The organism is Dolichospermum sp. UHCC 0352 (genome assembly GCF_009711925.1).
GTDB lineage: Bacteria > Cyanobacteriota > Cyanobacteriia > Cyanobacteriales > Nostocaceae > Dolichospermum > Dolichospermum lemmermannii.
In genome coordinates, this window is sequence record NZ_VIKY01000282.1 from 1 (window position 1) to 54,576 (window position 54,576).

Here is a 54,576-nt window from a genome sequence, read left to right on the forward strand (position 1 = left end):
TTTATCTTCCAAATGCTTCGCCCCTACTGACAACTGACAATTGACAACTGACAAATTCATGCAAAATCAAATTGTTTTTATTACTGGTGCAAGTAGCGGTATTGGCGCTGCTTGTGCCAGGATTTTTGCTCATGCTGGTGCAAAACTGATTTTAGCTGCACGACGGTGGGAACGGTTACAACAATTAGCTGATTCTTTAGATATCGCAGCGGACAAAATCCATTTATTGCAACTTGATGTGTGCGATCGCTTGGCGGTAGAATCGGCTATTGCTAACTTACCCTCATCTTGGAAAAATATTGATCTTCTGATTAACAATGCTGGTTTAAGTCGCGGTTTAAGTAAGTTACATGAAGGCGACTTTCAAGACTGGGAAGAAATGATAGATACTAATATCAAGGGTTTACTTTACCTTACCCGTTATGTTGTACCAGGAATGGTAGAACGGAATCATGGTCATGTCATCAATATCGGTTCTATAGCGGGACATCAAACCTATCCTGGTGGTAATGTCTATTGTGGGACAAAAGCAGCCGTTAAAGCCATTTCTGAAGGCTTAAAACAAGACTTATTAGGAACTGCTGTGCGAGTAACTTCTGTAGACCCTGGAATGGTAGAAACAGAATTTAGTCAAGTGCGTTTTCATGGTGATACAGAACGGGCTAAAAAGGTGTATGAGGGAGTTAAACCCCTAACTCCTGATGATGTGGCTGATGTGATCTTTTTCTGTGCGACTAGAGCGAGTCACGTTAATATTAACGAAGTTATACTTATGCCAGTTGACCAAGCCAGTGCCACCCTAGTAAACCGTCAAGTGTAACCCTCGTTCCCAGCCGGAGTCTGGGAACGAGTTGACAGCTTTAGATTCGTGTGTTATCGTGAATGAAACCAAGGCTGTGAAAGTTTCTATTAAATTAAATAGCTCGAATTTCTCAAAAGTCACAAAATAAAAAAGATCGCTCCACTCCGTTACGCTTGGCAAGGGTAAAGAGGAAAAGAGCAGAGGGCAAAAGAGCAAGAGTGTAAAGGGCTACTAAGTCCTCGCCGCACCACCACATACAACCCGAAAACCAATACCGTCGAGGTCGACGTCGAGATTGTAGTGGTAGCGATAAGCAGAACGGCAATTTACAGGAGTGTCGTCCCACGAACCACCGCGCAGCAGCCTAGCGTTTTGATTAGTTTCGCTTATCCATGCACTTCCATCATTAGGCGCACCCTCATAGTTATTATGCCAAGTATCAGCGCACCATTCCCAGACGTTGCCGTGCATATCATATAAACCAAAGGCGTTGGGCTGAAAAGTTGCTACAGGAGTTGTTCTTCCTCGATATTCTCCCTTGGGGGCATTACCATAGGTGTAGTTACCATTATAGTTTACCACATTTGTGGTGATTGTATCACCAAAAGCAAAAGGTTTTGCAGAACCGGCACGACAGGCATATTCCCATTCAGCTTCACTGGGTAAACGGTATTTTTGTCCTGTCTTGTGAGAGAGTCTAGCACAAAACTCAACGGCATCATTCCAAGATACTCGTTCTACAGGTAGTTTATCACCTGGGAAGTAAGCAGGACGAGAATTTAATTCTCTAGCAACTGGAGGACAGGAATAAACGACTTTTTCCCATTGTTCTTGAGTAATAGTGTATTTTCCCATGTAGAAGGGCTTCACCGTTACATAGTGTTGGGGACTTTCATAATCTAAACTGTCTTTCTCTTTTTCTGGTGCGCCCATGTAAAATGTCCCACCAGGAATATAAACCATCTCCAATTTTACACCAAAACCCAAATCTTGGCTAAAAGATTGATTTGAAGATGAATTTGGAGAAGTGATAGGTAATTTATTTAATTCTTCTTGACGCTTTTTGATATCTTGTTTGATTGACTGAATTTTAGTCTCCCACTTATTACGAAGTCCTGGATCATTTTCATTACGTTTCTCATTTTCATACTGTTTAAGAAGTTGAAAATCTTTTTCTAATTCTTCTTCAAGGTGGTGACGCAAATAATCCACAGTTTACTTTCTCCCTAATTTTTTGATAATAAACTCCCAAGCAGACTTGATATTAAAACCAGTTCCCAATTCTAATTCACCTTCATAATTAATCAAAAAAGGAACAAGTGGTAAAGTGACTGTAATTTTATGTCTAGTATCTAATTCAGGAGATTTGATAATTTCGGCAAATTCTGCTTGACTGCTAGAAGGTAAAGAAGGTATGCGTGATTCTAGAACTGCCAACATTTGCAGCATTTCTGACTCAGATACTTGATTAGCTGCTACTGCATTTAACATATTTTCTGTAAAAGCTAATTAAGTCTGATTTAGCTGTTCAATAAAAACTCTCAAAATTGCTTGTTCAGAAACTTGATAACGAAGTAAAAGTGAATCTTGCTTAATAAGAACAATATTTAATTTTGCGTCTATTTGCTGTAATTGGTTTTCTATTATTTGCAGTTGATTTCCTACTACCTGTATTTGCGGTGTAGACATACCAATTAACTGTTGTTCTAGTTCTGTATATTCTTGTTTATAATTATTAATAGATTCCTGTTGTCGTTTAATTTCTTTTTTATATTTTTTTAATGTTCGAGGGTTGTCTTCAACAGTTAAGGCTTCCTCAAATTCTTTCAGTAATTTTTGGTCTTGGGTAATATGATCTAGTAAATCTGTCAACCTTTGTTGGAAAATCTGGGAAAGCATGAGTTAAATGCCTTAATTTGGGGATTGTTGAGGGTTTACGGAACTTTTCAACCTAGTGTATCATAAATATCCCCTAAATTAGCTATTAGTCATTTCAAACTTTTGCGCTATGCTATCAAATAGATAAATACAGATTATACTTAGCTGATGCACCCTGCCCGCCTGGGAATTTATTCCCTGGCTGGAAGGGACATCAATTTACGTTAAGTTGACACCAATGAAGCTCTTGCTTTACCCCTACGAAAGATATAGTTTTCACCTAATACATATTTTGGGTTTTCTGTCAATGCTTGAGTCTTAATTACAAAAAATTTACAAGGTGCGCTACACTGTGTTAATCCAGATTAACGCACCCGATAGTTAATTAAGGAACAATCAAAACAGGACAGGGAGAAAGGTTAATTACCCGCATGGTGACGCTATCAGTTGCGCCTTCTTCCGTTAAACCTAGTCCTCGACAGCCCATAATAATTAAACTGGCCTCAACTTCATCAGCAACATCACAAATAGTAAAGGCTGGTTTACCTTGTCTTTCTAGTAATTCGGTTATAATTCCTTGTCCAGAAAATAAGGTTTGGGCATTTTCTAGAAGTTTGGCAACTGCTTCTGGAGATACCATAGGACTGGTAGCAGGTGCTTCTGGATCGGGTTCTTCAACGACTGAAAGCAAAATTAAGCGACTGCCATAAGTTTGCACAATATTGGCAACTATATCAGCGGCCTCTCTGGCTTCTCGACTTTGATCAATGGGAAATAAAACTGTTTTAAACATATCTCACCTCTGCGCCCCTCACTCCGGTAAAATCTTGATGGTCATATTTTGAAGACAATAACAAAAAAGTAATCAGGAGAGTTGTACTGTGTCTAAAAAAAGTTTAGCAAGTTTATCTGCGGCTGATATATCTGGAAAACGCGCTTTAGTACGAGTTGATTTTAATGTGCCTGTGGATGATCAAGGAAACATTACCGATGATACCCGGATTCGGGCAGCGCTGCCAACTATCCAAGATTTGACCCAAAAGGGTGCTAAGGTCATTTTAACAAGCCATTTCGGTCGTCCCAAGGGTGTAGATGAAAAATTGCGTTTAACCCCGGTTGCTAAACGTCTGGCTGAGTTGTTGGGACAGGAAGTTATCAAAACTGATGACTGTATTGGTGATGATGTTGCTGCTAAAGTTGCGGCTTTGGACAATGGCCAAGTGCTATTGTTAGAAAATGTCCGCTTTTACAAGGAAGAAGAAAAGAATGACCGCGAATTTGCTCAAAAATTGGCAGCAAACGCTGATTTTTATGTAAATGATGCTTTTGGAACTGCACACCGCGCTCACGCTTCTACTGAGGGCGTAACTGAGTTTTTAAGTCCTTCTGTAGCTGGTTATTTGGTTGAGAAGGAATTGCAATACTTACAAAGTGCAATTGAAGAACCTAAGCGTCCTTTGGCGGCTATTATTGGCGGTTCTAAGGTTTCTAGCAAAATCGGTGTGATTGAAACTTTGTTGGAAAAGTGCGATAAGTTGATCATTGGTGGGGGGATGATTTTCACCTTCTATAAAGCCCGTGGTTTGAATGTTGGTAAGTCTTTGGTGGAAGAAGATAAGCTAGAATTGGCAAGAGAGTTGGAAGCTAAAGCCAAAGAACGTGGTGTGGCTTTGTTGCTACCTACAGATATTGTTTCTGCTGATAAGTTTGCGCCTGATGCTAATGCTACTACTGTCAGCATTGAAAATATCCCTGCCGATGGTATGGGTTTAGATATTGGTCCTGATTCTATCAAGGTTTTCCAAGCGGCTTTGGCTGATTGTCAGACTGTGATTTGGAATGGGCCTATGGGTGTGTTTGAGTTTGATAAATTTGCTGCGGGTACAGAAGCGATCGCTCATACTTTAGCAGAAATTGGCAAAACCGGCGCAACTACCATTATCGGTGGTGGTGACTCTGTAGCGGCTGTGGAAAAGGTTGGTTTAGCTGATCAAATGAGCCACATTTCTACCGGTGGTGGTGCTAGTTTGGAGTTGCTAGAAGGTAAGGTTTTGCCTGGTATTGCAGCTTTAGATGAAGCGTAAGCTGTTAAATTTCGATAATTGATAACAAATTGAGTAGGGGTGTAGTTTTACATTACCTTACTCTTTTTGTTAGCATTTATCTACTAGCATTAGGAAGTTAGCCAAAGGTAAAATTATGGAAACCCAAGAATTAAAAGCCTTGATTAAGGAGATAGTTCAAGAAGTATTACAACAAGAAAAACTAACGCTTTATCATACCTTGTTACCATATATAAATAATACAGAAAATCAAGAATGGAATCAATTTTCTCTTGAACAAGCTATGAGAGGTTTAGAAAATGATCATCTCCCCGAATACACAGAAGCGGACATTATAGAAAAATGGCAATAGTTGGTCAAATTGTTTTATTCAAATTTCCCCAAACGAATCTGGCAATTGGAAAGTTACGCCCAGCACTTCTAATTAAGCCATTAATCAACAATTATGATGATTGGCTAGTTTGTATGATTTCCACTAAAACAGGGCAAGAATTGACTGGAATTGACGAAATTATTACACCCAATGATCAGGATTTTAAACAAACAGGCTTAAAATCAGAAAGTGTTTTTCGAGTCTCACGGTTAGCAGTTGTATCAGAAAAGATATTATTGGGAAAAATTGGTGAAATTTCCACAGAAAGATTAGAGCGAATTAAAATCAATCTGGCTAACTGGATTTTAAGTAATTGAGTTTAGGAAGTATTTATTATGTTACATAATAACTTATAAATAAGATTCATAAGCAGCTATTTCTGCATCTAATTCACGGCGATTTGCAGCCATATCTTCTACAAATTCATCAAAAAGCGGATCGTCTTTGAAAATACCATCAAACTGAACAAAAGGATTAGATTTTTCAATATCTTCTGGCAAAATGTGTATGTTTTGAACAATCTCAGTTTGTTCTATTTTGTGATCTTGATCAAGATTAATCTGATTAATTTTTTCATCAACAATTCTATTAATCAAGGATTCTAAATCCTGTAAAGTCAGTTCGGTAATAGACTGATTATTTAGCATTTATGATTTACCTCCAGTGGTAATATCAGGTTTGTTTTAACTACAATTTATATAATATCAAAATTGTCTGTTAACTAAACTGGTTTAATTCTAGCATACTTACTTACTGGGGAAAAAATCAGTCAATTGTCAATTTAAGTATATTTCGTGTATATTAGTAGATATTTAATCATAAACGTATCTACCACCCCACAACCATGAATCAGATATGTTGTCTTAACCCAGGGTGTCATAACCCCTCAGTTCCCGAACACACCCAATTGTGTTCTAGCTGCAACGTTGCTATAGTCACCTTGAAAGACCGCTATCGTCCGATTAAATCATTAGGTAGTGGGGGATTTGGCAAAACCTATTTAGCGGAAGATGTTGACAAATTAAACGAAAAGTGTGTCATCAAACAATTTGCACCTCAAATCCAAGGAACAGCAGGACGAAAAAAAGCCACAGAATTATTTTTACAAGAAGCGCTACAATTACTAAAACTCGGCAAACATTCACAAATTCCCACTCTGTTAGCTTATTTTGAAGAAAATAGCTGTCTGTATTTAGTACAAGAATTCATTGACGGTGAAAATTTATTACAAGAATTAGAAAAACAGGGAATATTCTCAGAATCAAAAATCCGCGCCTTATTACAAGATTTATTATCCATCCTGAAAGTAGTTCACCAAGATGGTGTAATTCATCGAGATATTAAACCAGAAAATATTATGCGTCGTCGTAGTGATGGTAAATTAATATTAATTGATTTTGGGGCATCAAAACAACTTCAGGGAACAGTTAAAACAGGAACATCAATTGGTACTTTTGGTTATGCACCTTTAGAACAAATGCGGGATGGGAAAGTATATCCTGCCAGTGATTTATATAGTTTGGGTGCGACTTGTTTTCATTTACTAACAGGAGTTCATCCTGGGGAACTTTACCAAGAATATGGCTATGAATGGGTGAAAACTTGGCGTGTTCACTTACAAAAACCTGTTAACCGAGACTTGGACACAGTTTTAGATAAATTATTACAAAAATATTATCAACAGCGTTATCAATCTGCTCAAGCAGTTTTACAAGATTTAAAAAATTCAAAATTAACAACTAAAACGACTTATCAAGCTTCACACAAATCTTCTCAAATACCATCTCAGCAACAAAAGTCACCGTTACAAACATCACCTATTCAAGTTAAATCAAAGCAAAATTCAATTATTCCAAAGCGGCGTATTTCTCAGCCAAATAACTCACTTGGGATAATCATGTGGAGTTCAATAGGAATTTTCGTACTGGGAACAGTTTTTTTAGGAACTCAATCGGAGCATATTCCTATTATTTGTAAACCACTAGATAACTGTGCTATTGATGAGGAATTTAGTTCTAAATACAAACAAGCAAAAGATATAACTGTTACTGCTCAAAATTTGTTTGAAAGTGCCAAGAATGTGGAAGAATTACGAGCATCTCAAGAACAGTTACAAGATGCGATCGCTCAATTAAAAACTATACCAACATCTGCTAAGATATACAATACTGCCCAAAAGGAACTTTCAGATTATCAAAGTCAATTAACCAAGATACAACGTCGTTTAGATAAAGAAAATCAAGCGATTGACTCCATTAACCAAGCCAAACAACAAGCTCAAGATGCAGAAGAACAGATGAGAAAGGCTAATGAACCTGAAGACTATGAAGCGGTTAAGGAGAAATGGGATAAGGCACTGGCGATTTTAAATGATATCCCTTCTGATGTTTTTATTTCAGTTACTAATTTGAAAAACAGTTATGAGTCAAAAAAGGAAAAAGTAGTTGCGATAATTGAAGATTTGAACAAGCCAACACCATCACCTGAACCAACACCTACATCAACTCCTACACCTGATCCCACTCCAACACCAACTCCTACTTCTGAACGGACTCCAAGTTTATCAGATCCAAAATGGGATTATAGTGTTTTTAATTCTAGAAAAACTTACAGCGATCGAGAAATACAATATATTTTGAAATCAGGAGCTAGATATGATGATTCTAATAAACAGGTAGAGTGGATTGTTGATGAGAAAATTAACTGTTTTGGAGGTTCTCAAATTTTTGATGGCAGCAGAGTTTGCTTCAATTTTAAACTAGGAGTAGAGTTTAGTGCTGTATTTAAGGATGTAGATGGAGTCCCTATTGGTTCTCAGGTTCTTTTTGAAGATGGAGGGAATAATCCAAAGCGAGAAGGAAATATAACTACATATCGCTATAGATATATACTAACAATTCCTGATTCAGTATGGTCAGGATGGTCAAAAGTTAGTCAAGTTATTATTGAAAAACAGTAAGTTAGTAGGGTCCGTCAGTATGAGTAATTTATCGGTGTGGTTGGGATTTATAGCGCTGACGCACTCCAAGTTGAGATAAACGTGCTGATTTTCTCATTCAACTTTCTAATTCAAGCATAATTGTAGAATGTAAAAATAGTCTCATGTCTCTTGATACAAGTAAATATTTCCATCCTCAAGGAATTGCAGAACTTTGAGCGATCGCTCATACTTAAATCCAATCTTTGATCAGTTGAATATTTTGTATTTTTGGATAAATAGCATTGTACAATTTTGCATCAGCAGTGATAAATTTACAGTTTTCTCTAATGCTTAAAGCTAGGTAAAGACTATCGTAGACAGTTCTTTGATAATTCACTGCAAACTGATAGGCATCTTTTAATAATTCATCGGCAGGGAATATTTTTAATTGTATTTGTTGAAATAAATCAAGTATCATCTCAGCTTCGTGATTAGTTAAACCTTGAAATCGCTGTATTTTCCAAACAATATTACCAATTTCTGCATAAATTAAGTCTGGAGCAATCAAGGTAATTTGTTGTGATTGATAAGCATCAAGGATTTTATTTGCTTCTAATGAATAATCTTGAGCAATAAACCATTTAATGGCTACACTACTATCAATGACAACTTTATCTGTGATCATCTGTCTCTATCTTGTCGTAATAATTCTGTCAAATCAGAAAATTCACCATATTTTTGCTTTAAGCTTTCTTGAAAAATATGTATGTTTTTAACAAGTTCAGACTGTTCTATTTTGTTATGTTTAGCGAAATTTATTTGATTAATTTTTTCATCAACAATTCTATTAATTAAGGATTCTAAATCCTGTAAAGTCATTTCGGGAATAGACTGGTTTAGCATATTTGATCTACCTCCAGTAGTAATATCAATTTTTTTTAAGCTAGAATTGAACTAAACTGAGCTTTATTGTAGCATACATTCGTATTAGGAAAAATTCATAAAACGTTTGGTATGTTACCAATAACCGTTGAAATACTTCCAGATAACGCAGGAGTTCTGGATCTAGTGTTCCTAGAAGGGGAGCATCTGGATCACGCACACGAACTATATCTATTGCTGGGTTAAGACGCAAAACAGCAAACTTTAGCTTTGGTGACAAATTTTCATCGAGCAAGAAACAGATTTTCATACAAGATTAAGCCGCTCCTGTTCTCGTTGCGCTTTGATTGCTCTCAAACGCTGTATCATTGGAGAGGGATTAGCAGCAGCCTCTTGAAGTCCTTTGATTTTATCTTACTTGACAAAGGCTTCTTCGTGGGAGCTTAATTTCTGAATTTTATGTGTTGTGATTGTGCTTGCTGCGGATACGGAAGCGAACTGATAAGTCAGAGCTTGCGATATCGCCCATACTCTAGCAGAAATTGGTAAAATTTGGACAACAACCGTTATCCTTAGTGGTGTATCTGTCGTTGATAGCGTTATCAGCGCTATGCTAGAAATAGCAAACTTCAAGGAGAGAGCAAATCATGGAAGAATTACTAGAACTCAGAGAATTAGTGGTTTCTGGCAACCTAGAAGCGGCTCTATCTTTAATTGATGAATTAGAAGAAATGAGTAAAGAAGATAAAATCAATAAAATTTATAGTTATTGTGTAGTGCTTTTAGTCCATTTAATTAAACAACAGGCAGAAAAAAGGACAACTCATGCTTGGGATGTTTCCATTCGGAATGCTATTGATGCAATTGAGCGGATCAACAAACGCAGAAAGTCTGGAGGATATTACATGGAAAAAAAAGAAATAGAAGAAATTTTACCAGAAGCTTATAATAGAGCTTTAGATAATGCTTCTTTAGAAGCTTTTGGCGGAATTTATGATGAATTAACCTTAAAAAATATGGTAGATCAAGAATTAATTATTAAACAGGCATTAAATTTTATTTTTAATTAAATAAAGCGCGAAGTTGATTAATGAAAAAATTCTTTTCCTATTAACTATCTACAATTAATAAACCAAATTAAGGAAAACAATATGCAAGTACAAACTCGCAAACATATTTACACCCCTGAAGAATATTTAGAATTAGAAGAAAAAGCACTTTATAAAAGCGAATATCGCAATGGAGAAATTATACCTATGACTGGTGGCACGACAAATCATAATCAAATCGCGCTTAATTTTGCATCATCTTTATTATATGTTATTAGAGGAAAAAAATATCGTGTTTTTATTGGAGATGTGCGTTTATGGATTCCTGAATATAGAGAATATACTTATCCTGATGTGATTGTAACTGATGGGAAACCTATTTATGCAGGTAAAAATAATACTACTGTGACTAATCCTTTGTTAATTGTTGAGGTTTTATCCAAGTCTACAAAAAATTATGATCAAGGGGATAAATTTACTTTTTATCGTTCTATTCCCCAATTTAAAGAATATGTTTTAGTAGAACAAAATCAATATCAAGTGATGCACTATAGCAAAACTAATGAGGGAGAATGGATTTTTCGAGAATATAAATGTGAAAATGATATTGTTAAATTGCAATATCTTGATTTTGAAATTAGTTTAGTAGACATTTATCAAGATGTTAATTTTGACGATAAAGAATAATATCAAGTTCGGATAATTACTTACGATATACAGCAATTTCTGGTGTTATGAGGTACATATTCAGCGGGCAAGATGCCCGCACTACAAGAGCGAAATCTGCTGTAAAAGGTCAAATTATGGAAACCCAAGAATTAAAAGCCTTGATTAAGGAGATAGTTCAAGAAGTATTACAACAAGAAAAACTAACGCTTTATCATACCTTGTTACCATATATAAATAATACAGAAAATCAAGAATGGAATCAATTTTCTCTTTAACAGGCCATGAGAGGTTTAGAAAATGATCATCTCCCTGAATACACAGAAGCGGATATCATAGAAAAATGGCAATAGTTGGTCAAATTATTTTATTCAAATTTGTTAGATTGCTGATATTTTCAATATGGTTATTGCTCAATTTTCCAAATCGCTTGGATAATATACGCACCAATAAATTTGTTGCTTGTCGAATTTCACTAACTATTAAATCGGCGGTTAGAAACCGCGTCTACACAGGAAAAACCCACGCAGGTGGGTTTCAAACCTTTGATTTTTATTTAGTCCGCGCCGGCGGACTTTATTTGTGTAGCCGCGACTTCTAGTCGCCAAAGCTTAACTATTTTGATTAGTTGATTCAGCTTTAGGAACTATGGGATTAGGAAGAGGTGGAGGTGTAGGGATTTTCGATTCTGGATGGGTTTTGCTATTAGTTTGATTCCAAAGAATCATAGACAACAAACCATCTGCTAAACCATTATTACTACCATTATTACCACCAACAATGATATCGGGAATAATGCGGACATGATGATCACCGACAATTTCCATCAACTGCATAGCTGTGTAACCTTGTAAACCCACTGCTTGTACACCTGTCCGGTAGGTTTCTGCTTTGGCGTTACCTGTGGCTCGGATACCTTCTGCTCCAGCTATGGCTTTGAGTTTAATAGCTTCAGCTTCACCTGTTGCTTGCTGAATTTGGGCGTTAGCTTGTAACTCGGCAATTGTCACACCTTGTTCCGATTTTACCAAATCTTGCTGAATATCTGCGATCGCTGTTTCCCTGACCAACATTTGCCGTTGGGTTTGTGCCATTTGCTGAACTTCGTAAGTTTTGCGTTGTTCCTCAGCAATTTTCCGGTCTGTCAGCGTGTGCATTAATTCATTCGGTGGGGTAATCAAACCAATCAACGAATCCACTGCTTGCACATCATAAGCACGTAAGGCAGATTTAACGTATTCAGAGGCTTCTACTTGGCGCTCGCTTCGGGCAATCAAGAAATCCAGGATAGTATATTCTTGAGCCGAGTTGCGGAAATAATTCCCCACAATGGGACGCAAAACCTGATCAATGACATTTTGCATCGAACCCAAGCGGGAAATCACTTTCGGAGCATCTGACGCACCAATGTGGATAATTTGGAATATCTCCAAATCAAAGCTAAAACCATCAAATGACAGAAGTTTCAGTGCCTTTAGATTTGTATCATACCCATGCTGACCACTAATTCTATCAGTAAAGTTTAAGACAATATTCGTTGTCGGCACTAGTTCAACTTTCATCACTTTAGTGTTGAGCGGGTGCTTCCCAGGATATAAAGGCTCAACCCAAACACCCTTATGTCCTTGATTGACCAAATTTCCGTGAGTGAAAGATGCCCCGCTCACATCTTCCTGTTCTTCACCGACAAAAGAAATCACCACACCTACATAACCGATAGGAATTTCCGTCATTGGTACTTGTTCAATATTGACCAACCAAGGATTCAGATTCCACGAACCCGACAATAATACCTGTTCTTGTAAACCCCGTTGTCCCCCAGCGTCAATAAACTTTTGACCATTCTGAAAATTATTATGTCCAGTAATAGCACGCCCAGCAATTTCACCGGCAGCAATTGGTGAACCATCCAAAGTAGTCACAATCCCAACTTTTTCTGCGGCTATTTCATAGATTTGTAACTGTTCTGGACGCATACCCTCTAGACTGGCATTTCCGGCTGTAATCACTTTAAACAGCGCTGTATTGATGCGGTAACTACCTGCGGTGATAAAAGCAATTTGCCGTCCTTTCTCCCCACCTTTGGTCAAGAATTTGCGAGCATCTTGGAAATTATCACATTCGACAATTTTGCCCAAAATCCGTTCTGGAGGGTTAGAAGCGCCATCTGCGGCGACAATCAGAGCGATTTGACCTTGGGGGACAACAATTACTGATTCTTTTTTAACTGCATATTGCCAAGGCCAATAACCCCAGTGCCAACCAGGGGCGAGGGTGTCCGCTTGTAAGCCCGCTTCACCATTCAAAGCGATTAATCTACCAGGAGGTAGTCCTTTACCGGAAAGGGTGAATTTTTTGACAACAATACCAACTTCCCGTTCACCGATAACTACCAGTCCACCAAAGAAGAAACAACCACCAATAATGATCACAGGAATAATGATTAAAGGTTCAATCCCCATGGCTTGATAGGGGATTTGGCCAGTTACAGACTGAGTAACTGATTGTTGGGTTTGGGTAGAGGGGATTGAGACAGAAGTTAATTCTTTGGCTGTCAGTGTTTTTATGGGAGTGGCATTAACAGCATTAACACCACCGGCTAAGGCTAAGGCTGCAATTGCAGATGTAGCCAAGCTGACAAATTTATTTTGCTTACTTTTATCAAGAGAAAATGGAAAGCTTTTCATATATCTGCCTCTTTGGGCGATTAATCATCTAAGGTATCACTTCATCAGGATGGAATGATTTTTCTGAAACTTAATGTAATTTTTTACCAGACTTCCAATTTTTTTAAGGTTTAAATTTTGTTAACAAATATTACAATATATTTCTTAATTTTAATTCAATGCTAAAATGCAATGCTGAATATTAATAATAAAATTATAATTTTTGATGATTAACAATAAAATTAAACCTAGACAAGCATTAAGCAAAGCATTTCTGAGAATTAAACCAATTAGAAATGAGTTTGAGATATTTAAAAGGAATCTGATTACACTACTTAATCAAATTGATGAAAACGAAAGAGAGGGATTTCATAAGAATATTCTGACTGATTTCTTGAAAAATACCTATTACGGTGCTGATTATTTGATCAATATTAAAGCAAGTAATGACTTGGTGATTTATAATGGCAAAGATACTAAAAGCAATGTTGGTGTGATTTTAGAAGCTAAAAAGGTAAATAATAATGAAATGCTCAAGGTTGATAATTTAAATACTAAAGCATTACAACAATTAGTTTTATACTTTTTACGAGAACGGATTACAAATAAAAATTCAGAAATTAAATATTTAATTGCTACTAATATTTATGAATGGTTCATTTTTGATGCAACACTTTTTGAGAATCTGTTTGTTCAGAATAAACAATTAGTCAAGCAATTTACTGATTTTGAAGAAAAACGTCTATCTAATTCTCGCACAGACTTTTTTTATAAAGAAATTGCTCAACCTGCAATAGATAAAATTCAAAATGAACTAATTTTTACACATTTTGATATTAAAGATTATCAACAGTATTTAATTAATCAAAATCCTGAAAATGATCAAAAACTGATTCCTTTATTTAAGCTGTTTTCACCACAACATTTATTAAAGTTACCTACTATTAATGATAGCAATAGTTTAAATAGAAACTTTTATAGTGAATTACTACACATTCTGGGTTTAACGGAAATTAAAGAAGGTAGTAAAAAATTAATTCAGCGTAAACCAATTAATGAAAGGGAACAGGGTTCATTAATTGAAAATACTATCACTCGGTTGCAAGAATTACACAAGATTGATAGATTATCAAATTCCGAACAATTTGGAGAAAATACCGAAGAGAAACTTTTTAATGTTAGTTTAGAATTAGTTATTACTTGGATTAATCGCATTCTCTTTTTGAAACTATTAGAATCCCAACTAATTAACTATCGTCAAGGTAATAAATCTTTTGCATTTCTCAATACAGCAAAAATTCAAGATTTTGGTAATCTCAATCGGTTATTTTTTGGTGTTTTATCTCATAAACCAGATGAAAGAGACGAACATATAAAAAATATTGTTGCTAATATTCCTTATTTGAATAGTTCTTTATTTGAAGTATCAGAAATTGAACATAAAACCATAGTTATTAGTAATTTAGTCAATGATGAAAAACTTTCTATTTTCAATAAAACCGTTCTTAAAGATAATGGTAATATACGGACAGGAAAATTAAAAGCACTAGAATATATTTTTGCATTTCTTGATGCTTACGATTTTAGCAGTGAAGGTGCAGAAGAAATCCAAGAAGAAAATAAAACTTTAATTAATGCTTCTGTTTTAGGTTTGATTTTTGAGAAAATTAACGGTTATAAAGATGGTTCTTTCTTTACTCCTGGTTTTATTACTATGTATATGTGTCGGGAAACTATTCGCAGAGCAGTTTTACAGAAGTTCAAAGAAATTAAAGGTTGGAACTGTGAAAGTATTGACGAATTATATGATAGAATTACGGATAAAAAAGAAGCTAATCAGATTATTAATAGTTTAAAAATTTGTGATCCAGCAGTAGGTTCTGGACATTTTTTAGTTTCAGCTTTAAATGAAATTATTACTATTAAAAGTGATTTGAAAGTTTTACTTGATAGACAGGGAAAAACTTTAAGAGATTATGATATAAAAATTGAAAATGATGAGTTAATTATTACAGATGATGACGGAAAATTTTTCACATATAATCCTAAAAACTCAGAAAGTAGACGCATACAAGAAACAATTTTCCATGAAAAACAGACAATTATTGAAAATTGTTTATTTGGTGTAGATATAAATCCCAATTCAGTAAAAATTTGTCGGTTACGTTTGTGGATTGAGCTTTTAAAGAATGCTTATTATAAAGTCTCACCCCTACCAGGAGAGGGGAATATAGGAGAATTGGAAACTTTACCAAATATTGATATTAATATTAAAATTGGAAATTCCTTAATCAGTCGTTTTCCTTTAAATTGGGATTTACGGACGATTTTGAAAAAAAGTGATTGGAATATCGAAAGTTATAGAAATGCTATAAAAACCTATCTCCACCCTGATAACAAAGATCAAAAACAGGAAATGGAGAGGTTAATTAATGATATTAAAGGTAATATACGTACAGAAATTAGTAGCAATGATCCGAATATAGAAAAGCGAAATCAAAAAATTGCAGAACTTCGTCATTTACGAGATCAAAAGTCATTATTTGCAGAAAGTAAAGCAGAAGCAAAAAATCGTCAAAAAAAGCAAGAAGAGTTAGAACAGCAAATTAATGAACTTAATGCTGAAATTGAAGAGAAAAAAAGTGGTAAATTGTATCAAAATGCTTTTGAATGGCGGTTTGAATTTCCTGAAGTTTTGAATAATGAAGGTGATTTTATCGGTTTTGATGTCATGATTGGTAATCCTCCTTATATTTCACTATCTAAAATTAAAGAAAAATCTCAAACTGCTTATTTTGAAAATAATTATCAAACTTATACAAAGGGTTCAGATATTTATTGCTTGTTTTACGAAAAAGGAAGTTGTTTGTTAAGAAAAGCAGGATTTTTAACTTACATTACTTCTAATTCTTGGTTAAGAACTATTTATGGTGATTCTCTGAAAAAATATTTAATTGAAAATATGCAACCTCAGACTTTATTAAATATTGAAGATATGCAAATTTTTGAGGAAGCTACTGTAGAATCAAATATTATCATCTTGAAAAAAGATAAAGTTAATGAATTTTTTGATGTTGCTAGTCTCAATAATAATTATCTTGTCGGTTCTTCATTAGATGAGTATTTCGATAAAAATTGTTTTCAATTTATAATACCTAATACATCAGAATGGATTATAGGTAATAAAGAAACTGTAAGTTTGAAACAAAAAATAGAGCAATCTTCTAAGCTTTTAAAAGAATTTGATATTAATATTAATAGAGGTTTACTTACTGGACTAAATGCAGCTTTTATTATCAATGAGGAAACTAAAAATCAATTAATTGCTGAAAGTTCTAATTCTGCTGAAATAATTCAGCCAATTTTAAGAGGTAGAGACTTAAAAAAATATAGTTATGAATTTTCTGGATTTTATCTAATTAATACACATAATGGAGTGGCAAAAAATAACATCGAGAGAATAAAAGTTAAAGAAAATTATCCATCTATTTATAATTATTTAATTTCTTTTCTTCCTCAAATTGAACAAAGACAAGATCAGGGTAAAGATTGGACAAATTTAAGAAACTGTGCTTATTTAGATGATTTTGAAAAACCTAAAATTGTTTGGGGTGAAATTTCTGATCAACCTAAATTTGCGTTTGATGATTCTAATTATTATGTTGAAGCTACTGCTTTTTTAATGACTGGTGAAAAACTTAAATATTTGTTAGCAATTTTAAATTCAAAACTATCAGAATGGTATTTTAACCAGATTTCAACTACCACAGGAATGGGTACAAATAGATGGAAAAAGTATAAAATTGAAATGTTACCCATTAAAGAACCTACGGAAACTGAAGAATTGTTATTAGAAACAATAGTTAATCAAATCCTCGCTGCTAAAAAATCAGATCCAAAAGCAGATACAACTGCATTAGAAACAGAAATAGATCAGTTAGTTTATCAACTTTACGAATTAACAGCAGAAGAGATAAAAATTATAGCAGGATAAACACCACAAATCCCAGATATCCGACTTCTTTAAGAAGTCGGATATCTAAAAGATAAAGCTATTTAAAATACTAATAAAATAAGGGTAGGCAATTTGCCCACCCTCATTAGTTTTAGATGCAGTATACGATTTATACCGAACCGCCGGCAGCTTGAAAACGAGCGCGAGCGCGTTTAAATGCTTTTGTTGCCTGGATTTGTGCTTGACGGTCCCCTGCGGGTACTTGATTCAGAAGAGTTTGTGCTTGGTTGTAAGCGGTACGGGCTTCTTCCTGGTTAATTGTGTCGCCACGTTCAGCACTATTGACTAGAATTGTGACTTCATCTTGATCAACTTCAGCAAAACCGCCTAAAAGAGCGATCGCTTGCCAAGGGGCATTTTTAGAAGCACGAACACGCATGACACCTATATCCAAAGCTGTCAACATTGGAGCGTGTCCACTCAAGATACCTAATTGACCAGTAGTGCTAGGTAAAACTACTTCATCAGCTTCAGCATCCCAAACGGTTTTGTCTGGGGCAATTACACGAACGGTCAGAGTCATAATTCTTAATTGGTGATTGGTGATTGGTGATTGGTAATTGGTAATTGGTAATTGGGAGAAATTTCTTACCCATCACCCATTACCCATTACCCATTACCCATTAGCCTTTGAGCTTTTCAGCTTTAGCTTTAGCTTCAGTGATATCGCCTACCAAGTAGAAAGCTTGCTCAGGTAAAGCATCTAATTCACCAGAAAGAATTTGTTGGAATCCTTTAATGGTGTCTTCCAACTTCACATACTTACCAGGAGAACCAGTAAATACTTCAGCTACAAAGAAAGGCTGAGACAAGAACCGCTCAACTTTCCGCGCCCGTGCCACAATCAAACGATCTTCTTCAGACAATTCATCTAAACCCAAAATGGCGATGATGTCTTGGAGTTCTTTGTAACGTTGGAGGGTGGATTGTACAGCCCGTGCAGTGTCGTAGTGATCACTACCAACAATGTTGGGTTGCAACATGGTGGAAGTAGAACCCAAAGGATCAACCGCAGGATAGATACCTTTAGAAGCCAAACCACGAGACAATACTGTTGTACCGTCTAAGTGAGCAAATGTGGTTGCAGGTGCGGGGTCGGTCAAGTCGTCCGCAGGTACATATACAGCTTGAATAGAAGTAATAGAACCTTCGGTGGTGGAGGTAATCCGTTCTTGCAAAGCACCTACGTCAGTACCCAGAGTAGGCTGATATCCTACCGCAGAAGGCATCCGACCCAATAGCGCGGATACTTCAGAACCAGCTTGTACGAACCGGAAGATGTTATCAACAAATAGCAATACGTCTTGCTTGTTGACATCACGGAAGTACTCAGCCATTGTCAAACCAGACAAACCAACCCGCATTCTGGCTCCGGGTGGCTCGTTCATTTGACCATAAACTAGAGCAATTTTGGATTCGTTGAGGTTATCTTTATTGATAACTCCAGATTCCATCATTTCGTTGTAGAGGTCATTTCCTTCCCGTGTGCGTTCACCCACACCCGCAAATACAGACACACCACCGTGTTGGGTAGCGATGTTGTTGATCAATTCCATCATGATCACGGTTTTACCAACACCAGCCCCGCCGAACAGACCGATTTTACCACCGCGTTTGTAGGGAGTGAGCAAGTCAACAACTTTAATCCCAGTTTCAAACACAGAAGGTTTGGTTTCTAAATCTGTGAATTTAGGAGCGTCACGGTGAATAGGTAGATATGCTTCGGCGTTTACGGGACCTTGCTGATCTACAGGTTCGCCTAAAACATTGAAAATCCGTCCCAGTGTGGCTTTACCAACGGGTACTGTAATCGGAGCGCCAGTATCAACTACTTCTAACCCACGAACTAAACCGTCGGTGGTACTCATAGCCACCGCCCGTACTTGGTTGTCGCCTAGAAGTTGCTGTACTTCAACGGTTAAGCTGATGTTTTGTCCAGCTTCATTTGTGCCTGTGATGGTTAAAGCGTTGTAGATTTGGGGTAATTTACCGCCGGGGAACTTAACGTCTACAACCGGACCAATTACTTGGGTAATGTAACCTATGTTTGTTTTTTCTGCGGTGGTGACCATGCTGCGCCTAAATGATTGAAGCTAGTTTTCACAAGTGGGTCGTTTAAGACCCCAGATCAAGCGATATCATCTTTTAGGTTAGCACTTAACGACTCCACCTTCGCCTTAAATTCATTATTAAGACCAGATCCTTGATTTTTTAAAAGCAGTTGGAAATTTCTGGTATCGGATGCAAAAACGCTATCTAGAACTCAATCCTGCTTACAAACGTTTGCAGGTGATGATGAAAGCTTTGTCAGGTAGCTTGTCGTAGCGACAGTTGATGTCCTAATATCCAAATTCCCATCATAGATAATTTTCAATTTTATGTGAATTTATGTTTTCTGATTTTGGGATTTAAATCTACCGGCAATAAATTCTCTCTTTTCTAAATGTTTAGTTTGGCGTTTGGTAACTCTTTCTCTCCACATTCGGAAACTAGATAATTTCATTTCTCTTCTCATGAGAGCAATTACCTGTTTTTCTAAGAGTCCAAATTGTTTTTCTATCACATCAAATGGTGTCCGATCTTCCCAAGCCATTTCGATAATACGATCTATGCTTTCAGCATCTAAGTCAGGTAATTTCATGTTTTGAGAATTTGAATAAAAATGCCATAATTATCAATCTGTTTTAATCATACTATCATAATTCTTTTTTTTATTGTTTTTTATTGGAGGTAGAACCTCTAAGATAACATTCCCAGTCTGGAGACTGGGAACGAGAAAGATAACATTCCCAGTCTGGAGACTGGGAACGAGAAACGAGAAAGATAACATTCCCAGTCTGGAGACTGGGAACGAGAAAGATAACATTCCCAGTCTGGAGACTGGGAACGAGAAACGAGAAAGATAACATTCCCAGTCTGGAGACTGGGAACGAGAAAGATAACATTCCCAGTCTGGAGACTGGGAACGAGAAACGAGAAAGATAACATTCCCAGTCTGGAGACTGGGAACGAGAAAGATAACATTCCCAGTCTGGAGACTGGGAACGAGAAAACGAGAAACGAGGAATTGGGAAAGAGAGAATAGATCCAGACCATGTTCCATAAAACGCCTGAATACTCTAAAATAAGAGCAGGTACAAAAAACCCTGTACTTTCCCTCCAGTCGCTTCATCCTTATTGCTTATGAATTTCTCGTTAGCACGACAGTATTTTTACCAGGAGATTCAACAACCTGACGAGGATATCAATCTCGCAAAGGCAGCTTTATATATTGCCCAGGAAGAATATCCAGATATTGACCCTGAAGAATATTTAAATGCTCTTGATACAATGGCAATGGAGTTAGAGGAACGTTTGCCTTCTTCTCGCTATCCTCTGCGGATTATTCAAAGTATTAATCAATATTTATACGAAGAATTGGGTTTTTATGGTAATAAAATTGATTATTATGACCCGCGCAATAGTTTTTTAAATGATGTCATTGAACGGAAAATGGGAATTCCCATTACTTTGGCATTAGTTTATATAGAGGTGGCAAAACGGATTGATTTTCCCATGGTAGGGGTAGGAATGCCGGGACATTTCCTGATTCGTCCAGATGTGGAAGATATAGGCATTTTTGTGGATGCTTTTAATGGTGGAGAGGTGATGTTTGCCCAAGACTGTCAAGAAAAGCTTTCACAAATTTATCAACAAGAGGTAATGCTAAAACCTGAATTTTTAGCAGTTGTGAGTAATCGGCAATTTTTAGCTAGAATGTTGACTAATTTAAAATACATTTATCTTCAGCAGCAGGATTTAGAAAGAAGTTTGGGAATAGTAGAACGAGTTTTAATGTTATTTCCAGAAGCAAGTTTTGAATTAAGAGATAGGGGTTTGTTGTATTATCAACTGGGGCAGTTTTCTCAAGCTATGGAAGATTTACAAATTTATTTAATTAAAGTTCCTGATGCTAAAGATGCCGATGTTATTCGTCAATTACTTGCTAAGTTAAATTAGTTAGTTGTATAATCTTATCAAGAGTCTATCGAGTCAGGAGAAGTTGTTATGCTGACCATTGATACTAATAAAACATTATATGAGCAAGATTTTTATCTGTGGATACAAACTACACTTGCAATCTTGAGAGAAAGAAAATTAGAACAATTAGATATTGAGAATTTAATTGAAGAAATCGATAGTATGGGAAGGAGTGAAAAGAAAGAACTAAAAACTCGTCTAGTTGTTTTAATTGAACACTTATTAAAACTACAATATTGGACCCAAGAAAAAGATTATAATGCTAGGGGCTGGCGTAATACTGTTGTTGAACAAAGACGACAAATAGCCTATACTCTAGCAGATAGTCCTAGTTTAAAAGGTATTTTAAATGATGTATTTCTAGATTGTTATACAGATGCTAGAAATGATACAATAAATAAATATCAACTTCCTTCAACTTTATTCCCTGAACAGCCATCTTTTTCTTTAATTCAGCTTCTCAATGCAGATTTTATGCCCTAAGTCCAGAGTATAGATGAAGATGGTATGTTACTAAAAATTTAATCAGATTTCAGATTTTTTTCTGCGTCTAACTTTAATCAGTAATTCATCTTTAATGCGGTTTAAAATAGAAGTTTCATTTAAAGTTGATAAAATTTGACTAACTACTGCTTTTGGTCCATCTGGTCCCCAGGTTGCACCATTGGCTAAATAGGCTTTGGTAACTTGGCCAATACTGTAGGAAGAGACACCAGCTACTCCTGCTTGAGTTATGGCTATGGATAAATAGGGTCCAATTGTCATTCCTGCTGTTGCTGTTGTAGAGACACCAAGGAGGGTTTTTAAACCACTTAAACCCAAATTTGCTAATAGTTCACTAGCACCGATACCACCCATACTCAGGGCGATTTTTTGGAGTAATTTCACAGCACCGGTTTCGGTCATGGGGATACCGTAAAGTTTGGATAAACCTAAGATTAAGGAGATATCTATAATTACGGCACTTAATATATCAACTACTGTAACAGGATTGAGAGCGATCGCCAATGCTTTTGTGATGACTGCTTTCCAAATTAACTGATTAGCATTTTCTTCCCTAATTATTAGTTTACGCTGTACCAACTGCTGATTGACATTATCAGCATAAAGCATCGTATTCAAAGCCACTAAAGCCTTCCCTTCATGGTGGAGAATTTCTAATATTTTCAATTTTAATTCATCAACTTGGGATTTACCTTTTTGCAATTTTACACTCCTAGAACCATCAGGATTTTGTTCAGCAATTTTGACCAATGGTGAAGCTGCGGACATGACTATTTCTGCGGGTGAAAGTAATTCCCGCACTCTATCATCTCGAATTTTTTCATAAATTGTGATTCTGTCAGTTTCGGGATATTGATCAACTTTATTAAATACTAAAATTATCGGTTTCCCAACTTCTCGCAATTGCGATAAAGCTATTTGTTCAATCTTGGTCATGTCTCCAGAAATAACAAAGAGAATTAAATCGGCTTGTTTAGCGATTTGTTCAGCTAAAGCTGCGCGAGTTTCACCGTCTACTTCATCTAATCCAGGAGTATCAATTAATTCGACTTGGGATTGGCCATTGCTGGGTAATGTGGCTTTTAAAGTTCCTAAAGCTTCTTCACTAATACTCCAATTTACTGTTTGTGCATCACGAGTAACACCATGTAAGGGACCAGTAATAAAGACTTCTTGACCAACCAAAGCATTAAGAAGGGAAGATTTACCCCGTCCTACCATCCCAAAAGCTGCAATTTGTACTACCATGCTTTCCAGTTTATCTAGCATGATTTCTAAATCATTAATTTCTGCTTCTAAACCTGATTTTTCCGCAGCAGAAAGATCCAGATTATTAACTAAGTTTTTGAGTGCGGTTTTGGCTTGTTTATAGTTAAGTTCGGCTTGAATATCATCAAAGGTAAAAATGACGTTATCTAGTTCTTTTTCCCAATTGGGGATGGATTCGGGTATAGTATTCATTAGGATTAGGGAACAGCGAATAGGGAATAGGAAGTAATTACATTTTTAATTTTTAATTCTTAATTTTTAATTCCCTAAGATATGACAACTTGATGTAATTCATGGGGAGTAAGATGAGAATGAACAACTTCACCATCACGAAACCAAACAATCCGCTTAGTTTGACGCGCAACTTCTGATTCATGGGTGACAATAACAACGGTGATACCACTGCTATTAAGTTCATTAAACAGGTCTAATACTTCCTGGGTGGTGTGAGAATCAAGTGCGCCGGTGGGTTCATCTGCGAGGAGAACGACGGGATTGTTGACAATGGCGCGGGCAATTGCTACTCTTTGTTGTTGTCCTCCTGATAATTGGGTAGGTTTGTTATTGAGGCGTTTTTCTAAACCGACTTTGATTAATGCAGATGTCGCGCGATCTTTTCTTTCCCCAGGTTTAACGCCAGCATACACCATTGGTAACATGACATTTTCTAGAGCCGTTAATTGATTTAATAAATGGAATTGTTGAAAGACAAAACCTAGTTTTTTATTACGAATATGCGCCAATTCAGTATCACTAATTTGGGCGACATTCAAATTATCTAAATAATAATTTCCGTCACTGGGACGATCCAAACAACCGATAATATTCATGGCTGTGGATTTACCCGAACCAGAAGGCCCCATGATCGAACAGTATTCACCTACTTCTATGACTAAATTTACATTATTCAGTGCTTTAACTTCTATTTCTCCAATTCCATAAACTTTGAAAATATTTTCCAGCCGAATAATTCCTGATGGCGGTGCAGATTGGGGAATACTTGTATCAGTTATCGTAAAAGTATTATCCACGGAAATTTATCCTCATGTCAAAGTATAATTGTAGCGAATGTCCATTAATTTTAAATTTTTTTACGCCGTTCTTAGTGCCACCATTGGATCAAGTTGAGCGGCACGACGGGCAGGAACTACACCAAAAAATAAACCAATCCCACCAGAAACACTAGCAGCTAATAAAACTGCACTTGGTGAAATTGCCGCCTGTAATGGGGTAAGGATACCCACTAAAATAATACTACCACCGCCTAAAGCAATGCCGATTACACCACCAGCTACTGATAATATCACGGCTTCAATCATGAATTGCAAAAGAATATCTTCTTGAGTTGCACCAATAGCTTTACGCAGTCCGATTTCTTGAGTACGTTCGGTGACAGAAACTAGCATAATATTCATAATCCCAATCCCACCCACAAATAAGGAAATACTAGCAACCGCAGCTAACATTAGTGTCAAGCCACTGGTAATTGTATTGGTAATTTCCAAGATATTTTTTTGGCTTTGAATAGTAAAATCATCTTCACGGACAATTTTGTGCCGACGACGGAGTAAATTTGTCATTTGAAATTCTGCTGCTGAGATGCTATTTTCATCTTGAGCAGATACAGAAATTAAAGAAACATTAATACCAAAAGGGGATGTTCTCCCCACTAACCGACTAAACATAGTGTTGATAGGAATAAAAACTGTATCATCACTGTTACTGCCAAAGGAAGAACCTTTAGCTACTGTTAAGCCAATCACCTGAAAAGTAGTATTTTGAATGCGGATTTTTTGACCAACAGGATTTTGATTATCAAAGAGTTTGTTGGCTAAATCTGGAGCTAATACTGCTACTCTCTTATTACGTTTAATATCGAAGTCATTAAAAAACCTGCCTTCTTTAATTTCCACATTACGAACTGTTATATAATTAGGAGTAGTGCCAATAACTGTACTAGTTGTATTTCTATTTCTATAAGTAATTGTAGTTCTGTTATTAATTTCTGGAGCAACTTCTTTAACTGCACGGACTTGTTTAGCGATCGCTTTAGCATCTTGTAAAACTAAAGTTCTGGGCATTGTTGTCACCCTTCCCCGACTACCTGGACTCCCAGGGATAATAAATAAGGTATTCGGTCCTAATGATGCAAATTGCTTAGTTGCCAGTGTTTGTGCGCCTTCTCCAATGCCAATCATGGCAATAACGGAAGCATTGCCAATAATAATTCCCAACATAGTTAAACTACTTCGCAACTTATTAGCTAATAAGGTAGTAGTTGCCATTTTTACACTTTCTAAAATGTCCATAATTTGTGCTTATTTTTTATTTTCTTTTCCCTGTTCTATTTTCTCTTTTTCCTTCGTTTTAGGCAGATCAATAAATACCCGATCTCCGGCTTTAAGACCATCTAAAACCTGAATTTGGTTATCAATATTCGCGCCAATTGTCACAAGACGAAATTGAGGTTTATTTTTTTCACCTAATAACCAAACTCCAGTTTTTCCCTTTTGGGTAACAATTAATTCCTGGGGTATTAACAGCGCATCTTTGATATTATTGCCAAGAAATGTGACTTCACTGACATTCATCCCTGAACGCAGTTTTTCAGCCCCCGTTTTAATCGCCACGCGCACCTGAAATGATGTGACATTTTGATCAACTACCGCTTCGGGAGCAATCAAACGTACCTGTCCCTGAAAAACTTCTTCAGGATAGGCATCAATGGTAATTTCCACTTTTTGTTGCTGTTTAATTTGGGATATATCTACTTCAGGAACATTTGCTAAAACTTCTAAACCTTTTGCCAAAGCTACTATAGAAGTTGAAGTGGCAGAAGCATTACTAGAAGCGGAAATTGCTGGACTAACATAACCTCCCACCGTCGCATATCTCTGAGTGACAATTCCCGAAAAAGGAGCGCGAATAATGGTATCTTCTAATTGAACTTGTTGTTGTTTTAACTGAGCTTCCGCACTAGCTACTGCTGCTTTTAATCTAGCAATTTCTTGGGGACGATTACCATTTTCTAATTTTCGTAATCCTTCCTTTTCCTGATTAACAATTGCTGCTTGCTTTTGAATATCTTGGTTGCGGTTGCCCACTTTCAGTAAAGATAATCGGCGTTGTGCTTCTTCTAAATTAGCCTTGGCCTTACTATTTTCACTGACATATTGTTCTAAACTATCTTGGGAAATAGCCCCATCTTTAGCTAAATCTTGATAACGTTTAACTCTGGATTGGGTAAGTGCTACAGAAGCTTTTGCCGAGTCAACTTGAGCCTGTGCTTGTTGAATTTCTTGTAACCGATTACCATCTCGAATAATCGCTAATTGTGCCTGTGCTTGGTCTACACGGGCTTTTGCTTGGGCAATTTCTTCGGGACGACTGCCGGCTTCGCTTTCTGCTAATTGTGCCTTTGCTTGTGCTAAATTAGCTTGGTACTGGAGAATTCGCATTTTAATTTCCGAATTATCCATGCGAGCAATTATTTGTCCTTGCTTGACAGTATCTCCCTGTTCCACATTTAAATCTGCCAAAAGTCCTGGACTTTTAGGACTAATATTTACACTTTGAACTGGTTGAACTTTACCACTAGCAGTAATGCGGACAGTTACACTTTTTGCCTCTACAGGAACAGTTAATTTAGTCACATCTAGCGGTTTATTTTTTTGCTGGATGGTTTGAATAGTGGCTGTTGTTCCCACAATTAAAACACCACTAGCTATTAAACCCATTAACCAACGGAATGGATATTTAACTTTTTTGCCAATAAAGGGAATTTCTATGTAAAAAATCATGATCAAAAAAGGTTAGGAATAGAAGTTAGCAAGAATATTCTATAGTTGAGAATCTATGATAATCATTTGATTTATCTAATTCATCACCTGATTACGTGAATTTTCAATTTCTATTTTATAAATTTCTATCTCTCTCCTAGTTATACTATCATATTTCTCTTTGATTCGTGATCATGACTTATTTCCTATTTTTTAATTTAATTCCCCGACTTCTAGCTCCCCCACTTCTTCAAGAAGTCGGGTATCTGGGATTTTGACTATTAATTTTATAAACTAATAAACTTTGTTGCTTGCTATCTTCTAATTTCTGGGCTATGGAAATAGCTTGTTTATATAAAGCCTTGGCTTTGGTAAAGTTATCCATGTTTTCAGAGATTTCCCCAGAGACGACTAAATATTTTAAATCTTCTGCGGGATTTTTATTTACTTCTGTAATTGCGACACGGTTTTGTAACATTATCTGAGAAATTCAGCCCTAGCATTTTCCCTTTGGTTTTGGACAGCAGACGAGCTATTGTGATTATTATAGCTAAAGTTAGGACTAAATCCCAGCCTCGCCTAAGTAAATAGCCCGAATATCAGCAGGTAATTTATCTTCTAGCATCAGATAACCTTCCTGGAGAGAACTTGCTACTTCAGCGGGGGAAATTTGTTCTCCTTCAGCTTGCAAATATGCAGCAATTCTGGTTTCACTCCAGTGGAAAGTTTGTGCCATTAAGACGATTAATCGTGATCTTGGTGGGAGTTGATCTAATGCCCGTTCTACATAGCACCATAGCGGTGGTGATGTATCCTTGAGAGAATAATGAATAGCTTCAGTGGGTGGTAGTTTAATCTCATTAATATGGAATGCCGTGATATTAATTAACCAATTTTGTAAGGTTAAGGATTCCGTCTCTGTCGCTGCTTGGTTTAAATTCAGTCCACCTAGTTCATAATATATATTGCGCCAAATCAGAGCAAACAAATAATCAGCTCGCACAGGCGATCGCGCTGAATGCCGAATTAAGGTGTAAACTATGGGGCTATAACGGCAGAAAATCACCGTAAAATACTTGCCATAATCAGGATATTGCTGAAATAGACTCAGTAGTTCTTGATCACTGTGGTGAAATAGCGACTTCACTAATGGGTGATTAGCTTCGGGAAAGTGGGGAATTTGCACAATCTCTGGACTAGATAACTGTTAAAAGAATGCAGAATTTAGAATTTAGAATTACGTTTTGCAACGGGGATTTTACCCCGACGCAAAACCCGCTGCTTGTAGAAGCAGGGGACTTTAACCCCCAAAGGTAAGTTAAAATATACCAGGGAATGGTGATGTGATAGCTAACAATATTTGCAAGTCAGTTAATTTGTCAATGTCAGACAACCAGACTATTGATAAACTAGAAACTAGGACTTAATGTTAGTCTTAACTGACAACTAAAAGCGTCTCCTTTATTGTGATCTTGTTTGTTCATGGTTATAGAAGCTAGTTCCCTAATGTTCCTGCCAAGTCCACTAACTTTCGGCTCGTTTTTGCCTTCCCTGCCCTTGGATAGCCTGTTCTCCACCCAGGGGATTATGATTATGCTGCTGGCAGCTTACGCGGGCGCTATGTGGATGTTTTTGAGTAGCGCACCTAAAGTTTATACTGTCATGGTATCAGATTTAGAAGTTGCCCGACAGTTATATGCAGGTTTGCTAGATTTGCCAGTGGCGGAAGTCCCTTTGCACTATTATTACAACTACGAGCAAACTATCGGTGCAACAGGTATTGATCCGCTATATATGTCTGCTAGTCCCAGTTGGTCTAATAACACCATGAATAATGGTAATGACGGGCTGTGGTATCAACTCAAGAAAAATACTCAATTACATATTATCACTGGTGCAAGTTTAGGCAAAAAAGATCAGCATCGTCATGTTTGCTTTGATCATGATTGTCTAGAATTAATTTTAATGCGGGTAGAAGTCAGGGGTTTAAAGTTTAAAATTCGCAACCAAAAGCCTTTGAATTTTTTAGTTAAGGATTATGAAGGGCGCGTCATTGAAATGGCTGAAGTTGCTAATTAGTCATGGGTGTGTTGGGTTTTCCTGACGCACCCTGAATATTTTTTATCTCCCTGTTACCTACCTAAACAGTTGATAATCATCTAAACAAGATTGTTTGAACCAATCCAAATTTTTTCTATGAATAATTTTGTTGCTAACAGATTTTTCCGGATAGAGTTGGAATATTTAGCACCTATATTTTAGAGGTTGTTTGAAAAGTATTATATCAAACCCGTAATCTCCAAAAACCTAACCCCCCTACCCCCCTTCCCTGCAAGGGAATGGGGGTTTTAAAGCCTCTCCCCTTGCAGGGGAGAGGTTTGGAGAGGGGTCAGTCTATCCAAAACTTTTCAAACATCCTCTTAGGGGGTTTTACTTTTTACTGATAGCTGAAAGATTCTATATATCTATGATTACCAGTTAGAGGTATTCAAATTTAACATGAAGTAAATGCAATAATTGATACCTTAACAAATGATAAAAAATATGTCAGTAGCAACGGTGAAAATAATGGAAATAAATGCTATGACTCAGATTCCCAAATTACTCATATTTTCTGGCGATTTGGCACAAAAATAGCCCATATTTAGAGTATTCTAGAGAGAATAGTTAGATTTAACAATTTTCCGAGTAGTTTCTGAGTAATCTCTTGGGAAGATAATTGATAAATTATGACTATATTTGATTATGTAGATAACTCATCTATCACTGATAAATTCCAGAAAATTAACCGATAATTGGCAGCAAAATAAGTGATAATTTGATAGTTTTGTTAACCATGTGTTGGATCATTTCTAGAAGAACTCAGAATACTTATTAAATCAAGAATAGAGAGAAGTGATATCTTAGAAAAATAACTCAAGCTAACTCTAAAATCCGTGATTATTCTGACAAATCTGAATGCTCACAAATTTAATATTTAAGAGAGGGATGAGATTTTTTTTGAATCAACAGAATCTAAAAATCCTATTTCTATATACAGCAGAATCCAGTGGGAATTTAGCAGTGCTAAACCCATACAGAAGTAAAAGCCTTTTATTCAATTTAAGATAATGCCCTAATTCCAGTTAATTTATCAAGCTTAATTATGGAAAATATATCACAACTAGGGTCACAAGTTAGAGATAAAACAGCTTACCCAGATATTCTCGTTATTTCCCGAATATTCCGCCCAGAAGAGGCTGTAATTGGTGAATATGTCTATAATCGTTGTTTACAAGATCCAGATCGGGTAATTGTCTTAGCTGGTGGTTGTCATGGAGATAAAAAATTTGATAAATCTCAGCAATTTCCAGTTTATCGTTGGTTTCATTTTCCGGCTTGGTGTGATAACTGGTTAGGAGATATTTGTCAATCTGGTTTCAATATTATTTGCTCTTTGCTACTAGCTATTAAATTATATTTTCGCTATCATTACCGCTACATTGAATGGTGTCATGGTTATGATTTCCCAGCGGTGTTGGTACTCAGTTATATTTTACCAATTCGCTTTTTTATCTATTTACATGGTAATGATTTATCACGTACAGTTAATAACCCGTTGTGGAAATGGCTGTTAAAATTAACTCTCACACGTGCTGATGGAATTGTTTGTAATAGTTCTTATATTCGGAATTCTTTAAGAAATACTTTTCGTTTAGATACACCTACTCATGTAATTAATCCGGTAGTGAGGCCAGAAAGATTTGGTAATCCTACTAGTCTTAGTCATATTAATGATTTACGTAACCGCATCCGTCAGACTTACAATATTTCGGAAACAGCAATTGTAATTCTTTCTGTTGGTAACTTGGTTAAATATAAAAACTTTGATCGAGTAATAGACAATATTCCCGTATTACTAACTATTGGTGTGGATGTTCATTGCATTATTTGTGGTGAAGGAAATTGTGAAACTCAGCTAAAATCTCAAGCGGAAAGGTTACGAATAGATAAACGGGTACATTTCGCTGGTTATGTACGAGAACGCGATTTAGCTGGTTATTATGCAGCCTGTGATATTTTTGCGATGTTGAATTCCGATAATTATGAAGATGCAACCACAGATAACTTTGGTGTAGTTTATTTAGAAGCTGGTTACTTTGGTAAACCTGTCATTGCTTCCCGCTTGGGTAGTGTTTTAGATGCGGTTCATCATGAAGAAAATGGCTTATTAGTAAATCAAGATTCTGGTTATGAAGTTTTGCAAACTTTCAATCGGATGTGCCAAGATTCACAGTTACGGGAAAAACTTGGCCGTCAAGGTAAGGAATTAGCGAAACGGAAAAACTATCATCGCTGGTTATATACTCCTGAGTCTTCCTATTCTTGTTTGTTGAACTAATGTCAGCACATAAAACAAAACTAACTGTGCTTCCATAGCAATAGGTAATAGTTAAGGCTTGCTGAATAAACCGAAAACCTATATAGATTAAGAGTTTCCCGGTTAAAAAAGTGAATTAGGTGCAAGGAATAAGGATTGAAACCATTAAAAACCTATCACTTTCTGAAATTTGAGACTATTCTTCTCTCCTTTTAATTCTTCCTCCTGACTCGGTGACTCCTGACTCGGTGACTCGGTGACTCCTGACTCCTAGCCCTCACGAAAAGACTTTTTCAGCAATCCCTAGTTAGGCGCGTTTTATTACATTCCTAGAACCGTCAGGCGTTCGGTGAAGCGTTCAACTTAGATGATGTCGCAGTCTGAGTCGAACCGTCGAACGCTGGCCATTCCACAAATTAATTAATTTTGAGCAATACCTTCTTCCCGTGCGGCTTGTTGGACAGCAGCAGCCACAGCAGTAGCCACCCGCTTATCAAAGACAGAAGGGATAATATGCTCTCGATTCAAATCCGCAGGTTTAACTAAAGAAGCGATCGCACTGGCAGCTTGTAAACACATATTAGTAGTAATCGTCCTAGCCCGACAATCTAAAGCCCCACGAAACACCCCAGGAAACGCCAGGACGTTATTGATTTGGTTGGGGTAGTCACTTCGACCCGTAGCCATAACAGTGACGTTTCTAGGCACTAATTCTGGCTGAATTTCGGGAATGGGATTAGCCATTGCAAACACAATTGCATCCTTCGTCATTCCCTGAACCATTTCTGGTGTTAAAACTCCCGGTGCGCTGACACCAATGAAGACATCTGCACCTTGGACTGCACCGGCTAAAGTTCCTTGGGCTTTAACAGCAAATTCCAGTTTTTCAGCGGTCAAATCAGGACGATTGGTGGAAATAATCCCCTGAGAATCACACATCAAAATGGTTTCTGCACCGGCTTTGCGGAGTAACCGAGCGATCGCAATCCCCGCCGCACCAGCACCATTAATCACAATGCGGATATCTGCAATGGATTTTTGGATAAGTTTGAGAGAATTAAATAATGCTGCTAAGGTGACAATGGCTGTCCCATGTTGGTCATCGTGAAAAATGGGGATATTTAATTCGGCTCGCAGTCTTTTTTCAATTTCAAAACAGCGCGGTGCAGCGATATCTTCTAAATTCACACCACCAAATACGGGGGCAATATTTTTAACTGCTTTGACAATCTCATCTGTATTTTGAGTATCTAAACAGATGGGAAAAGCATCCAGTCCAGCAAACTCCTTAAACAGCATGGCTTTTCCTTCCATGACTGGTAAAGCGGCTGCTGGTCCCAAATTGCCCAAACCGAGGACTGCACTGCCATCAGTGACGATCGCCACCGTGTTCTGTTTGATTGTTAGATTGTACACTTCTTCGGGATTTTCAGCGATCGCTTTACAAATCCGCCCCACTCCTGGAGTGTAAGCCATTGCTAAATCAGAAACACTTTTGAGCGGAATTCTACTGACAATACTGATTTTACCACCGCGATGTAAATTAAAGGTGCGGTCATAAACATCAATTACCTGAATATCTGGTAATTCCTTTACCGCTTGGACAATGGTTTCCGCGTGTTCCGTACTCGCGGCATCAACTGTAATATCACGGGTAGATTCTTGACGGCTTTGTTCAATTAAATCAATTTGTCCGAGATTACCACCAGTGGCAGCGATCGCTTGGGTAACAGATGCTAACATCCCCACTCGATTGGGAATCTGTAACCGCAGGGTAACACTAAAACTAGAATTAGGAGTAAGATTTGTCATGGTGCTATTTCGATTTTAAATTTTAGATTTTATATTGTATTGCTACGGGAAATTTTATTTTCACAAAAAAACCGTGGGATCCAAATTAATTAGATTTTAAGAATTATCGAACGCTGATAAACGCCGATAAACGCCGATAAATATGGATGAAATAAGTACCAAGACGGTTATGGTGTTGGTGATAAGTTACCGAAAAAGTCATAATGATCTAAAGCTTCCAAAATCCCCCAAGCATAATTTCCCCCAGCAAAGTAAATTTGTGGCAAACCTCGCAGCTTCTCAATTTCTTGGCTGTGATTTCCCACCACAACTGCCAGAGTATTACCAGCTAACATTGATTCATCATTACCTGAAGCCCCAGCAACCAAGAAACGGTGAACAGGTAAACCCCATTTTAAAGCAGCATAACGGATAGCATCTCCTTTAGAAGCGCGAATAGGCACTAAATCTAGATACATATTATGGCTATAAAATCCTTTGACATGGAGGCGATGTTGGCGCAGACGGCGGGTAATTTCTCGAAAACTAGGTGATTTCGTCTCATCCACAAAATAGCTAATCTTAAACTTACCCTGAGCATCAGGAGGTTGCAATTCCACCCCAGGTATATCCTGCATGACTTTGCGAATTTCTGACCGTCGCCAATTATAGGCAATGTGCCTTTGCCAACTTGTATCTGTGACTATCTGGGGACCGTAGTAGATCTCACTTCCCGCTGATGTAATCAACAAATCTGGCAGAGGGAAACGCCATTCCTCTAACATACTTAATGTACTTTTGAGACTGCGCCCGGTGGCAATACCCACTCCAGTTGTATTCCCTTGATCACGAATTCTCTGAATTAACTTTTCCAAAGCTTCCTCATCACCTAATAGAGTATGATCAATTTCGCAAACTAGAAACCGATCAGCCGTTGGTAAATGATTGGTATCCGGTACATTCCAATCTGGATGTTCATCTGCGGGAGATTTAACCAGGGGACTCAACAGAGATTGAATGCGTTTTTGGGGCAATAATCGGCGGACTTGCTCTAAATACTGCTCTACGTGACTATCCCAAGAGAAATGTTGACAAACATTAATCATGCCATTTTTAGACCATTGTTGCCATTGTTCTGGATTGGTGAGAGATGCTTGCAAAGCATTTTGGATATCTTGAATATTCAAAGGATCAATCAATAATCCATTCTGACAAGCAGCGAGAATATCCCGCGGACCACCATCAGCCGTAGCAATGATCGGCACACCACAGGCACTAGCCTCAATTAATGTCAGTCCAAATGGCTCTGTCAGGGCTGGGTTGATAAATACTCCCTGGGTTTTTGCCGTGAGCCGGTATAAATCTGGCACATCATCAGCATTATGGTGTTTAGGATAAGCAATATGACCATAAAGATCGTAGCGATCTATTAATTGTAATATCTCCACAAATACCTGACGCGGACCCGATTCCATCGCCAAAATATCCTCTCGTTTGCCTAGTATTAGTACCAGATTGGCCAATTGGCGCAATTCGGGATCTTCCCCATAAGCCTTAATGAGACTACTGACATTTTTCCGGATAGCCGGGCGAGAAATCGCCATAATCATCGGCTTTTGCAGGTCTTTGAGAAACTTTTCTAATTCCTTTTGAATAGGTGGATTTTGCCAATTATCCGGGGCTGGGTAAAAACGCTCTAAGGTGACACCTGGGGGGATAACTACCATGCGTTCTGGTTGATAGTGATCGTAAACGCTGTATTGTTCTTCAACCTCTTGATGAGTGCTGGCTATAACTAAAGCTGCACTACCAAGGGTAATTTCTTCAGCTTCAATTCTGGTACTGATGTGAAAATTATCTTCAATAGTTTTCTGTTTAGTACCATGTTCTAATAATCTTTGTTGCTTGATGCGTCCCAGAGAGTGACCTGTATGGACTAGAGGGATGCCTAGCCAACCGGCAACTCTAGAACCCACGTATCCGGCATCAGCATAATGTGTATGAATAATATGGGGAATTTTGCCAACTTTGCGAATATGTCTGAGCAATTCATCTGCAAAGGTATCTAAATGTGGCCAGAGAACTTCTTTGCGGAGGTAGCGTTTGGGACCACAGGCAATACGAACAATTTGGACTTTATCTGCGAGAATTTCTACTGGTTGAGCATAATCAGGGCTAACTTTTGGGTCATTTACCAACCGCGTTACTAAGTCAACTCTTGCTACTTGGGGATTTTTAGCTAATGTGCAAGCAAGTTCAACTGCGTATTTGGTTTGCCCACCAGTATCAGCATCTTTGCCTAACTCTAGATTATTACCGCGAATTAAACCATGAACGCTGACGAGTAAAATATACAACCCTGAGTTGTTTGACACAGTGCTGATTCCTCCATTATTAGCAATAAATCCAACATTTTTGCCTGATTTATTATAGTTATATCACCACTAATGCACTAAAGGTTACAGGTTTTTCCGTCAGCGTCAAGATCAGGATCATGAACAAGTCAATTCTTGATATCGGTTCGGGAATGTTACGCAGCACCATTAAATACAAAGTTGAGCAAATTGGTGGTGTGGTTGTGAAATTTCCGACTCAGTAGGGGTAGTGCCCCTGTGCCTACCCCAGTATTTGGGGCAACCACAGGGGGTTGTCCCCCTACAAAATTGATTGGTTTAGGGATTTTTTAAATAGGGCTTGCTGAAAAAGATCGTAGAGACGTTCCATGGAAGGTCTCTACAAGGGTTTCAAGTCACGTACATTTAATTCTCACCAGATGTCTAATGTTCAATTTATTTTGCACGACTACTTAATATCTGTTCCCCAATCAATTAAAATTTTATGTGTAGCCACAAATAAATTACCAATTGTCCTGTCCCATATTGAGAACTGTGTTACCAAACAAACAATGTGTTGGCAATTTCTGGAGTTTCAGCTAAATTTCCCCTGAAAAAATGAATGAATGTACATCAATTAGCAGCGCAGTAGTGAAAGCAAAAGCCAAAGAGTTGGGATTTCACGAAGTGGGTATTGCTGCTGTCGGTAATTTAGAGAGAACAGAGACAGAAAAATTGCAAGCTTGGCTAAAAATGGGTTATCACGCTGACATGGAATGGATGAAAAATCCCAAACGTGAGGATATTAGTTTAGTTATGCCAGAAGTGCGATCGCTCATATCTGTAGCATTGAATTATTATACTCCCCAGGAACGGCCGCAGGGGGATGAATACGGGAAAATTTCCCGTTATGCCTGGGGACGGGATTATCATCGAGTGATGCACAAAAAGCTGAAGGAATTGGCTATTTGGCTAGAATCCCTGGGCGAAAATGTCAAAGCCCGTTATTATGCAGATACAGGGCCAGTCCAAGATAAAGTTTGGGCGCAAAAAGCCGGCATTGGTTGGATTGCTAAAAATGGGAACGTTATTACCAGGAAATATGGATCTTGGGTGTTTTTGGCAGAAATATTAACCAATTTGGCACTAGAATGCGATCGCCCATCTACCCAACATTGCGGAACTTGTACTCGTTGTTTGCAAGCTTGTCCTACAGGTGCAATTACTGAACCATTTGTAGTAGATGCTAATCGCTGTATTGCCTATCATACAATTGAAAACCGGGCAGAGGAATTACCCACAAACATTACACCTCATTTACAAGGATGGGTAGCAGGTTGTGATATTTGTCAAGATGTTTGTCCTTGGAATCAGCGATTTGCTCAAGCCACTGATGTCACTGATTTTCAACCCTATCCTGGAAATTTAGCCCCCAAGCTGGTAGAATTAGCCCAAATATCAAACGAGGAGTGGGATAAAAGATTCACCGCATCAGCCTTGCGACGCATTAAACCAGAAATGTTACGACGTAATGCTCGCGCTAATCTTGACAAATCCAGGCATAATAATGACCCAGAAAGTAATAATTTTTGATTTTGATGGGACGATTGCGGATACAGTAGATGCTCTTGTGACTATTGCCAATCGTTTAGCCCTGGAATTTGGATATGTGCCAATTAATTCGCAAGAACTACTTCTCCTCAGAAATTTAACAGCCAGAGAAATTATTAAATATTCTGGTGTTTCCCTATTCAAAATTCCTTTTATGGTTAAAAAAGTCAAAGGAGAATTAAAACATAAAATCCCAGAATTAACACCTATTGAGGGAATTAATGCCGCATTAATAGAACTCCATAATCAAGGTTATCACCTGGGAATCATTACTTCTAACTCTCAAGAAAATGTCAATCAATTTCTCAAGTTCCATAATTTAGATTATTTGTTTGACTTTATTTATTCAGGAGTCACTATTTTTGGTAAAACCACAATTATTAATAATGTGTTACGGCAAAAACAGTTCAAACCAGAAGTAGTAATTTATGTAGGAGATGAAACTAGAGATGTAGAATCTGCCAAAAAAGCTAATATCAAAGTGGTTGCAGTCAGTTGGGGGTTTAATTCTTCCGAAGCCCTAGGTAAACAAAACCCAGATTTCTTAATTCATCATCCTCGTGAATTATTGGATGTAATTAAAAGCTGTTAAGAGGATCTTTTTAGATCATATTATTGTAGAGATGTTCCATGGAACGTCTCTACTTTTTCTCCTGACTCCTGAATTCTCCTATGTTTATTCTTCTTCTAAATCAGTTTCTTCTTCCTCTTCAACGTCATGAGGTTGAACTACAGAATTAGCAGAAACTACCGCACCCTTATCGAGTTTTTCCAGAACTTGTTCCTTAACTTTGGCCGCAAATTCGGGTTTTTCTTCTAAATATTTAATCGCGTTATCTCGACCTTGGGAAATATTTTCACCACTGTAGCTATACCAAGCACCTTTGCGAAGAAGAACACCAGTTTCTTCGGCTATATCCACTAAACAACCAATGGTAGAAACTCCTTTGCCAAAGATAATGTCAAATTCGGCAATTCTAAAAGGTGGTGCAACTTTATTTTTCGCTACTTTGACTTTGACCCGGTTGCCAAATTCATCAGTTCCTTTTTTTAAAGTTTGAATTCTGCGAATATCCAAGCGCACGGAAGCGTAAAATTTCAGCGCATTACCACCCGTTGTAGTTTCTGGACTACCATAGGTGACACCGATTTTTTGCCGCAACTGGTTAATAAAAATAACTGTGCATCCAGATTTACCAATATTACCAGTAATTTTCCGTAGGGCTTGACTCATTAACCGAGCTTGTAAACCTACGTGAATATCCCCCATATCCCCTTCAATTTCAGCGCGGGGAACTAAAGCGGCAACGGAGTCAATAACAACAATATCAACAGCCGCAGAACGCACAAGTTGGTCAACTATTTCTAATGCTGATTCGCCATTGTCTGGTTGGGAAACAAGTAAGTTGTCAATATCTACACCCAACGCAGCGGCATAGGTAGGATCTAGGGCGTGTTCAGCATCTACAAATGCGGCAATACCGCCATTTCGCTGCACTTCTGCGAGGGCATGAAGGGCGACGGTAGTTTTCCCAGAACTTTCTGGTCCGTAGATTTCGATTACCCGTCCTTTAGGTAAACCACCACCTAAAGCTAAATCTAGGGTGAGCGCCCCGGTGGATATTGTTTCTACCTTCATGCGGGTGGCATCACCCAGGCGCATAATTGCTCCTTTCCCGAAGCTGCGCTCAATTTGTCCCAGGACGATATTTAACGCTTTTTGCTTGCCAGAAGTCTCGGTATTAGCTGCCATTCTTGCCTCTAAGTATAGGATTTTTCAAAATTACTGGGACGGGAGTTTTAATAGAACGGATATACTATCGTAACCGGAAAGTGTGCCAATTAGGAATATTTACAAAATTTAGGTTTGCCAAGCTCCTAAGGCGATCGCTGAAAGATTATAGCATTTTAGATTGAGAATTGCGAAAGACTGACTAACCCTCTTCTGTCACTCTCCGAATTAAACAAGTAGTAAATGAACTAAATTATCCAGAAGAATAAAAGGGAAGAAATCCATTCATTGCATCAATAAGCTGATTAAATCCAAGCAGTAAAGGTCCTTATACTCTGCACAATATTCATCTATAACTCTCACTGTTGGCTGGGCATCTCTTGCCAAATGCTTTAAGATTTGTAATTCTACATCCATTGCTCCACCTGCCTTGTAGAGTTTTATTTGCTGATCCTTTTATTCATTATACTCGGAGAGTGACAGAAAAGGGTTATTAACCAATGGAGTATTTAAGTTATCACAAATCAATCTGTCATTATTCACCTTCCTGATTTAGCTGTAAATTTTGTCCAGAAACAATGATAAAACCCACAGAATCTAAGCGAATATGTGGTTGTCTAATTCCGGCAATAATTTCTTGGTTTAATGCTGTTTCTTGCAAAAGTTCTTGCTGTAATAGTGGATCATTAATTTGCTGTTCTTGATTAAATCTATTAATCCTTAAACGAAGTTGTTCTAATCTTTTACCAAGCTTTTCTTCGGCACGTTTAGCACTTTTTTCGCACAATTCTTGAAAATCTGGACGTTGAGATAAGAGATTTAAACTGGAATTACTAGCACGACAACAAAAATCAGCCCATTGACTAGATTCAACAAAATCATCAAGAATAGATAGGCGATTTTTAGCTAAGTTGTAATCTCGATAGGGACTACCTTTAGCTTGATAAGGAGTTTGTAATATTTCCAGTAGTTCTACGTCTTCGACAATGCTCATAGGTTCATGACGAGCATCAATAAATATGGTTTCTAAACTGGGTGCAAATAGTCCGTCTGCTAATCTTTGGATGGTTTTTAATTGAGCGGGGTTTTTAACACATTTGGCTAAGTTGGTTTCGATGACATAGTTGAATTGAAAACCAAACCATTCCCTCCCTGGACTAGCATCCCAAGATGGTGCAAATCTCCACATTGCAAAGCATTGTCCTCGATCATCCCAATGAATATAAGATGATAGGGAGTCAATAAATCTTTCACCAATTCGATAAAGATTAACTTGGGTATTTCTGTTAGCAACTCTGCGGTTGAAAGTGCCGATATTATTTGTACAAGCTGCGAAATGAGTTTTTAGTTCATCTAATGATATCAAGGTATTTTTATCAGGATAATAGCTAATTACTCCTTCTTTATTCACATCTAAACTCCGCCGAAAGTTGATGGTTTGGCAAATCCAAGCTTCAGTTGCTTGCTGCATTCGTTGATGACAAGCATCATCATCATCTAATGTTTGAAAATATTCTGTTGCATTATCATCAAGGGCATCAATTTCATCAATTGCATATTGTTCATTAATCTTCAATAGTTCTCCTTGGATTTGTTCCTGGAGTGGCTCAACCATTGCTAATATTCCCGCAGCACTCAATTCAAACAAGGTTGTTTCTAATTCTGGCAGTTTTTTATCTATATAAAACTGCAAACTCGCAATTGATTGCTGAAAGATATTAAAACCATTTTTTAATAGTTGAAACCAAGCATTATGAGGACTATCTTCTGAATAAATACCCAGAAATACACAAGATTGGAAATTGATTTTACTCCCAATGCGATCAAGTCTGCCGATTCTTTGTTCTAAACGGTTAGTTGATAAGGGAATATCAAAGTGAATTAACCAGTCTGCAAACTGGAGATTATGTCCTTCTTCCCCAGAGCGATCGCATACAAGAATAAAGCAATTTGGGTTATTCTGGAAATCAGTTAAATTCTTCTCTAGCTTTGCTCTTGATTCCCCAATTTGATGACTAACTACTGCTGTTTCTCCAAAGGTCTGAATTAAATAGCGAACAATTTCTGTACAGGTTTGTCCAAAACTTGTAAAGATAACAAATTTAGGGAGAATATCATCAGAAACAGGCCTACGAATTCTCTGCTGTATTTTTGTGAGTAGATCTTGCTTATTTCGACGCACAGATGGCGGTAGTTTGAAATAAATACCCAACTGATTTAACAGCATTGTTTGTAAATGATCGATCCTTTCTCCTTCTTCTGCACGTTGTTGAATCGTTTTCAGTAAGGATGTTAAAATCTCCTCTTCACCTGCAAACTTTTGTGTTTGCATCAAGATATTGATATCTTTTTCTCCAAACTCCTGCACAAGTTTTTGTAACTGGTTCTTATTACCTTGACGTGCTGTAATTACCTGTTCTAAGATTCCTAACCAAGTCCCAGATGCTAGGAAAAATAGTAGATAAATCCGCTGATATTCCTGTTGATGAGGTGCAAGAGAACGCCATTGATCAAGAAGTTCGTGAATATCAATTGCTCGCTCGTCTAAATCATATTCTTCTTGAGGAACAATATTTCTGTCAAAAATAACATCTTCTACCGAAGCCCGACGGTTACGTAACATTCGCCGATGTAAACGATAGGTTTCGCTGATATGGATGCGAATAGACTGAATAATTGCATCTGTTTCCGTGGCTTTTGTTTGTAAACAATTTTCCAAATCATTCGCCAAACTTAATAAATATTTATCTTCTGCAAATAGGCTACGCAGCAGCTTAATATTAGATTTGATCACAAAAGGATTTACACCTTCTTTAAAAGAGAAAAGAAGTTTACCAATCTGTTGACGATTTTCCACTCTGGCGCGAAACCCAACTAAATCATTGAGGTGATAGGTGTCAGGATCAAGTAGATGTAACATTGCCAAAAAATCTCTCTCATTACTGAGTACAGGAGTTGCAGATAATAAAAGTAAGCGATCGCTTTTATGGGCAATATGTTTACAAAGTTCAAATATTTGACGTTCTCCAGAATTTTGAGAATTTGCCAAAGCTGCAATATGATGAGCTTCATCTATAATCACAAAATCAACTTTTACTCTGGGATTAATTTTCTGAAGTTCATCAATAGTAATGATGGCTACTCGCTTAGGAAAATGGGAAAGATAAAATTTTTGTTCTAATTCTTGTCGCCATTGCGCCACTAAATATTGGGGAACTATAATTACTGCCCGCCCTTTTGGTTCATCTAACAGGTATTGGCGCAGAATTACACCAGCTTCAATGGTTTTTCCCAGTCCCACCTCATCTGCTAACAAATAGCGTTGTATAGGGTCTTCTAGCACCCGCCGCACAACTTCAACTTGATGAGGATAAAGCTGAATATTTGCAGATATTAGTCCTGTCATTCCGCGACAAACAGCACGTTGGGAAATCAGGGCTTGCACAAAGGTCAATCGTCTATCATAAAAGTAGGGTGTTTCATGAGCTTTGATGGACAAAGTTTCCATGGGGTTTGCTTGAGGAATATTGCAGCGCACATAAATTTCCTCTTCGCTGACAAAAATCACTTTTTTATCAGGTAAGTGAACTTCATATTCTTCAATTTCTTCATCCCAAGCCCAGACTCTACCTATTATCCAGACAGCTTGGCTTTCTAGCCAGATATAGCATCGAGTTTGACGTTGTAGCTTGGTTTGAGATAGGGCATTTAATAGGAAAGTTTCGGATATGCGTTGACTAACAGAACAGAAATACTCAACTGTTGCTTTTGTATCAGATATATCAATTACCTTTGCTACTCCTAAATTATTTGTCTGAGAATGCACCAATGAACCAAGCTGTATCATATTCATAGTCAACTATTTGCTGTAATTATTGTTGTATTATGTTGCTGAAAAAACAATTGTGCAAAATCACACTGCATTAGTGATTATTGCATAAAAAACTTGCTGTTACAAAAGATATCGAATAACCATAGGTTGGTTTTTATTAATTATTAATAGTTAATATGAAATAAAATGATGTGTGATAGTAAATTTGAATTGAGGAAATTTTCAACATGGCTTTTACATATTACTACACTGTCCGATTTCAAGATACTGATGCGGCTGGAGTCGTTTATTTCGCCAATATTTTCAGAATTTGTCATGAAGCTTATGAGGTTTCATTAGCAGCTTCTGGTATTAATCTTAAATCATTTTTTACTAATCCATCTGTAGGTTTTCCTATTGTTCATGCTAATGTAGATTTTTTTCGTCCTATGTATTGTGGTGACAATTTAGTAATTAGTTTGTTACCGGAAAAAATAGGTTCGGATAAGTTTGAAATTACCTATGAAATGACAGGAGATGAAGTAATGATTGCTAAGGCAATTACTAGGCACGTTTGTATTGATGCCAGTAGTAAAATTAAGCAGGAATTACCAGATTATATGAATAATTGGTTAGAAACGAACCACAGAGACGCAGAGGGCGCAGAGAGAAGAAGGTCGAGGGAGGAGGTTATGTGATTTCAGGATATAGAGGATATAGATCCCCGACTTCTTTAAGAAGTCGGGGATCTGATTAGAAAATCTTCGGCGATTTGTTGGAGTTGTTGACGGTTGATTTTACCTTGGGCGTTACGGGGTAGGTTTGGTAGGGAAATCCAATGTTTGGGAATTTTGAATTTACTCAGTTGATTTTTTATTTGGGTTTGAATTTCTAGGTAAGAAATATTTTGATCTTTGGGAATATAAATGGCTGTTAATGCTTGTCCCCAATATTTATCAGTTATACCAATTACACAGACATCTATGACCATGTTTGTTTTTCTAATCGCTGATTCTATTTCTGTTGGGTAAACGTTTTCACCACCTGTAATGATTTTGTCACTGTTGCGGCCAATAATATGTAAGTAGCCGTAATTGTCTAAAAAACCAATATCATCAACTACAAAGTTATCTCTATTTTCCCACATTTGGGGATAATAACCTAATGCTAAAGATTGACTTTGAATATTTATATTTCCTGGTTGATTATCAATGATGATTTTAGCATGGGGAAGAATTTTTCCACTATTAAATTTACCTTGTAAAAATTCATCAGGTTTAAGAGTTGCTATTTGAGAAGCGGTTTCTGTCATTCCATAGGTAGGTGCTAATCTAATCTGATGAAATCTCGCTTTTTCTAATAGTTCATCCCACGGTGGCGCACCTCCTAACAGAACTGTAGAAAATTTTGATAGCCATTGGGTTAATTCGGGATTTTGGAGGAATTTTTGTAATTGGGTAGGAACTAAAGATATAAAGAAATCGTGGGGATTAATATTTGGTAATTGAGAATTTTCTAAGGTTTTAGATGAGGTTATGACTAATTTACCTCCTGTTGTGAAGGAACGCATAAATTGCATTAACCCACTCACATGATATAATGGCAATACACAAAATGAATTAACTGCATTGATTTGAAAATATTCTGTAAATCCTTGCACTGAAGTAGTTAATGTTTGCCATGTATGGATAGCAAATTTTATCTTTCCTGATGAACCACCCGTAGGAATCATGATAGTATTAGTAATTGGTAATTCATAATTGATAATTGGTGATTTTGAAAAGTGATAATCTATTCCTAAAACTATATCTGGTTGCACTAAATTAAAGACTTGTTCCCATTCAGCTTGACTCCAATCTGGGTTACAGAGAAAAACCGGACATTTAGCCGCACAAGCTGCAATAAAACTGGCTAAAAATCTCACTGGTGATCTTTCTGCAATAATAATTTTTGGGGTTGATAACTGAGTTAATTTTAAATATAATTCTGTGGCTATTTGTGGTAATTCTTGACTATGATCACAAATTAGCCAATCATAATTTTGTATATTATCTAAAAGGTTTTCCATAGACTTTCTAGCCAGTTTGATTCTTGTAGTTGAAAAAAGTGGTTAATTCCAAAACCAACAGCGCGGTTATTACCAGATAATTCTGCTGCTAATTGTAATGCAGCTTGTCTCCCAATTTCGGTTTCAAATACCGATGAAAATACAACATCAATTTGATGTTTTTTCCAAAACTCCCTTAACCGAAATGGTGAACCGACTATTCCCGGTTTAATCACAAAAATTTCCCGCCAACCTTTCTGAAAACATAATTCTAATTGGTGAAGATTGGCGATAGATTCATCTAAGGCTATTGTTGTAAAATATGAATTACTTAATTCTTGCATTTCTGTAAATTTATCTACAGGTAAAGGTTGTTCGATAAATTCAATTTTCGGTAAGAATTGATCACATTTTTGTAACCATAATTCAGCTTCTTGATAAGTAAGTCCCCCATTAGCATCTAAACGTAATTTTGCTGATATTGGTAAACTAGAAATTAGTAAATCAAATATTTCTAATTCTTGATTTATATCATCAACAGCAATTTTCCATTTAAATGTTTTATATCCTTGTTCCCATAAATTACCCCATTGATTTAAAGCTAATTTTCCCGCTGATAATAAGCCGCTGTAGGTGAGATTAAAATTAGTAGCTTTTTCCATAACCAAAGCAGATTCAAAAGCAAATTGACAGGCTGGTAAATTATCTGGAATCGCTAAAATTATCTCTTGAGTAATTGCTTTTGGAAGTTGATAACAAAAATCTAAAGCTTGTTTGATAGTTTCTGAACCAAACCAAGAAATGGGAGAAATCTCCCCCCAACTAACATTATTTTTTGCATCAATCAAGCGAATAATGATACATTCGCGGGTTTCCCAAACCCCATGATTAGTAATAATGGGATTTGTGAATTTTTGACTAAAGTAACGGAAGGAAAATTGATAAACCATGAAGGACTTCCAAATAAAAAACATTCAAACTCTCATTCCTCTGTGTCCTCTGTGCCTCTGTGGTTCGTTTATTCTTAATGTAACTTAACCAAACATAAATCCTAAACCCAAAAATAAGCAACTCACAAACTGAACTCTGATAGCGATGAATTTAGAATTACTTACTTTGTCTGGTTGGTTGTGATTTTCTAAAACATGACGACATAATTTCACCGCAAAAGGTAAACTCAGAAAACTAAGTAATGTCCAAATTGGGAAAATATTCAAAATCACAAATAACAAAATTAGAGGATAAATACTCGCAGTAAAACCCACTAAAACCTTTGCACCAGTGTGAGTTCCTAGACGCACAATAGGAGATTTCTTTCCTGCGGCTATGTCATCTACAACTTGATGAAAATGGGAACAAAATAACACTAAACTGGTAACAATGCCCAAAATTACCGAAGCTGCTAAATTGGTCATAGACCAGGTTTGAGTTTGACTATAATAAGCCGCACTCATACCCAAAGGACCAAAGGCAAAAAAGCAGAGAATTTCCCCTAAACCTTGGTATCCTAGACGGAAAGGGGGACCTTGGTACATATAGCCCAAACAGCAGCATAAGAGGATTATAGCAATAACTGTGGGGTCTTTTTGCAAAATAGCGATCGCTATTATTCCCAACAAACCCCAACCTAAACACAGGTTTCCTATCCAAAACATTAAGGTTTTATTACCAGTTAAATTCACCAATGAATGATGTTTATTCTGATCAATTCCTGTTTCGGCATCAAAGACATCATTACTAATATTTTCCCAAGCTAAAATCAAAATTGCCGCAGCAATAAACAAGGAGAATATTATGGGATTAAAAATCTTTATTTCCCTAAATGCTACCGCCGAACCTACCCAAATCGGCATAATAGCAACACTGTACATTGGCGGTTTAATAGCCGCCATCCATAGTTTAGCTTGAGGTGGTGAAATCTGAGTTGAAGTCATCAGTTGTGATTAATTAAATTACCAGAACTTTAGTTATCAGTTAAATTTTATAATTTTGCATGATACTTGACTAGCTATTTTAGATTTAGGATTGTTGATCACTTATGGGTACAATCAATCTAAAATTGTTTAACTTTGGTAAATTACCAAAAAATGCTAGTTTTATGATTATAGGCGAATATCCTGGCATAAAACCCGCTATCTTGCCGCCAAAACAGGATAAACCCCATAATCAAGCTAAGTTTATGCTGGTTAATGGTGACTGAATTATGTTACCTATAAAAATACCACCATGATTTATTACATTTTAGGAAGATAACTTAATAAAAATTAACTTATACATCCATGACAATTTCACCATGTCGCAGCCACACCTTTGTAGACTACAAATACCTTAATCAATTACTATTAGAGATTCAGGAAAATTGCCGTCGCCATAATTATAGTAAAATTGTGAGTATTCCCCTAGAAATTGGCTTAGTTGATCCTTTGCTGGTTTTTGATCAATTTAATCAGAAAAATACCATAAACTTTTATTTTGAAAATAGAAGTAATGGTGAAGCAATAGCAGCAATTGATACTTTAGATAAAATAGAAATTTCTGGTAAAGATAGGTTTACAAAATCAGAAGAATTTATTAAAAATTGTCTGAAAAATATAATTCCTATTTCTCACAAAAATCAGACTTTTTCCCTACCTCGATTTTTTTGTACTTTCAGTTTTTTTGATCAGCATAAAAAAGTAGATTGTCCATTTCCTTCTGCTACGGTTTTCCTACCTTGTTGGCAAATAGCTTTAAAAAATAATTGCTGCACATTAGTAATGAATACAATTATCAATTCTAGTGTCAACATTACCAAAATATTAGATAATTTACAACGCCATTTAGAAATTATTAAATCTTTAAAAAATTACTCCCTAAATATTGATACATTTCCTTTGAATCTATATAAAAAAATAACTAAGAATGGTGATATATTTAAAACTTCTGTTGCATCAGTATTAGAAATAATTCATGCTAACCAGTTAAGAAAAATTGTTTTAGCTGATACCTTAGATGTCAGTGCTAATCATGATTTTAACTTATTACAATCTTTAAATAATCTCCGCCAAATACATCCTAATTGTAATGTATTTTCTACCAGTAATGGTCAAGGACAAAACTTTATTGGTGCTAGTCCAGAACGATTAATTAGTATTCACAAACGGCAGTTAATTACTGATGCTTTGGCAGGTTCTGCACCGAGGGGAAAAACTCCCACAGAAGATGCTACAAATGCTAACAATTTAGTGAATAGTACCAAAGAAAAACACGAACATAAACTGGTTCTAGATTTTATTACTCAACATTTATCTCAACTGGGTTTATTCCCCCAAGTTTTAGCCCCCAGACTGCGACAATTATCTAATATCCAGCATTTATGGACACCAATTAGTGCAGTAGTTCCCAATAATATTCACCCTTTACAAATCGTTGCTAAACTGCATCCTACTCCAGCAGTTGCCGGGGCAGCACGAGATATTGCTTGTGCAGAAATTCGCCGTTATGAAAGTTTTGAAAGGGGTTTATATGCAGCCCCTTTAGGTTGGGTAGACGGAGAAGGAAATTGTGAATTTATTGTGGGGATTCGTTCGGCTTTAATTGATGGTAATTATGCCAGACTGTATGCAGGTGCGGGTATTGTTGCTGGTTCAGATCCTCAAAAGGAATTTGCCGAAGTGCAACTTAAACTACAAGCCTTACTAAAAGCCTTGGTTTAAAGACTTTCCCTCGTTCCTAGACTCCGGCTAGGAATGCCAGCTATGAGGCTCTGCCTCCCGTCAAATATATTTCCTTGTACTCCGACTAGGAATGCCAGCTATGAGGCTCTGCCTCCTCTATCACTAGCGGCAGAGCCGCAATTCAGCATTCCCAGTCAGAGACTGGGAACGAGATTAATAATATGATTACAAATCACGGTGACTAAATGATTTTGCGTTTGCACCTGTGTAGGTTTTGACAATATGTCCATTCCCAGACATTTGATATTTATATGTGATCAAACCTTCTAACCCAACTGGTCCACGAGGTGGCATTTGTTGGGTACTAATTCCCACTTCAGCACCAAATCCATAACGGAAACCATCAGCAAAACGAGTAGAACAATTATGATAAACTCCCGCTGCATTGACTAAGCCTTGAAATGTTTCTGCGGCTGTAATATCTTCAGTAATGATTGCTTCTGTGTGCCGAGAACCATAATTTTCAATATGGGATATTGCTTCATTTAAAGAATCAACAATTTTAATGGCTAAAATTAAATCGCTGTATTCTGTTTGCCAGTCTATTTCTGTGGCTGTGGCAATATTAGATAAAATTTGTATAGTCCGTTCATCACCTTTTAATTCTACATTTTGTGCTTGTAAAGCTGTGGCAACTTGGGGGAGAAATTCGGCAGCAATGCTACTATGAACTAGCAAAGTTTCAATGGCATTACAAGCAGCGGGATATTGGATTTTAGAATCTACAGTAATACTAATAGCTTTGGCAATATCAGCAGCTTGATCTACATAAAGATGACAAATGCCATCAGCATGACCTAATACGGGAATGCGGGTATTATCTTGGACAAATTTCACAAAAGCATTAGAACCTCTGGGAATAATTAAATCTACATATTTATCTAATTGCAATAGTTCTAATATTTCTTCTCTCGTGGTTAACAATTGCACGGCATCAGGATTAACTGCTGTGTGAGATAATCCTTGTTTAATGGCTTTAATTATCGCTTCGCAAGAACGTAATGCTTCTTTACCACCTTTGAGAATGACACCATTACCGGATTTAATTGCTAAGGAAACTATTTGAATTGCGGCTTCGGGACGGGCTTCAAAAATGATGCCTAAAACGCCTAAAGGACAGGTAATGCGTTTGAGAATTAAACCAGTGTCAATTTCTCGATGAATTTGGACTTTACCAATAGGATCTTCTAGTTTACCAACATCTCGCACACCAGCGATCGCATCCCTTAATTTATGTTCATCTAACTGCAACCGTTTATAAAGGGGTTTAGCGATTCCTGCCGCTGTTGCTGCGTGACAATCAGCCAGGTTTGCTTGCAGAATATCATCCTTTGCCAATTCTAAAGCTTGAGCGATCGCTTCAATAGTTTGATTTTTGGCCTCAGAGGAGAGAACTGCCAGCTTACTAGCAGCTTGACGGGTTTGTTGAGCGATAGCTTCGCTGGTAGTAGGTATCGCAGATAGAGGAGAAATAATTTTGAAATTAGTCATAAGAATACCTGGTACGTGGGAAACCTTTGAGGAAAAAATTAGCTGAAACAGCTAATTTTTGACCCTATTTTTTGAAATTCACCAAATCGAGTCTAGACACTTAACCTTCTTGAACTCGACGTTCAAATTCTTCGGAAGTTTTGCCAATTACATCTAAGGCTGAGGGATAGATATCATTATGCTCCTGTTTCAGCCAGCCTAAGAGATTGGCAATCTGAGCATTCCGTAAATCTAAATCAGTCTGAAAAATGATTGAAGTCGCCATCGCTTCAGCATATTGACGTGGATGACCTTGCTGCACAAAAACATCCACCAAAGCGGCTAAAGCTGTCTGTGGAATATTAACAGGAGTCCCTTCTGTAGACATAATTTCTGAAAAAAATAAAATTCACAGGCCATTTTAATTTAAACCACGTTCAAGATGAAACCTGTAGTTTATCGAATTACCCCACCCCGGTTTTGCTTTAGCAAAACCTACCCTCCCCTTACCAACTACCGTGTACACACAAATCATCAGATCCCCCTAAATCCCCCTTTCCAAGGGGGACTTCAAGAAAATTTCCCCCCTTTTTAAGGGGGGCTAGGGGGGATCAAAACCCTGTTAGGCAACTTGATCAGACTTCTGTGTACACCTTAGCCTTACCAAGGGGAGGGGTTTTAAACTGACAAAAACTTCACTTTAGGTTTCAAGATGGATGAGGTAAGTACCTAGATAGAATTAATTACTATTATTTATTTACCAATCCTTTGTCCATTAAGGATTTCAGTCCAAATATTTGTGTAATTAATTTTGTCTCATTACTTATATCTATAGGAATTTGATTGGAGTAGCCATCACGAACTAGTTTACTTTTCGTTACATAAGATACTGCGTTTTTTCCTGCCCGTCTATTATTGAGTATTAATACTTATTTGTGTAGCTTTTTTTCATTAAAACAATTTGTAAAAGTTCACGTAATTTAGGCTGTATATATAAAGATCCAGTTTGATCTTTAAAAGGAAAGGATACGTAGGGTGTGTTAGCGACATTCCAAAGCACCATTATCAAAGATTTTATGCATTCAAGATTCCATCTGATCACGCTAAAATACTTAGTTTTGTATGGCCACGTATGCTATGAAAAATACAATAGTAATCATAGGAAAAATACAATAGTAATCATACGGAAAATATAATGATAATCATAGAAAAAATACAATAGTAGTCATATAGACAAAATATATAATGTGCTTTTTAGATATTTCAAGGTAATTTTTAATGGATAATTTTACCACTTAGGATTTGCTAATAGATCCTAGAGTGGCGTTAAATGTTATACATGAAACCCTTACACAGTAATAATTTTACGGATATTAAATAATAATAATAATAATCATATGCAATAAACAAGCGTTATTCTATAAATTCATTACTGTGTAACTTTCTTAGCGGTCTCTAAGTTTGAAAAATATTATGCTATCCAGATTTTGTACGTATTGATGATTTAGCATGATGTATATTTTCACTTAATTTCATTTTTCCCTCATTTTCTGTGACTCATAAACTTTACATTTCTTGACTGAATTTTACTTTACATCATAAAAATTAGATGATAGTTTGTTTAAGGGTTAAGCAATTACTTAATCGATAGTCATAAAACTAACAACAAGGAATTAAAAAAATGGCAGTTGAAAAAACCAATTCTTCCTCCAGCTTGGCAGAAGTTATTGATAGAATCCTCGACAAAGGTATCGTAATTGACGCTTGGGTTCGTGTTTCCTTAGTTGGTATCGAATTACTAGCAATTGAAGCTCGGATCGTTATCGCTTCCGTTGAAACCTACTTGAAGTATGCTGAAGCAGTTGGTTTGACCCAATCAGCAGCAGTACCTGCTTAATTAAGCAAGTTCCCAAGTAGGAGAATAACCATGACTCATATTTATAGTTATTCTCCTCATTTCCCAAGTTTCCGACAACAAATAACAAGGAATTAAAAAAATGGCAGTTGAAAAAACCAATTCTTCCTCCAGCTTGGCAGAAGTTATTGATAGAATCCTCGACAAAGGTATCGTAATTGACGCTTGGGTTCGTGTTTCCTTAGTTGGTATCGAATTACTAGCAATTGAAGCTCGGATCGTTATCGCTTCCGTTGAAACCTACTTGAAGTATGCTGAAGCAGTTGGTTTAACCCAATCAGCAGCAGTACCTGCTTAATTTAATTAAGCTCCATAATATCAGGATTAATTAATCCTGATATTGGTTCTGCTTTTTTTAATTATCTAGATATTTGGAAATCAACGCTTCTCAAAGGATATTACAAAAAAGTACGAATCCTTATAATGTAGTACCTGGAGAAGCAATTTCTGTTAGGTCTGGGCTAATTTACTATTTTTTGGAGAACTTCATGATTTCTTTAATGGCAAAAATCCGGCAAGAACATCAGTCAATAGCAGAGAAAGTGGCTGAACTATCTCTTGAGACCAGAGAATTCTTGTCCGTCACGACAGCGAAAAGACAAGAGCAAGCTGAAAAACAAGCTCAAGAACTGCAAGCATTCTACAAGGATCTTCAGGAAACAAGTCAGCAGTTTTTATCAGAAACAGCCCAAGCAAGAATTGCTCAAGCTGAAAAACAAGCGCAAGAACTGTTAGCATTCCACAAAGAACTTCAAGAAACAAGTCAGCAGTTTTTATCAGAAACAGCCCAAGCCAGAATTGCTCAAGCTGAAAAACAAGCGCAAGAACTGTTAGCATTTTATCAAGAAGTTCGGGAAACAAGTCAGCAGTTTTTATCAGCAACAGCCCAAGCAAGAATTGCTCAAGCTGAAAAACAAGCTCAAGAACTGTTAGCATTCCACAAAGAACTTCAAGAAACAAGTCAGCAGTTTTTATCAGCAACAGCCGACGCAAGAACTGCTCAAGCTAAGGAACAGAAGGAATCTCTCCTGAAATTCCGTCAGGATTTGTTTGTGAGTATCTTTGGTTAATAAATACTCTCATTACCTGTAGTCCATTTGTTGGACAATGGGGCTACATAATAAAACCCCCTGATATTCCAGTTGCAAGACTGGTAAGACAAGGGGGCGATTAATAAAATTCAACAACAATGACTCTTGGCGTGAAGTTTCGGTTGTCTATATTTATACTCCGTATTCGTTAACATAGAAAATCTGTCTAGCATTAACGTTGATACTCTTATTAAACTAGGCTTCGTGCTTCATATACAAACCCAAGTTTGGCAATAATATCCGCACAAACATAAACTTTTTTACCATCTTTAAATTATGACTACTACCAAGGTTAATCATAAAAGAGCCGTTCTTCGTCTTCGTCCAGGGCAGTTTGTCGTCACACCTGCTATCGAGCGAGTCGCAATTCGGGCGCTACGTTATCTCAAATCGGGGTTTCCTGTTCACTTACGCGGACCAGCCGGCACAGGGAAAACAACCCTAGCCATGCACTTGGCTAACTGTCTGGACAGACCAGTCATGTTACTGTTTGGAGACGACCAGTTTAAGAGTTCGGACTTGATTGGTAGTGAATCTGGTTACACTCACAAAAAGGTACTAGACAACTATATCCATAGTGTTGTTAAACTCGAGGACGAATTTAAGCAGAATTGGGTTGATTCCCGATTAACCTTAGCTTGTCGTGAAGGTTTCACCTTAGTTTATGATGAATTTAACCGTTCACGACCTGAAGTTAATAACGTCCTGCTGTCAGCATTAGAAGAAAAAATTCTCAGTCTTCCTCCTAGCAGCAATCAGCCAGAATACTTGAGTGTTAATCCTCAATTTCGGGTGATTTTTACATCGAATCCAGAAGAGTATGCGGGAGTTCACTCAACCCAAGATGCTTTGATGGATAGATTGGTAACTATTAGTATGCCAGAACCAGATGAAATCACTCAAACAGAGATATTAATTCAGAAAACAAATATAGATCGAGAATCTGCTAACTTCATCGTGCGGTTAGTTAAGTCATTTCGTCTAGCTACCGGCGCGGAGAAAACTTCCGGCTTACGGTCTTGTTTAATGATTGCTAAGGTCTGTGCTGATAATAATATTCCGGTGACAACAGAAAGTTTAGATTTTCCAGATATTGCTATAGATATTCTGTTCAACCGCTCTCATTTATCTATGAGCGAATCCACAAACATTTTCTTGGAGTTACTAGAGAAATTATCAGCCGAAGAACTGGAAATATTAAATAATAGAGTCACAGGAGACAATGATTTTCTGATTGACAATTCCCAATTTTTATCCCAACAATTAGCTGGTCAACCAAATTAGCTTAGAAAGTAGAAGCCTCTCACCTACCCGACCGGGAGGTGATGCGATCAATGCGGGCGGAGTCACTACTTGAGCGACTCGCGAAGTTGAGCATCGCTCAATCAACAGTGTTAGTCGCTGCGGAATGAACACTTTCTTGGTCAGTTTTTCTGCCGAATATTTGATATAATATTAAGCAAATAGGTGTAACTCAATAAATGTTGAGAAGCAACCTATCGAAAAAGTTAAAGCCTCAACTCTGCTCGGCTTTAAACCTGGGCAAAGCCTAAGAGGTTGTTTGAAAAGTTTTAGGTTGTGATTTTAGGCACTTACAGATCCCCCCTAACCCCCCTTAGCAAGGGGGGAACTAGAGTCAAAGTCCCCCTTTTTAAGGGGGATTTAGGGGGATCTGAAAATATTTGATACACCATGAGGGACTTTTCAAACACCCTCTAAGGGTTAAAAATTATTTCCAAAAGTCCAAGACTGTTGGTCTGTCACACTTACTTTGACGGGTTTTTGGTAGTGCGGGCATACTATGGCTAACGCC

50 protein-coding genes are annotated in these 54,576 nt (G+C 37.1%); 22 read left to right on the forward strand and 28 right to left on the reverse strand.

Features of this window, described 5'->3' with window-relative positions:
- Positions 1-58: 58 nt before the first annotated feature.
- On the forward strand, positions 59-820 hold the full coding sequence (locus FJR06_RS20200) for an SDR family oxidoreductase (RefSeq protein ID WP_168652143.1): 762 nt from the start codon (positions 59-61) through the stop codon (positions 818-820).
- A 213-nt stretch (positions 821-1,033) separates the two neighbouring features.
- Here the strand turns inward: FJR06_RS20200 and FJR06_RS20205 are convergent, their stop codons facing one another.
- The 4 genes from FJR06_RS20205 to FJR06_RS20215 all read right to left on the reverse strand — a co-directional run bounded on the left by FJR06_RS20205 (position 1,034) and on the right by FJR06_RS20215 (position 3,473).
- A complete protein-coding gene (locus FJR06_RS20205) occupies positions 1,034-2,014 on the reverse strand; it encodes a formylglycine-generating enzyme family protein (protein WP_168652144.1) in 981 nt (326 codons plus the stop codon).
- 3 nt (positions 2,015-2,017) lie between these two features.
- Complete coding sequence (locus tag FJR06_RS24540) at positions 2,018-2,293, reverse strand: hypothetical protein (RefSeq protein ID WP_254434461.1); 276 nt, start codon at positions 2,291-2,293, stop codon at positions 2,018-2,020.
- 18 nt (positions 2,294-2,311) lie between these two features.
- Positions 2,312-2,701 carry a hypothetical protein gene (locus tag FJR06_RS24545; RefSeq protein ID WP_233466926.1) on the reverse strand — a complete coding sequence of 130 codons (390 nt, stop codon included), beginning with the start codon at positions 2,699-2,701 and terminating at the stop codon, positions 2,312-2,314.
- 364 nt (positions 2,702-3,065) lie between these two features.
- Positions 3,066-3,473, reverse strand: a complete 408-nt coding sequence (locus tag FJR06_RS20215; RefSeq protein WP_015080709.1) for a universal stress protein — start codon at positions 3,471-3,473, stop codon at positions 3,066-3,068.
- 88 nt (positions 3,474-3,561) lie between these two features.
- On the opposite strand from FJR06_RS20215, the gene pgk reads away from it, so the two are divergent.
- The 3 genes from pgk to FJR06_RS20230 all read left to right on the forward strand — a co-directional run bounded on the left by pgk (position 3,562) and on the right by FJR06_RS20230 (position 5,433).
- Positions 3,562-4,764, forward strand: coding sequence for a phosphoglycerate kinase (gene pgk / locus FJR06_RS20220; RefSeq protein WP_168652145.1), 1,203 nt, complete (start codon positions 3,562-3,564; stop codon positions 4,762-4,764).
- A 115-nt stretch (positions 4,765-4,879) separates the two neighbouring features.
- Entirely contained in the window at positions 4,880-5,095 is a 216-nt protein-coding gene (locus FJR06_RS20225) for a hypothetical protein (RefSeq protein WP_015080711.1), read from the forward strand.
- Complete coding sequence (locus tag FJR06_RS20230; protein WP_168652146.1) at positions 5,086-5,433, forward strand: type II toxin-antitoxin system PemK/MazF family toxin; 348 nt, start codon at positions 5,086-5,088, stop codon at positions 5,431-5,433. Before FJR06_RS20225 ends, FJR06_RS20230 begins: the two co-directional genes overlap by 10 nt.
- A 33-nt stretch (positions 5,434-5,466) precedes the next feature.
- Here FJR06_RS20230 and FJR06_RS20235 read toward each other — a convergent pair whose 3' ends face one another.
- On the reverse strand, positions 5,467-5,763 hold the full coding sequence (locus FJR06_RS20235; RefSeq protein WP_168646405.1) for a hypothetical protein: 297 nt from the start codon (positions 5,761-5,763) through the stop codon (positions 5,467-5,469).
- A gap of 197 nt (positions 5,764-5,960) precedes the next feature.
- Between FJR06_RS20235 and FJR06_RS24085 the strand changes: the two genes are divergently transcribed.
- Positions 5,961-8,075: a protein kinase gene (locus FJR06_RS24085; protein ID WP_217359800.1), complete on the forward strand. Its 2,115-nt coding sequence runs from the start codon at positions 5,961-5,963 to the stop codon at positions 8,073-8,075.
- Positions 8,076-8,286: 211 nt separating this feature from the next.
- On the opposite strand, the gene FJR06_RS20245 is transcribed toward FJR06_RS24085, so the two are convergent.
- The 3 genes from FJR06_RS20245 to FJR06_RS20255 are packed head-to-tail and all read right to left on the reverse strand — an operon-like array spanning position 8,287 to position 9,228.
- On the reverse strand, positions 8,287-8,721 hold the full coding sequence (locus FJR06_RS20245) for a type II toxin-antitoxin system VapC family toxin (protein ID WP_168652147.1): 435 nt from the start codon (positions 8,719-8,721) through the stop codon (positions 8,287-8,289).
- Positions 8,718-8,939 carry a hypothetical protein gene (locus tag FJR06_RS20250; RefSeq protein ID WP_168634722.1) on the reverse strand — a complete coding sequence of 74 codons (222 nt, stop codon included), beginning with the start codon at positions 8,937-8,939 and terminating at the stop codon, positions 8,718-8,720. The genes FJR06_RS20245 and FJR06_RS20250 overlap by 4 nt, the downstream gene beginning before the upstream one ends.
- Positions 8,940-8,979: 40 nt before the next feature.
- Positions 8,980-9,228 (reverse strand): hypothetical protein, encoded by a 249-nt coding sequence (locus tag FJR06_RS20255; protein ID WP_168652148.1) that lies wholly within the window; start codon positions 9,226-9,228, stop codon positions 8,980-8,982.
- A gap of 337 nt (positions 9,229-9,565) precedes the next feature.
- Between FJR06_RS20255 and FJR06_RS20260 the strand changes: the two genes are divergently transcribed.
- The 3 genes from FJR06_RS20260 to FJR06_RS20270 all read left to right on the forward strand — a co-directional run bounded on the left by FJR06_RS20260 (position 9,566) and on the right by FJR06_RS20270 (position 10,911).
- On the forward strand, positions 9,566-9,988 hold the full coding sequence (locus tag FJR06_RS20260) for a DUF29 family protein (protein ID WP_015080718.1): 423 nt from the start codon (positions 9,566-9,568) through the stop codon (positions 9,986-9,988).
- Positions 9,989-10,069: 81 nt separating this feature from the next.
- Complete coding sequence (locus FJR06_RS20265) at positions 10,070-10,654, forward strand: Uma2 family endonuclease (protein WP_168652149.1); 585 nt, start codon at positions 10,070-10,072, stop codon at positions 10,652-10,654.
- Positions 10,655-10,701: 47 nt separating this feature from the next.
- On the forward strand, positions 10,702-10,911 hold the full coding sequence (locus tag FJR06_RS20270) for a hypothetical protein (RefSeq protein WP_168652142.1): 210 nt from the start codon (positions 10,702-10,704) through the stop codon (positions 10,909-10,911).
- Positions 10,912-11,244: 333 nt separating this feature from the next.
- On the opposite strand, the gene FJR06_RS20275 is transcribed toward FJR06_RS20270, so the two are convergent.
- A complete protein-coding gene (locus FJR06_RS20275) occupies positions 11,245-13,320 on the reverse strand; it encodes an SPFH domain-containing protein (RefSeq protein ID WP_168652150.1) in 2,076 nt (691 codons plus the stop codon).
- A gap of 205 nt (positions 13,321-13,525) precedes the next feature.
- On the opposite strand from FJR06_RS20275, the gene FJR06_RS20280 reads away from it, so the two are divergent.
- On the forward strand, positions 13,526-17,293 hold the full coding sequence (locus tag FJR06_RS20280; RefSeq protein ID WP_168652151.1) for an Eco57I restriction-modification methylase domain-containing protein: 3,768 nt from the start codon (positions 13,526-13,528) through the stop codon (positions 17,291-17,293).
- A 130-nt stretch (positions 17,294-17,423) separates the two neighbouring features.
- Here FJR06_RS20280 and atpC read toward each other — a convergent pair whose 3' ends face one another.
- The 4 genes from atpC to FJR06_RS24090 all read right to left on the reverse strand — a co-directional run bounded on the left by atpC (position 17,424) and on the right by FJR06_RS24090 (position 20,223).
- On the reverse strand, positions 17,424-17,837 hold the full coding sequence (atpC, locus tag FJR06_RS20285; protein WP_015080724.1) for an ATP synthase F1 subunit epsilon: 414 nt from the start codon (positions 17,835-17,837) through the stop codon (positions 17,424-17,426).
- A 100-nt stretch (positions 17,838-17,937) separates the two neighbouring features.
- Positions 17,938-19,386: a F0F1 ATP synthase subunit beta gene (gene atpD / locus FJR06_RS20290; protein ID WP_015080725.1), complete on the reverse strand. Its 1,449-nt coding sequence runs from the start codon at positions 19,384-19,386 to the stop codon at positions 17,938-17,940.
- A gap of 314 nt (positions 19,387-19,700) precedes the next feature.
- Positions 19,701-19,955, reverse strand: coding sequence for a TIGR03643 family protein (locus FJR06_RS20295; RefSeq protein WP_015080726.1), 255 nt, complete (start codon positions 19,953-19,955; stop codon positions 19,701-19,703).
- A gap of 70 nt (positions 19,956-20,025) precedes the next feature.
- Positions 20,026-20,223, reverse strand: coding sequence for a hypothetical protein (locus FJR06_RS24090; RefSeq protein WP_217359801.1), 198 nt, complete (start codon positions 20,221-20,223; stop codon positions 20,026-20,028).
- Between the two features lie 274 nt (positions 20,224-20,497).
- Between FJR06_RS24090 and FJR06_RS20300 the strand changes: the two genes are divergently transcribed.
- Together FJR06_RS20300 and FJR06_RS20305 are read left to right on the forward strand one after the other, a co-directional pair.
- Positions 20,498-21,313 (forward strand): SirB1 family protein, encoded by an 816-nt coding sequence (locus FJR06_RS20300; protein ID WP_015080728.1) that lies wholly within the window; start codon positions 20,498-20,500, stop codon positions 21,311-21,313.
- A 48-nt stretch (positions 21,314-21,361) separates the two neighbouring features.
- Positions 21,362-21,817 carry a DUF29 domain-containing protein gene (locus FJR06_RS20305; RefSeq protein WP_015080729.1) on the forward strand — a complete coding sequence of 152 codons (456 nt, stop codon included), beginning with the start codon at positions 21,362-21,364 and terminating at the stop codon, positions 21,815-21,817.
- 42 nt (positions 21,818-21,859) lie between these two features.
- Here FJR06_RS20305 and FJR06_RS20310 read toward each other — a convergent pair whose 3' ends face one another.
- The 6 genes from FJR06_RS20310 to FJR06_RS20335 all read right to left on the reverse strand — a co-directional run bounded on the left by FJR06_RS20310 (position 21,860) and on the right by FJR06_RS20335 (position 28,072).
- Positions 21,860-23,299, reverse strand: coding sequence for a GTP-binding protein (locus FJR06_RS20310; protein WP_041458071.1), 1,440 nt, complete (start codon positions 23,297-23,299; stop codon positions 21,860-21,862).
- A gap of 74 nt (positions 23,300-23,373) precedes the next feature.
- Entirely contained in the window at positions 23,374-24,138 is a 765-nt protein-coding gene (locus FJR06_RS20315; protein WP_015080731.1) for an ABC transporter ATP-binding protein, read from the reverse strand.
- Between the two features lie 60 nt (positions 24,139-24,198).
- Positions 24,199-25,416 carry an ABC transporter permease gene (locus tag FJR06_RS20320; protein ID WP_015080732.1) on the reverse strand — a complete coding sequence of 406 codons (1,218 nt, stop codon included), beginning with the start codon at positions 25,414-25,416 and terminating at the stop codon, positions 24,199-24,201.
- A gap of 9 nt (positions 25,417-25,425) precedes the next feature.
- The gene (locus tag FJR06_RS20325; protein ID WP_015080733.1) at positions 25,426-26,907 is read right to left on the reverse strand and encodes an efflux RND transporter periplasmic adaptor subunit; all 1,482 of its coding nucleotides are present in this window, start codon (positions 26,905-26,907) and stop codon (positions 25,426-25,428) included.
- Positions 26,908-27,136: 229 nt separating this feature from the next.
- Positions 27,137-27,364 carry a hypothetical protein gene (locus FJR06_RS20330; RefSeq protein ID WP_168652152.1) on the reverse strand — a complete coding sequence of 76 codons (228 nt, stop codon included), beginning with the start codon at positions 27,362-27,364 and terminating at the stop codon, positions 27,137-27,139.
- 84 nt (positions 27,365-27,448) lie between these two features.
- Positions 27,449-28,072, reverse strand: a complete 624-nt coding sequence (locus FJR06_RS20335) for a sigma factor-like helix-turn-helix DNA-binding protein (protein ID WP_015080735.1) — start codon at positions 28,070-28,072, stop codon at positions 27,449-27,451.
- Positions 28,073-28,368: 296 nt separating this feature from the next.
- On the opposite strand from FJR06_RS20335, the gene FJR06_RS20340 reads away from it, so the two are divergent.
- Together FJR06_RS20340 and FJR06_RS20345 are read left to right on the forward strand one after the other, a co-directional pair.
- On the forward strand, positions 28,369-28,965 hold the full coding sequence (locus tag FJR06_RS20340; RefSeq protein WP_148765565.1) for a glyoxalase-like domain protein: 597 nt from the start codon (positions 28,369-28,371) through the stop codon (positions 28,963-28,965).
- Between the two features lie 1,066 nt (positions 28,966-30,031).
- Positions 30,032-31,267: a glycosyltransferase family 4 protein gene (locus FJR06_RS20345; RefSeq protein WP_168652153.1), complete on the forward strand. Its 1,236-nt coding sequence runs from the start codon at positions 30,032-30,034 to the stop codon at positions 31,265-31,267.
- A gap of 399 nt (positions 31,268-31,666) precedes the next feature.
- Here FJR06_RS20345 and FJR06_RS20350 read toward each other — a convergent pair whose 3' ends face one another.
- Positions 31,667-33,058, reverse strand: a complete 1,392-nt coding sequence (locus FJR06_RS20350; protein WP_015080738.1) for a malic enzyme-like NAD(P)-binding protein — start codon at positions 33,056-33,058, stop codon at positions 31,667-31,669.
- A 167-nt stretch (positions 33,059-33,225) separates the two neighbouring features.
- Positions 33,226-35,412 (reverse strand): HAD-IIB family hydrolase, encoded by a 2,187-nt coding sequence (locus tag FJR06_RS20355; protein WP_168652154.1) that lies wholly within the window; start codon positions 35,410-35,412, stop codon positions 33,226-33,228.
- A 576-nt stretch (positions 35,413-35,988) separates the two neighbouring features.
- Here FJR06_RS20355 and queG point away from each other — a divergent pair.
- Complete coding sequence (queG, locus tag FJR06_RS20360; RefSeq protein WP_015080740.1) at positions 35,989-36,963, forward strand: tRNA epoxyqueuosine(34) reductase QueG; 975 nt, start codon at positions 35,989-35,991, stop codon at positions 36,961-36,963.
- Entirely contained in the window at positions 36,938-37,573 is a 636-nt protein-coding gene (locus FJR06_RS20365) for an HAD-IA family hydrolase (protein WP_168652155.1), read from the forward strand. Before queG ends, FJR06_RS20365 begins: the two co-directional genes overlap by 26 nt.
- Positions 37,574-37,657: 84 nt before the next feature.
- Here FJR06_RS20365 and recA read toward each other — a convergent pair whose 3' ends face one another.
- Both recA and dpdE read right to left on the reverse strand, forming a co-directional pair.
- Positions 37,658-38,734 carry a recombinase RecA gene (gene recA, locus FJR06_RS20370; protein ID WP_168632878.1) on the reverse strand — a complete coding sequence of 359 codons (1,077 nt, stop codon included), beginning with the start codon at positions 38,732-38,734 and terminating at the stop codon, positions 37,658-37,660.
- 514 nt (positions 38,735-39,248) lie between these two features.
- Positions 39,249-42,566 carry a protein DpdE gene (gene dpdE / locus FJR06_RS20375; RefSeq protein ID WP_371416387.1) on the reverse strand — a complete coding sequence of 1,106 codons (3,318 nt, stop codon included), beginning with the start codon at positions 42,564-42,566 and terminating at the stop codon, positions 39,249-39,251.
- 206 nt (positions 42,567-42,772) lie between these two features.
- On the opposite strand from dpdE, the gene FJR06_RS20380 reads away from it, so the two are divergent.
- Positions 42,773-43,222, forward strand: a complete 450-nt coding sequence (locus tag FJR06_RS20380; RefSeq protein ID WP_168652156.1) for a thioesterase family protein — start codon at positions 42,773-42,775, stop codon at positions 43,220-43,222.
- Between the two features lie 35 nt (positions 43,223-43,257).
- On the opposite strand, the gene FJR06_RS20385 is transcribed toward FJR06_RS20380, so the two are convergent.
- The 3 genes from FJR06_RS20385 to menA form a co-directional block, all read right to left on the reverse strand.
- On the reverse strand, positions 43,258-44,592 hold the full coding sequence (locus FJR06_RS20385) for a 2-succinylbenzoate--CoA ligase (protein WP_168652157.1): 1,335 nt from the start codon (positions 44,590-44,592) through the stop codon (positions 43,258-43,260).
- Positions 44,577-45,521, reverse strand: a complete 945-nt coding sequence (locus FJR06_RS20390) for an o-succinylbenzoate synthase (protein WP_168632875.1) — start codon at positions 45,519-45,521, stop codon at positions 44,577-44,579. The genes FJR06_RS20385 and FJR06_RS20390 overlap by 16 nt, the downstream gene beginning before the upstream one ends.
- Before the next feature lie 84 nt (positions 45,522-45,605).
- Positions 45,606-46,505: a 2-carboxy-1,4-naphthoquinone phytyltransferase gene (menA, locus tag FJR06_RS20395; protein ID WP_168652158.1), complete on the reverse strand. Its 900-nt coding sequence runs from the start codon at positions 46,503-46,505 to the stop codon at positions 45,606-45,608.
- Positions 46,506-46,609: 104 nt separating this feature from the next.
- Here menA and FJR06_RS20400 point away from each other — a divergent pair, with 104 nt between their 5' ends.
- Complete coding sequence (locus FJR06_RS20400; RefSeq protein ID WP_168652159.1) at positions 46,610-46,771, forward strand: hypothetical protein; 162 nt, start codon at positions 46,610-46,612, stop codon at positions 46,769-46,771.
- Positions 46,772-46,850: 79 nt separating this feature from the next.
- Complete coding sequence (locus FJR06_RS20405) at positions 46,851-48,266, forward strand: isochorismate synthase MenF (protein WP_168652160.1); 1,416 nt, start codon at positions 46,851-46,853, stop codon at positions 48,264-48,266.
- 186 nt (positions 48,267-48,452) lie between these two features.
- Here the strand turns inward: FJR06_RS20405 and FJR06_RS20410 are convergent, their stop codons facing one another.
- Positions 48,453-49,778, reverse strand: coding sequence for a glutamate-5-semialdehyde dehydrogenase (locus FJR06_RS20410; protein ID WP_168652161.1), 1,326 nt, complete (start codon positions 49,776-49,778; stop codon positions 48,453-48,455).
- A 100-nt stretch (positions 49,779-49,878) separates the two neighbouring features.
- Complete coding sequence (locus tag FJR06_RS20415) at positions 49,879-50,145, reverse strand: hypothetical protein (protein WP_015080750.1); 267 nt, start codon at positions 50,143-50,145, stop codon at positions 49,879-49,881.
- A gap of 1,293 nt (positions 50,146-51,438) precedes the next feature.
- Between FJR06_RS20415 and gvpA (FJR06_RS20420) the strand changes: the two genes are divergently transcribed.
- The 4 genes from gvpA (FJR06_RS20420) (at position 51,439) to gvpN (ending at position 54,047) form a co-directional block, all read left to right on the forward strand.
- Entirely contained in the window at positions 51,439-51,654 is a 216-nt protein-coding gene (gene gvpA / locus FJR06_RS20420; RefSeq protein WP_015080752.1) for a gas vesicle structural protein GvpA, read from the forward strand.
- Positions 51,655-51,754: 100 nt separating this feature from the next.
- Entirely contained in the window at positions 51,755-51,970 is a 216-nt protein-coding gene (gene gvpA / locus FJR06_RS20425; protein WP_015080752.1) for a gas vesicle structural protein GvpA, read from the forward strand.
- Positions 51,971-52,160: 190 nt separating this feature from the next.
- Entirely contained in the window at positions 52,161-52,742 is a 582-nt protein-coding gene (gene gvpC, locus FJR06_RS20430) for a gas vesicle protein GvpC (RefSeq protein ID WP_053538585.1), read from the forward strand.
- Between the two features lie 297 nt (positions 52,743-53,039).
- Positions 53,040-54,047 carry a gas vesicle protein GvpN gene (gene gvpN / locus FJR06_RS20435; protein ID WP_015080754.1) on the forward strand — a complete coding sequence of 336 codons (1,008 nt, stop codon included), beginning with the start codon at positions 53,040-53,042 and terminating at the stop codon, positions 54,045-54,047.
- Positions 54,048-54,576: the final 529 nt, after the last annotated feature.

What these genes read in the sequence shown, in the direction of transcription:
- FJR06_RS20200 (WP_168652143.1), top strand. Translation starts at nt 59, where the DNA reads ATGCAAAATCAAATTGTTTTTATTACTGGTGCAAGTAGCGGTATTGGC.
- FJR06_RS24540 (WP_254434461.1), bottom strand. Translation starts at nt 2,293, where the DNA reads ATGTTAAATGCAGTAGCAGCTAATCAAGTATCTGAGTCAGAAATGCTG.
- FJR06_RS24545 (WP_233466926.1), bottom strand. Translation starts at nt 2,701, where the DNA reads ATGCTTTCCCAGATTTTCCAACAAAGGTTGACAGATTTACTAGATCAT.
- FJR06_RS20215 (WP_015080709.1), bottom strand. Translation starts at nt 3,473, where the DNA reads ATGTTTAAAACAGTTTTATTTCCCATTGATCAAAGTCGAGAAGCCAGA.
- FJR06_RS20225 (WP_015080711.1), top strand. Translation starts at nt 4,880, where the DNA reads ATGGAAACCCAAGAATTAAAAGCCTTGATTAAGGAGATAGTTCAAGAA.
- FJR06_RS20230 (WP_168652146.1), top strand. Translation starts at nt 5,086, where the DNA reads ATGGCAATAGTTGGTCAAATTGTTTTATTCAAATTTCCCCAAACGAAT.
- FJR06_RS20235 (WP_168646405.1), bottom strand. Translation starts at nt 5,763, where the DNA reads ATGCTAAATAATCAGTCTATTACCGAACTGACTTTACAGGATTTAGAA.
- FJR06_RS24085 (WP_217359800.1), top strand. Translation starts at nt 5,961, where the DNA reads ATGAATCAGATATGTTGTCTTAACCCAGGGTGTCATAACCCCTCAGTT.
- FJR06_RS20245 (WP_168652147.1), bottom strand. Translation starts at nt 8,721, where the DNA reads ATGATCACAGATAAAGTTGTCATTGATAGTAGTGTAGCCATTAAATGG.
- FJR06_RS20250 (WP_168634722.1), bottom strand. Translation starts at nt 8,939, where the DNA reads ATGCTAAACCAGTCTATTCCCGAAATGACTTTACAGGATTTAGAATCC.
- FJR06_RS20255 (WP_168652148.1), bottom strand. Translation starts at nt 9,228, where the DNA reads ATGAAAATCTGTTTCTTGCTCGATGAAAATTTGTCACCAAAGCTAAAG.
- FJR06_RS20260 (WP_015080718.1), top strand. Translation starts at nt 9,566, where the DNA reads ATGGAAGAATTACTAGAACTCAGAGAATTAGTGGTTTCTGGCAACCTA.
- FJR06_RS20265 (WP_168652149.1), top strand. Translation starts at nt 10,070, where the DNA reads ATGCAAGTACAAACTCGCAAACATATTTACACCCCTGAAGAATATTTA.
- FJR06_RS20270 (WP_168652142.1), top strand. Translation starts at nt 10,702, where the DNA reads ATGAGGTACATATTCAGCGGGCAAGATGCCCGCACTACAAGAGCGAAA.
- FJR06_RS20275 (WP_168652150.1), bottom strand. Translation starts at nt 13,320, where the DNA reads ATGAAAAGCTTTCCATTTTCTCTTGATAAAAGTAAGCAAAATAAATTT.
- FJR06_RS20280 (WP_168652151.1), top strand. Translation starts at nt 13,526, where the DNA reads ATGATTAACAATAAAATTAAACCTAGACAAGCATTAAGCAAAGCATTT.
- atpC (WP_015080724.1), bottom strand. Translation starts at nt 17,837, where the DNA reads ATGACTCTGACCGTTCGTGTAATTGCCCCAGACAAAACCGTTTGGGAT.
- atpD (WP_015080725.1), bottom strand. Translation starts at nt 19,386, where the DNA reads ATGGTCACCACCGCAGAAAAAACAAACATAGGTTACATTACCCAAGTA.
- FJR06_RS20295 (WP_015080726.1), bottom strand. Translation starts at nt 19,955, where the DNA reads ATGAAATTACCTGACTTAGATGCTGAAAGCATAGATCGTATTATCGAA.
- FJR06_RS24090 (WP_217359801.1), bottom strand. Translation starts at nt 20,223, where the DNA reads ATGTTATCTTTCTCGTTTCTCGTTCCCAGTCTCCAGACTGGGAATGTT.
- FJR06_RS20300 (WP_015080728.1), top strand. Translation starts at nt 20,498, where the DNA reads ATGAATTTCTCGTTAGCACGACAGTATTTTTACCAGGAGATTCAACAA.
- FJR06_RS20305 (WP_015080729.1), top strand. Translation starts at nt 21,362, where the DNA reads ATGCTGACCATTGATACTAATAAAACATTATATGAGCAAGATTTTTAT.
- FJR06_RS20310 (WP_041458071.1), bottom strand. Translation starts at nt 23,299, where the DNA reads ATGAATACTATACCCGAATCCATCCCCAATTGGGAAAAAGAACTAGAT.
- FJR06_RS20320 (WP_015080732.1), bottom strand. Translation starts at nt 25,416, where the DNA reads ATGGACATTTTAGAAAGTGTAAAAATGGCAACTACTACCTTATTAGCT.
- FJR06_RS20325 (WP_015080733.1), bottom strand. Translation starts at nt 26,907, where the DNA reads ATGATTTTTTACATAGAAATTCCCTTTATTGGCAAAAAAGTTAAATAT.
- FJR06_RS20330 (WP_168652152.1), bottom strand. Translation starts at nt 27,364, where the DNA reads ATGTTACAAAACCGTGTCGCAATTACAGAAGTAAATAAAAATCCCGCA.
- FJR06_RS20340 (WP_148765565.1), top strand. Translation starts at nt 28,369, where the DNA reads ATGGTTATAGAAGCTAGTTCCCTAATGTTCCTGCCAAGTCCACTAACT.
- FJR06_RS20345 (WP_168652153.1), top strand. Translation starts at nt 30,032, where the DNA reads ATGGAAAATATATCACAACTAGGGTCACAAGTTAGAGATAAAACAGCT.
- FJR06_RS20350 (WP_015080738.1), bottom strand. Translation starts at nt 33,058, where the DNA reads ATGACAAATCTTACTCCTAATTCTAGTTTTAGTGTTACCCTGCGGTTA.
- queG (WP_015080740.1), top strand. Translation starts at nt 35,989, where the DNA reads ATGAATGAATGTACATCAATTAGCAGCGCAGTAGTGAAAGCAAAAGCC.
- FJR06_RS20365 (WP_168652155.1), top strand. Translation starts at nt 36,938, where the DNA reads ATGACCCAGAAAGTAATAATTTTTGATTTTGATGGGACGATTGCGGAT.
- recA (WP_168632878.1), bottom strand. Translation starts at nt 38,734, where the DNA reads ATGGCAGCTAATACCGAGACTTCTGGCAAGCAAAAAGCGTTAAATATC.
- dpdE (WP_371416387.1), bottom strand. Translation starts at nt 42,566, where the DNA reads ATGAATATGATACAGCTTGGTTCATTGGTGCATTCTCAGACAAATAAT.
- FJR06_RS20380 (WP_168652156.1), top strand. Translation starts at nt 42,773, where the DNA reads ATGGCTTTTACATATTACTACACTGTCCGATTTCAAGATACTGATGCG.
- FJR06_RS20385 (WP_168652157.1), bottom strand. Translation starts at nt 44,592, where the DNA reads ATGGAAAACCTTTTAGATAATATACAAAATTATGATTGGCTAATTTGT.
- FJR06_RS20390 (WP_168632875.1), bottom strand. Translation starts at nt 45,521, where the DNA reads ATGGTTTATCAATTTTCCTTCCGTTACTTTAGTCAAAAATTCACAAAT.
- menA (WP_168652158.1), bottom strand. Translation starts at nt 46,505, where the DNA reads ATGACTTCAACTCAGATTTCACCACCTCAAGCTAAACTATGGATGGCG.
- FJR06_RS20400 (WP_168652159.1), top strand. Translation starts at nt 46,610, where the DNA reads ATGGGTACAATCAATCTAAAATTGTTTAACTTTGGTAAATTACCAAAA.
- FJR06_RS20405 (WP_168652160.1), top strand. Translation starts at nt 46,851, where the DNA reads ATGACAATTTCACCATGTCGCAGCCACACCTTTGTAGACTACAAATAC.
- FJR06_RS20410 (WP_168652161.1), bottom strand. Translation starts at nt 49,778, where the DNA reads ATGACTAATTTCAAAATTATTTCTCCTCTATCTGCGATACCTACTACC.
- FJR06_RS20415 (WP_015080750.1), bottom strand. Translation starts at nt 50,145, where the DNA reads ATGTCTACAGAAGGGACTCCTGTTAATATTCCACAGACAGCTTTAGCC.
- gvpA (WP_015080752.1), top strand. Translation starts at nt 51,439, where the DNA reads ATGGCAGTTGAAAAAACCAATTCTTCCTCCAGCTTGGCAGAAGTTATT.
- gvpA (WP_015080752.1), top strand. Translation starts at nt 51,755, where the DNA reads ATGGCAGTTGAAAAAACCAATTCTTCCTCCAGCTTGGCAGAAGTTATT.
- gvpC (WP_053538585.1), top strand. Translation starts at nt 52,161, where the DNA reads ATGATTTCTTTAATGGCAAAAATCCGGCAAGAACATCAGTCAATAGCA.
- gvpN (WP_015080754.1), top strand. Translation starts at nt 53,040, where the DNA reads ATGACTACTACCAAGGTTAATCATAAAAGAGCCGTTCTTCGTCTTCGT.